52 protein-coding genes and 4 tRNA genes (2 of these 56 only partly in view) are annotated in these 56212 nt (G+C 64.4%); 38 read left to right on the plus strand and 18 right to left on the minus strand.

The genetic code is table 11. The features are described 5' to 3' along the window. Both hpnD and hpnC read right to left on the minus strand, forming a co-directional pair. On the minus strand, nucleotides 1-450 hold the 5' portion of the coding sequence (hpnD, locus tag B0E49_RS07770) for a presqualene diphosphate synthase HpnD (RefSeq protein ID WP_077561624.1). Its footprint begins 420 nt before the window's first position; 450 of the gene's 870 nt are visible here — the first part of the coding sequence; the start codon lies at nucleotides 448-450; its stop codon lies off the left edge, out of view. A gap of 10 nt (nucleotides 451-460) precedes the next feature. Further along, on the minus strand, nucleotides 461-1318 hold the full coding sequence (gene hpnC, locus B0E49_RS07775; protein WP_077561625.1) for a squalene synthase HpnC: 858 nt from the start codon (nucleotides 1316-1318) through the stop codon (nucleotides 461-463). Between the two features lie 149 nt (nucleotides 1319-1467). On the opposite strand from hpnC, the gene B0E49_RS07780 reads away from it, so the two are divergent. The 9 genes from B0E49_RS07780 to B0E49_RS07820 all read left to right on the plus strand — a co-directional run bounded on the left by B0E49_RS07780 (nucleotide 1468) and on the right by B0E49_RS07820 (nucleotide 8625). Next, a tRNA-Leu gene (locus B0E49_RS07780) sits at nucleotides 1468-1554 on the plus strand. Between the two features lie 33 nt (nucleotides 1555-1587). Then, nucleotides 1588-2898, plus strand: a complete 1311-nt coding sequence (gene tig / locus B0E49_RS07785; protein WP_077561626.1) for a trigger factor — start codon at nucleotides 1588-1590, stop codon at nucleotides 2896-2898. Between the two features lie 105 nt (nucleotides 2899-3003). Further along, nucleotides 3004-3648: an ATP-dependent Clp endopeptidase proteolytic subunit ClpP gene (clpP, locus tag B0E49_RS07790; RefSeq protein ID WP_077561627.1), complete on the plus strand. Its 645-nt coding sequence runs from the start codon at nucleotides 3004-3006 to the stop codon at nucleotides 3646-3648. Between the two features lie 107 nt (nucleotides 3649-3755). Then, nucleotides 3756-5021, plus strand: a complete 1266-nt coding sequence (clpX, locus tag B0E49_RS07795) for an ATP-dependent Clp protease ATP-binding subunit ClpX (RefSeq protein WP_077561628.1) — start codon at nucleotides 3756-3758, stop codon at nucleotides 5019-5021. A 104-nt stretch (nucleotides 5022-5125) separates the two neighbouring features. Then, on the plus strand, nucleotides 5126-7567 hold the full coding sequence (gene lon, locus B0E49_RS07800; protein ID WP_077561629.1) for an endopeptidase La: 2442 nt from the start codon (nucleotides 5126-5128) through the stop codon (nucleotides 7565-7567). A 51-nt stretch (nucleotides 7568-7618) separates the two neighbouring features. Further along, a tRNA-Gly gene (locus B0E49_RS07805) sits at nucleotides 7619-7694 on the plus strand. Nucleotides 7695-7752: 58 nt separating this feature from the next. Further along, nucleotides 7753-7826, plus strand: a tRNA-Cys gene (locus B0E49_RS07810). Between the two features lie 59 nt (nucleotides 7827-7885). Beyond that, nucleotides 7886-7979 (plus strand) — tRNA-Leu (locus B0E49_RS07815). Between the two features lie 13 nt (nucleotides 7980-7992). Further along, on the plus strand, nucleotides 7993-8625 hold the full coding sequence (locus tag B0E49_RS07820; RefSeq protein WP_077561630.1) for a DUF6806 family protein: 633 nt from the start codon (nucleotides 7993-7995) through the stop codon (nucleotides 8623-8625). A 53-nt stretch (nucleotides 8626-8678) separates the two neighbouring features. Here B0E49_RS07820 and B0E49_RS07825 read toward each other — a convergent pair whose 3' ends face one another. The 4 genes from B0E49_RS07825 to B0E49_RS07840 all read right to left on the minus strand — a co-directional run bounded on the left by B0E49_RS07825 (nucleotide 8679) and on the right by B0E49_RS07840 (nucleotide 14819). Next, nucleotides 8679-11576: an adenosylcobalamin-dependent ribonucleoside-diphosphate reductase gene (locus B0E49_RS07825; RefSeq protein WP_077561631.1), complete on the minus strand. Its 2898-nt coding sequence runs from the start codon at nucleotides 11574-11576 to the stop codon at nucleotides 8679-8681. A gap of 163 nt (nucleotides 11577-11739) precedes the next feature. Next, on the minus strand, nucleotides 11740-12321 hold the full coding sequence (locus B0E49_RS07830) for a uracil-DNA glycosylase family protein (RefSeq protein WP_077561632.1): 582 nt from the start codon (nucleotides 12319-12321) through the stop codon (nucleotides 11740-11742). A gap of 108 nt (nucleotides 12322-12429) precedes the next feature. Beyond that, nucleotides 12430-13257, minus strand: a complete 828-nt coding sequence (gene murI / locus B0E49_RS07835; protein WP_077561633.1) for a glutamate racemase — start codon at nucleotides 13255-13257, stop codon at nucleotides 12430-12432. 8 nt (nucleotides 13258-13265) lie between these two features. Continuing rightward, complete coding sequence (locus B0E49_RS07840) at nucleotides 13266-14819, minus strand: fumarate hydratase (RefSeq protein WP_077561634.1); 1554 nt, start codon at nucleotides 14817-14819, stop codon at nucleotides 13266-13268. Between the two features lie 129 nt (nucleotides 14820-14948). Between B0E49_RS07840 and fumC the strand changes: the two genes are divergently transcribed. Together fumC and acs are read left to right on the plus strand one after the other, a co-directional pair. After that, the gene (gene fumC, locus B0E49_RS07845) at nucleotides 14949-16340 is read left to right on the plus strand and encodes a class II fumarate hydratase (RefSeq protein ID WP_077561635.1); all 1392 of its coding nucleotides are present in this window, start codon (nucleotides 14949-14951) and stop codon (nucleotides 16338-16340) included. 177 nt (nucleotides 16341-16517) lie between these two features. Next, nucleotides 16518-18536: an acetate--CoA ligase gene (acs, locus tag B0E49_RS07850; protein ID WP_077561636.1), complete on the plus strand. Its 2019-nt coding sequence runs from the start codon at nucleotides 16518-16520 to the stop codon at nucleotides 18534-18536. 114 nt (nucleotides 18537-18650) lie between these two features. Here the strand turns inward: acs and B0E49_RS07855 are convergent, their stop codons facing one another. Further along, nucleotides 18651-18956 (minus strand): c-type cytochrome, encoded by a 306-nt coding sequence (locus tag B0E49_RS07855; protein WP_077561637.1) that lies wholly within the window; start codon nucleotides 18954-18956, stop codon nucleotides 18651-18653. A gap of 103 nt (nucleotides 18957-19059) precedes the next feature. Between B0E49_RS07855 and B0E49_RS07860 the strand changes: the two genes are divergently transcribed. Then, complete coding sequence (locus tag B0E49_RS07860) at nucleotides 19060-19314, plus strand: TIGR04438 family Trp-rich protein (protein ID WP_077561638.1); 255 nt, start codon at nucleotides 19060-19062, stop codon at nucleotides 19312-19314. 28 nt (nucleotides 19315-19342) lie between these two features. Here B0E49_RS07860 and ilvD read toward each other — a convergent pair whose 3' ends face one another. After that, entirely contained in the window at nucleotides 19343-21025 is a 1683-nt protein-coding gene (ilvD, locus tag B0E49_RS07865; RefSeq protein WP_077561691.1) for a dihydroxy-acid dehydratase, read from the minus strand. 327 nt (nucleotides 21026-21352) lie between these two features. Between ilvD and B0E49_RS07870 the strand changes: the two genes are divergently transcribed. The 5 genes from B0E49_RS07870 to B0E49_RS07890 all read left to right on the plus strand — a co-directional run bounded on the left by B0E49_RS07870 (nucleotide 21353) and on the right by B0E49_RS07890 (nucleotide 26968). Beyond that, nucleotides 21353-22174, plus strand: a complete 822-nt coding sequence (locus B0E49_RS07870) for a THxN family PEP-CTERM protein (RefSeq protein ID WP_144264484.1) — start codon at nucleotides 21353-21355, stop codon at nucleotides 22172-22174. A 78-nt stretch (nucleotides 22175-22252) separates the two neighbouring features. Then, a complete protein-coding gene (gene lgt / locus B0E49_RS07875) occupies nucleotides 22253-23080 on the plus strand; it encodes a prolipoprotein diacylglyceryl transferase (protein ID WP_077561692.1) in 828 nt (275 codons plus the stop codon). 45 nt (nucleotides 23081-23125) lie between these two features. After that, nucleotides 23126-24604 (plus strand): malonyl-CoA decarboxylase, encoded by a 1479-nt coding sequence (locus tag B0E49_RS07880; RefSeq protein ID WP_077561640.1) that lies wholly within the window; start codon nucleotides 23126-23128, stop codon nucleotides 24602-24604. Beyond that, nucleotides 24601-25401, plus strand: coding sequence for an enoyl-CoA hydratase/isomerase family protein (locus B0E49_RS07885; RefSeq protein WP_077561641.1), 801 nt, complete (start codon nucleotides 24601-24603; stop codon nucleotides 25399-25401). The genes B0E49_RS07880 and B0E49_RS07885 overlap by 4 nt, the downstream gene beginning before the upstream one ends. A 16-nt stretch (nucleotides 25402-25417) precedes the next feature. Further along, complete coding sequence (locus B0E49_RS07890; RefSeq protein WP_077561642.1) at nucleotides 25418-26968, plus strand: malonate--CoA ligase; 1551 nt, start codon at nucleotides 25418-25420, stop codon at nucleotides 26966-26968. Nucleotides 26969-26986: 18 nt separating this feature from the next. Here B0E49_RS07890 and B0E49_RS07895 read toward each other — a convergent pair whose 3' ends face one another. After that, nucleotides 26987-27463 carry a universal stress protein gene (locus B0E49_RS07895; protein WP_077561643.1) on the minus strand — a complete coding sequence of 159 codons (477 nt, stop codon included), beginning with the start codon at nucleotides 27461-27463 and terminating at the stop codon, nucleotides 26987-26989. Between the two features lie 172 nt (nucleotides 27464-27635). Between B0E49_RS07895 and B0E49_RS07900 the strand changes: the two genes are divergently transcribed. The 8 genes from B0E49_RS07900 to fnr all read left to right on the plus strand — a co-directional run bounded on the left by B0E49_RS07900 (nucleotide 27636) and on the right by fnr (nucleotide 34750). Next, the gene (locus B0E49_RS07900) at nucleotides 27636-28727 is read left to right on the plus strand and encodes a PAS domain-containing sensor histidine kinase (RefSeq protein ID WP_077561644.1); all 1092 of its coding nucleotides are present in this window, start codon (nucleotides 27636-27638) and stop codon (nucleotides 28725-28727) included. After that, nucleotides 28724-29368, plus strand: coding sequence for a response regulator (locus B0E49_RS07905; RefSeq protein ID WP_077561645.1), 645 nt, complete (start codon nucleotides 28724-28726; stop codon nucleotides 29366-29368). Before B0E49_RS07900 ends, B0E49_RS07905 begins: the two co-directional genes overlap by 4 nt. Before the next feature lie 91 nt (nucleotides 29369-29459). Next, nucleotides 29460-30299 carry a universal stress protein gene (locus tag B0E49_RS07910; protein WP_286137876.1) on the plus strand — a complete coding sequence of 280 codons (840 nt, stop codon included), beginning with the start codon at nucleotides 29460-29462 and terminating at the stop codon, nucleotides 30297-30299. A gap of 41 nt (nucleotides 30300-30340) precedes the next feature. After that, nucleotides 30341-30781 carry a host attachment protein gene (locus B0E49_RS07915; RefSeq protein ID WP_077561647.1) on the plus strand — a complete coding sequence of 147 codons (441 nt, stop codon included), beginning with the start codon at nucleotides 30341-30343 and terminating at the stop codon, nucleotides 30779-30781. Between the two features lie 18 nt (nucleotides 30782-30799). Further along, nucleotides 30800-32023, plus strand: coding sequence for an SAM-dependent methyltransferase (locus B0E49_RS07920; RefSeq protein ID WP_077561648.1), 1224 nt, complete (start codon nucleotides 30800-30802; stop codon nucleotides 32021-32023). Next, the gene (locus tag B0E49_RS07925) at nucleotides 32004-33365 is read left to right on the plus strand and encodes an FAD-binding oxidoreductase (protein ID WP_077561649.1); all 1362 of its coding nucleotides are present in this window, start codon (nucleotides 32004-32006) and stop codon (nucleotides 33363-33365) included. Before B0E49_RS07920 ends, B0E49_RS07925 begins: the two co-directional genes overlap by 20 nt. Nucleotides 33366-33543: 178 nt before the next feature. Next, the gene (locus B0E49_RS07930) at nucleotides 33544-33933 is read left to right on the plus strand and encodes a response regulator (RefSeq protein WP_077561650.1); all 390 of its coding nucleotides are present in this window, start codon (nucleotides 33544-33546) and stop codon (nucleotides 33931-33933) included. A gap of 28 nt (nucleotides 33934-33961) precedes the next feature. Then, nucleotides 33962-34750: a fumarate/nitrate reduction transcriptional regulator Fnr gene (gene fnr / locus B0E49_RS07935; RefSeq protein ID WP_077561651.1), complete on the plus strand. Its 789-nt coding sequence runs from the start codon at nucleotides 33962-33964 to the stop codon at nucleotides 34748-34750. Between the two features lie 16 nt (nucleotides 34751-34766). On the opposite strand, the gene B0E49_RS07940 is transcribed toward fnr, so the two are convergent. Further along, on the minus strand, nucleotides 34767-35360 hold the full coding sequence (locus B0E49_RS07940; protein WP_077561652.1) for an NAD(P)H-dependent oxidoreductase: 594 nt from the start codon (nucleotides 35358-35360) through the stop codon (nucleotides 34767-34769). 19 nt (nucleotides 35361-35379) lie between these two features. Continuing rightward, complete coding sequence (locus tag B0E49_RS07945; protein WP_077561653.1) at nucleotides 35380-35682, minus strand: PspC domain-containing protein; 303 nt, start codon at nucleotides 35680-35682, stop codon at nucleotides 35380-35382. A gap of 322 nt (nucleotides 35683-36004) precedes the next feature. Here B0E49_RS07945 and B0E49_RS07950 point away from each other — a divergent pair, with 322 nt between their 5' ends. The 10 genes from B0E49_RS07950 to B0E49_RS07990 all read left to right on the plus strand — a co-directional run bounded on the left by B0E49_RS07950 (nucleotide 36005) and on the right by B0E49_RS07990 (nucleotide 46137). Then, nucleotides 36005-38518 carry a sensor histidine kinase gene (locus B0E49_RS07950; protein ID WP_168175019.1) on the plus strand — a complete coding sequence of 838 codons (2514 nt, stop codon included), beginning with the start codon at nucleotides 36005-36007 and terminating at the stop codon, nucleotides 38516-38518. Nucleotides 38519-38581: 63 nt separating this feature from the next. Then, entirely contained in the window at nucleotides 38582-39223 is a 642-nt protein-coding gene (locus B0E49_RS07955) for a response regulator (protein WP_077561655.1), read from the plus strand. Nucleotides 39224-39608: 385 nt separating this feature from the next. Continuing rightward, complete coding sequence (locus tag B0E49_RS07960; protein WP_077561656.1) at nucleotides 39609-39977, plus strand: hypothetical protein; 369 nt, start codon at nucleotides 39609-39611, stop codon at nucleotides 39975-39977. A gap of 61 nt (nucleotides 39978-40038) precedes the next feature. Continuing rightward, nucleotides 40039-40281, plus strand: coding sequence for a hypothetical protein (locus B0E49_RS20485; protein ID WP_168175020.1), 243 nt, complete (start codon nucleotides 40039-40041; stop codon nucleotides 40279-40281). A gap of 134 nt (nucleotides 40282-40415) precedes the next feature. Next, nucleotides 40416-40919, plus strand: a complete 504-nt coding sequence (locus B0E49_RS07965) for a hypothetical protein (RefSeq protein WP_077561657.1) — start codon at nucleotides 40416-40418, stop codon at nucleotides 40917-40919. A 204-nt stretch (nucleotides 40920-41123) separates the two neighbouring features. Continuing rightward, the gene (locus tag B0E49_RS07970) at nucleotides 41124-41342 is read left to right on the plus strand and encodes a hypothetical protein (protein WP_144264485.1); all 219 of its coding nucleotides are present in this window, start codon (nucleotides 41124-41126) and stop codon (nucleotides 41340-41342) included. A 1-nt stretch (nucleotide 41343) separates the two neighbouring features. Next, on the plus strand, nucleotides 41344-41994 hold the full coding sequence (locus tag B0E49_RS07975) for a DUF6629 family protein (RefSeq protein WP_077561693.1): 651 nt from the start codon (nucleotides 41344-41346) through the stop codon (nucleotides 41992-41994). Nucleotides 41995-42135: 141 nt separating this feature from the next. After that, nucleotides 42136-42744, plus strand: coding sequence for a (2Fe-2S)-binding protein (locus B0E49_RS07980; protein ID WP_077561659.1), 609 nt, complete (start codon nucleotides 42136-42138; stop codon nucleotides 42742-42744). Nucleotides 42745-42748: 4 nt separating this feature from the next. Next, nucleotides 42749-45100: a xanthine dehydrogenase family protein molybdopterin-binding subunit gene (locus B0E49_RS07985; protein WP_077561660.1), complete on the plus strand. Its 2352-nt coding sequence runs from the start codon at nucleotides 42749-42751 to the stop codon at nucleotides 45098-45100. Then, the gene (locus B0E49_RS07990) at nucleotides 45097-46137 is read left to right on the plus strand and encodes an FAD binding domain-containing protein (protein WP_077561661.1); all 1041 of its coding nucleotides are present in this window, start codon (nucleotides 45097-45099) and stop codon (nucleotides 46135-46137) included. Before B0E49_RS07985 ends, B0E49_RS07990 begins: the two co-directional genes overlap by 4 nt. A 57-nt stretch (nucleotides 46138-46194) precedes the next feature. Here the strand turns inward: B0E49_RS07990 and B0E49_RS07995 are convergent, their stop codons facing one another. From B0E49_RS07995 to mgtA, 4 genes are all read right to left on the minus strand, one after another. After that, nucleotides 46195-46989: an ABC transporter permease gene (locus B0E49_RS07995; protein ID WP_077561694.1), complete on the minus strand. Its 795-nt coding sequence runs from the start codon at nucleotides 46987-46989 to the stop codon at nucleotides 46195-46197. Nucleotides 46990-47005: 16 nt separating this feature from the next. Beyond that, nucleotides 47006-47848, minus strand: a complete 843-nt coding sequence (locus B0E49_RS08000) for an ABC transporter ATP-binding protein (RefSeq protein ID WP_286137877.1) — start codon at nucleotides 47846-47848, stop codon at nucleotides 47006-47008. Between the two features lie 20 nt (nucleotides 47849-47868). Next, entirely contained in the window at nucleotides 47869-48243 is a 375-nt protein-coding gene (locus tag B0E49_RS08005; protein ID WP_077561662.1) for a hypothetical protein, read from the minus strand. A gap of 125 nt (nucleotides 48244-48368) precedes the next feature. Further along, nucleotides 48369-50918, minus strand: coding sequence for a magnesium-translocating P-type ATPase (mgtA, locus tag B0E49_RS08010; RefSeq protein WP_077561696.1), 2550 nt, complete (start codon nucleotides 50916-50918; stop codon nucleotides 48369-48371). A 539-nt stretch (nucleotides 50919-51457) separates the two neighbouring features. Between mgtA and B0E49_RS08015 the strand changes: the two genes are divergently transcribed. Beyond that, nucleotides 51458-52054, plus strand: coding sequence for an exopolysaccharide biosynthesis protein (locus B0E49_RS08015; protein WP_077561663.1), 597 nt, complete (start codon nucleotides 51458-51460; stop codon nucleotides 52052-52054). Between the two features lie 12 nt (nucleotides 52055-52066). Here the strand turns inward: B0E49_RS08015 and B0E49_RS08020 are convergent, their stop codons facing one another. Further along, nucleotides 52067-53503: a bifunctional aminoglycoside phosphotransferase/ATP-binding protein gene (locus B0E49_RS08020; RefSeq protein ID WP_077561664.1), complete on the minus strand. Its 1437-nt coding sequence runs from the start codon at nucleotides 53501-53503 to the stop codon at nucleotides 52067-52069. A 139-nt stretch (nucleotides 53504-53642) separates the two neighbouring features. On the opposite strand from B0E49_RS08020, the gene phbB reads away from it, so the two are divergent. After that, the gene (gene phbB, locus B0E49_RS08025) at nucleotides 53643-54392 is read left to right on the plus strand and encodes an acetoacetyl-CoA reductase (RefSeq protein WP_077561665.1); all 750 of its coding nucleotides are present in this window, start codon (nucleotides 53643-53645) and stop codon (nucleotides 54390-54392) included. Between the two features lie 13 nt (nucleotides 54393-54405). Here the strand turns inward: phbB and B0E49_RS08030 are convergent, their stop codons facing one another. Both B0E49_RS08030 and B0E49_RS08035 read right to left on the minus strand, forming a co-directional pair. Beyond that, complete coding sequence (locus tag B0E49_RS08030) at nucleotides 54406-54837, minus strand: Hsp20/alpha crystallin family protein (protein ID WP_077561666.1); 432 nt, start codon at nucleotides 54835-54837, stop codon at nucleotides 54406-54408. A 53-nt stretch (nucleotides 54838-54890) separates the two neighbouring features. Continuing rightward, the gene (locus B0E49_RS08035; protein WP_077561667.1) at nucleotides 54891-55544 is read right to left on the minus strand and encodes a BON domain-containing protein; all 654 of its coding nucleotides are present in this window, start codon (nucleotides 55542-55544) and stop codon (nucleotides 54891-54893) included. A gap of 207 nt (nucleotides 55545-55751) precedes the next feature. On the opposite strand from B0E49_RS08035, the gene B0E49_RS08040 reads away from it, so the two are divergent. Further along, nucleotides 55752-56212: the 5' portion of a L,D-transpeptidase gene (locus B0E49_RS08040; RefSeq protein WP_144264487.1), read on the plus strand. The gene runs 343 nt beyond the window's last position; the window shows 461 of its 804 coding nt (coding positions 1-461); it begins with the start codon at nucleotides 55752-55754; its stop codon lies beyond the right edge, outside the window.

The following is a 56212-nucleotide window of genomic DNA, read 5'->3' on the forward strand; positions in this document are numbered from 1 at the left end:
GTGCGCGTAGGCGGTGGTTTGCGCCTGTGTCTGGCCAAAGATGCGCGCCGATACCTCGCCCACAATGCCCGCGACCAGGTGGCAATAGCTTTGCAGGCCTGCGAAGTCGAGGTAGCGCGTTTGCTCCAGGTCCATCTGGCAGCCCTCGATGATGGCCTGCAGATGGCGCTGTTCAATCTGGTAGTCGGCCACCACCGGCATCAGGGCCTGCATGACCGGGTGCGTCGGCTGCCCCGCGAACGACTGGGCGACCTCGGATTGCCACCAGGCCAGCTTGGTGCGCGCCACACCGGGGTCCACCATGTTGTCGACCACATCGTCGACCTCGCGGCAGAACGCATAAAACGCCGTGATGGCGCCGCGCCGCGGCTTCGGCAGGAAGAGAAAGGCGTAATAGAAGCTGCTGCCGGATGCGGCGGCTTTTTGCTGGACGTACTGCTCTGGGGTCATGGCGTGATTGTTACATCCACAGACTGCGCCACAGCATCACGGGCACGTCCCACGCGGTGAGCCTGGGGCGCGCGCTCAGGGTGGCGAAGCCCATCGCCTCGATCTTGCCCAGGATGCGCAGCCCGCCTTGCACCACCAGGCGCAGCTCCCAGCCCGCGCGGCCCGGCACCCGGTGTACCAATTGAGAGCCATTTAGCATGGTAGCCCTTGCCAGCTCTACGTGTGCAGCTATCAGGTTTGTAGCATTTCGGGTGTGACGCAGGGCCAGCAGATCCTCATGCGTGACGCTGTGCGCGTCGCAGTCGCGCGCCGGCAGATAGAAGCGTCCGCGCGCCACGTCCTGCCCCAGGTCCTGCCAGAAGTTGATGAGCTGCAGCGCCGTGCAGATGCAGTCGCTTTGCGCGAGCGCTGTTGCATCGTGCACACCGTACAGATGCAGCAGCAGCCGGCCCACCGGATTGGCCGAGCGGCGGCAGTAGTCGAACAGCTCGCCCTGGTCGACGTAGCCGGCCCGGTCGCGGGTCTTGGCCACGTCCTGCTCGAAGGCGCTCAGCAGGTCGGCGAGCAGGGGTACGGACAGCTTGAAGTCCTGGATGGCCGCGCCCAGCGGCCCGAACACCTGGGGCCAGCGCGCGGAGACGGTTTGCCCGCTGGCTGCGGCGGCCAAATCGGCCCGGTACTGCGCCAGGTCGTCCAGCCGCTGCTGCGCTGGCGCATCGCCTTCGTCGGCCATGTCGTCGGCCGTGCGGGCGAACCAGTAGATCGCCGCGATGGCGGGGCGCAGACGGGGCGGGCACAACCACGAGGCGACCGGGAAGTTTTCGTAGTGCGTCAGGGGCAGCGAGGCGGCAGCGGCGGGGTGGTTCACGGCAGGGATTGTCGCTGACGACCCGTTTGCGGGTCAGGCAGACACCGGTTCCAGTCTAAAATAGAAGGTTGACCGATTTCACGCGGGCGGTCGCGCGACTGGCGGGGGCATCTGTCGGCGCGCGGCCCGTCCGTTTTATTTTTGGGACTGCGCGGGTGGCGAAATTGGTAGACGCACCAGGTTTAGGTCCTGACGCCAGCAATGGTGTGGGGGTTCGAGTCCCCCCCCGCGCACCAGACAGTCCGAGATTTTGATATTTGGAGAACCCTATGTCCGTTACCGTTGAAACCCTTGAAAAGCTGGAACGCAAAATCACGCTCACGCTGCCCGTTGGCGTGATCCAGTCCGAAGTCGATGCGCGCCTCAAGCGCATGGCGCGCACCGTGAAGATGGACGGCTTTCGTCCCGGCAAGGTGCCGATGACCGTGGTGGCGCAGCGCTATGGCTACTCGGTGCATTACGAGGTGATGAACGACAAGGTTGGCGAAGCCTTTGCCAATGCCGCCAACGAAGCCAAGCTGCGCGTGGCCGGCCAGCCCCGCATCAGCGAAAAAGAAGGCGCACCCGAAGGCGAGTTGACGTTTGACGCCATCTTCGAAGTCTTTCCCGACGTCAAGATCGCCGACCTGACCACGGCCGAGATCGACAAGCTCACCGCCGAGGTCAATGACGCTGCCATCGACAAGACGCTGGACATCCTGCGCAAGCAGCGCCGCACCTTTGCGCAGCGCGCACAGGATGCGGCGGCGCAGGACGGCGACCGCGTCACGGTCGATTTCGAAGGCAAGATCGACGGCGAAACCTTCCAGGGCGGCAAGGCCGAGGACTTCCAGTTCCTGGTCGGTGACGGCCAGATGCTCAAGGAATTCGAGGACGCCGTGCGCGGCATGAAGGCCGGGGAGAGCAAGACCTTCCCGCTGGCGTTCCCGGCGGATTACCAGGGCAAGGAGGTGGCCGGCAAGGCGGCGGACTTCATGGTCACGGTCAAGAAAATTGAAGCGGCCCATCTGCCCGAAGTGAACGATGCGCTGGCCAAGTCGCTCGGCATTGCCGACGCCACGGTCGAAGGCCTGCGCGCCGACATCCGGAAAAACCTGGAGCGCGAAGTCAAGTTCCGCCTGCAGGCGCGCAACAAGCAGGCGGTGATGGACGCGCTGATCGCCAAGGCCGAACTCGATCTGCCCAATTCCAGCGTGCAGGCCGAGGTGGACCGCATGGTGGAGGGCGCGCGCGCCGACCTCAAGCAGCGCGGCATCAAGGACGCCGACAAGGCGCCGATCCCCGACGATGTGTTCCGCCCGCAGGCCGAGCGCCGCGTGCGCCTGGGGCTGGTGGTGGCCGAACTGGTGCGCGGCAACGAGCTGCATGCCAAGCCCGAGCAGATCAAGGCGCATATCGAGGAGCTGGCCGCCAGCTACGAAAAGCCGGCCGACGTGGTGCGCTGGTACTACGGCGACAACCGCCGCCTGGCCGAAGTCGAGGCCATCGTGATTGAAAACAACGTGACCGAGTTTGTGCTGGCCAAAGCCAAAATCAACGAAAAGACGGTTTCGTTCGACGAGCTGATGGGGCAAAACTGATCAACCCTTCTGCCTGGCGGTGAATTGGGGGCTTGCGGCGGACTTGCAGTTTCGCGCGCAAGCCCCATTTCTTTTCGGTACAGTCCCAATATCTCTGGAGAAACCATGATCATTCGAAGCAATGCCTCCTATGGCGCCCCAAGCAGCGCCTCAGAAATCCAGGGCCTTGGCATGGTCCCGATGGTGATCGAGCAGTCCGGCCGCGGCGAGCGATCGTATGACATCTATTCACGCCTGCTCAAGGAGCGCGTGATTTTCCTGGTCGGGCCCGTGAATGACCAGACCGCCAACCTGGTCGTGGCGCAGCTGCTGTTCCTGGAAAGCGAAAATCCCGACAAGGACATTTCGTTCTACATCAACTCCCCGGGTGGTTCGGTCACGGCCGGCATGGCCATCTACGACACCATGCAGTTCATCAAGCCCGATGTGTCCACGCTGTGCACCGGCATGGCCGCCAGCATGGGCGCGTTCCTGCTCGCGGCCGGCGCCAAAGGCAAGCGCTACACGCTGCCGAACTCGCGCGTCATGATCCACCAGCCCTCGGGCGGTGCGCAGGGCCAGGCGACCGACATCGAGATTCACGCCCGTGATATTTTGAAGACGCGCGACCAGCTCAACCGCATCCTGGCCGAGCGCACCGGGCAAACGATCGAGAAAATCGAACGCGATACCGAGCGCGACTACTTCATGTTCGCCGACGAGGCCAAGGAATATGGCGTGGTGGATCAGGTCATTGCCAAACGCCCCTAAGCTGACTAATCTTCAAGTTGCGCAGCTGCAACGGCGTTTTCTGCGACGGAAAACGCCGTTTTTAAATGGTTATCATTGAGAAACCCCGGTAACAAGGCATTCCACACATGGCCGAGAAAAAAGGCTCCTCCAGCGAAAAAACCCTTTATTGTTCCTTTTGCGGCAAAAGCCAGCACGAGGTCAAGAAGCTGATTGCTGGCCCCTCGGTTTTCGTCTGCGACGAATGCATTGACCTGTGCAACGAGATCATTCGCGACGAACTTCCCCTGGGCACTGATGGGCGCGAGACGCGTGGCGATCTGCCCACGCCGCTGGAAATCAAGACCAACCTCGACAACTATGTGATCGGCCAGGAGCCGGCCAAGCGCACGCTGGCGGTGGCGGTCTATAACCACTACAAGCGGCTACGCCACAAGGAAAAGGCCAAGAAAGACGATGTCGAGCTGGCCAAGAGCAACATCTTGCTAATTGGCCCTACGGGCTCTGGCAAGACACTGCTGGCGCAGACGCTGGCGCGCATGCTCGACGTGCCGTTCGTCATGGCCGACGCCACCACGTTGACCGAGGCCGGTTATGTGGGTGAAGACGTCGAAAACATCGTGCAAAAGCTGCTGCAAAGCTGCAATTACGACGTGGAGCGGGCGCAGCGCGGCATTGTCTACATCGACGAAATCGACAAGATTTCCCGCAAGTCGGACAACCCCTCGATCACGCGCGACGTGTCGGGCGAAGGCGTTCAGCAAGCCCTGCTCAAGCTGATTGAAGGCACCATGGCCAGCGTGCCGCCGCAGGGCGGGCGCAAGCACCCGAATCAGGATTTCCTGCAGGTCGACACGACCAACATCCTGTTTGTTTGTGGCGGCGCTTTCTCGGGCCTGGAAAAAGTCATTGAAAACCGCACCGAGTCTTCCGGCATTGGTTTTGGCGCCGCGGTCAAGAGCAAGCAGCAGCGCGCCCTGACCGAAGTCTTCAAGGAAGTCGAGCCCGAGGACCTGATCAAGTTCGGACTGATCCCCGAACTGGTAGGCCGCATGCCGGTGGTGGCCACGCTGGCCGAACTCAGCGAAGATGCCTTGGTACAAATCCTGACCGAGCCGAAGAACGCCCTGGTCAAGCAATACAGCAAACTGCTGGCCATGGAAGGCGTCGACCTGGAGATTCGCCCCTCGGCGCTGAAGGCCATCGCCAAGAAGGCGCTGGCGCGCAAAACCGGCGCGCGCGGCCTGCGCTCCATTCTTGAACAATCGCTGATCGACACCATGTTCGATTTGCCGAATACCTCGAATGTGGACAAGGTGGTGGTCGATGAGTCAACGATCGATGAAAACAAGCCCCCGCTGCTTGTATACCGCGAGTCGGCGAAGAAGGCCTAGGGGCGAATAACGGCGATTTTGCCGGACCCGCCCGATATTGAATAACGACGGGTTGAAAATCGCCGCTGGTCAACCATATTCATCAGGTACAACAAAGGATTCCCATGTCCGGCCAAACGCCCCTGTCTTCATCTCCCATCGATCTGCCACTGCTGCCATTGCGCGACGTGGTGGTTTTCCCCCATATGGTGATCCCGCTTTTTGTGGGACGCCCCAAGAGCATCAAGGCGCTCGAACTGGCCATGGAGTCGGAGCGCCGCATCATGCTGGTGGCGCAAAAGACCGCCGCCAAGGACGAGCCGTCCGTGTCGGACATGTTCGAGGTGGGGTGTGTCTCCACCATCCTGCAAATGCTCAAGCTGCCGGACGGCACCGTGAAGGTGCTGGTGGAGGGGCAGCAGCGCGCCAGGGTGAACAAGATCGACGACGGCGAGTCGCACTTCACGGCCAACGTCTCGCCGGTCGAGTCGGCTCCGGGGGATCAAAAATCCACCGAAATCGAGGCACTGCGCCGCGCCGTGATGCAGCAATTCGACCAGTACGTCAAACTCAACAAGAAGATCCCGCCCGAGATCCTGACCTCGATCTCCAGCATTGATGACGCCGGCCGTCTGGCCGACACCATCGCCGCGCACCTGCCACTCAAGCTCGACAACAAGCAGGTCGTGCTGGACCTGGCCGACGTCAAGCTGCGCCTGGAGAATTTGTACGAGCAGCTCGAGCGCGAGGTCGACATTCTCAACGTGGATAAAAAAATCCGCGGCCGCGTGAAGCGCCAGATGGAAAAGAACCAGCGCGACTTCTACCTGAATGAGCAGGTCAAGGCGATCCAGAAGGAACTCGGCGAAGGCGAGGATGGCGCCGACCTCGAAGAGGTTGAAAAGAAGATCAAGCTCGCCAAGATGCCCAAGGAGGCGTTGAAAAAGGCGGAGGGCGAACTCAAGAAGCTCAAGCTGATGTCGCCCATGTCGGCCGAGGCGACGGTGGTGCGCAACTACATTGATGTGCTGATCGGCCTGCCGTGGAGCAAGAAGACCAAGATCAAGCACGACCTGGGCAATGCCGAGAAGGTGCTCAACGAAGACCATTACGGTCTCGACAAGGTGAAAGACCGCATCCTTGAATATCTTGCGGTGCAGCAGCGTGTGGACAAGGTCAAGGCGCCGATTCTGTGCCTGGTCGGGCCGCCGGGCGTGGGCAAAACCTCGCTGGGCCAGTCCATTGCCAAGGCGACGGGGCGCAAGTATGTGCGCGTGGCGTTGGGCGGCATGCGCGACGAGGCGGAAATCCGCGGCCACCGCCGCACCTACATTGGCGCCATGCCGGGCAAGGTGCTGCAGAGCCTGTCCAAAGTGGGCACGCGCAATCCGCTGTTTCTGCTCGACGAGATCGACAAGCTGGGCACCGACTTCCGTGGCGATCCATCGAGTGCCTTGCTGGAGGTGCTGGATCCGGAGCAGAACCACACCTTTGGCGATCACTACGTCGAGGTGGATTTCGATTTGAGCGACGTGATGTTTGTTGCCACCTCGAACTCGATGAATATTCCGCCGGCGCTGCTGGACCGCATGGAGGTGATTCGTCTGGCGGGCTACACCGAGGATGAAAAGATCAACATTGCGACCAGGTACCTGCTGCCCAAGCAACTCAAGAACAACGGCGTCAAGGAAGAGGAGTTGCTGGTGTCCGAGGATGCGGTGCGGGACATCGTGCGCTACTACACGCGCGAGGCGGGTGTGCGCTCGCTGGAGCGCGATCTGTCCAAGATCTGCCGCAAGGTGGTCAAGGCCTTGCTGCTCAAGAAAATGACGCCGCGGGTCTTGGTGACCAGTGAAAACCTCAACGAGTTTCTCGGGGTTCGCAAGTTCAATTACGGCCACGCGGAAAACCAGAACCAGGTCGGCCAGGTTGTGGGACTGGCGTGGACGGAGGTGGGCGGCGATCTGCTCACCATCGAAGCCACCAGCATGCCGGGCAAGGGCGTCATCACCCGCACCGGTTCGCTGGGCGATGTGATGAAGGAATCGGTGGAAGCGGCCCGCACCGTGGTGCGCAGCCGTGCACGCCGCCTCGGAATCAAGGATGAAGCGTTCGAGAAGAAGGACATCCATATTCACGTGCCCGACGGCGCTACCCCGAAGGATGGGCCGAGCGCGGGCGCGGCCATGACGACGGCTTTCGTGTCGGCACTCACGGGCATTCCCGTGCGTGGCGATGTGGCCATGACGGGAGAGATCACCCTGCGTGGCGAAGTGACCGCCATTGGCGGGCTCAAGGAAAAACTCCTCGCGGCACTGCGCGGCGGCATCCGGACCGTGATGATTCCCGAAGAAAACGCCAAGGATTTGCAGGACATCCCCGAGAACGTCAAGAACGGTCTTGAGATTGTCCCGGTCAAGTGGATCGATCAGGTGTTGAAGATCGCACTCGAGCGCATGCCCACGCCGCTGGCCGATGACGAACCGGCGGCTGGCGTGGTGCCGGCACCGGTGGCGGTGGAAGGCGTCGCACCCGCGACCACGACCACGACAGCGATCAAACATTGATACGGGGTGGCGGAGGGCTGCAAAATTAAGCTATAATTTGAGGCTTGAAATGCGGGAGTAGCTCAGTTGGTAGAGCGCAACCTTGCCAAGGTTGAGGTCGAGAGTTCGAGACTCTTCTCCCGCTCCAGATTAAAAAAAGGGAAGCCAAAAGCTTCCCTTTTTTGTCGCGAGACATGCAAATTTCTGGCGCGGTAACAAAGCGGTTATGTACCGGATTGCAAATCCGTCTAGCCCGGTTCGACTCCGGGCCGCGCCTCCAGATTCAGCCCTGTCAACTGCACTGTTGCCGGGGCTGTTTTGTTTCACAATACAGCGTCGGCCCGGGTGGTGAAATTGGTAGACACAGCGGACTTAAAATCCGCCGCTTTCCTGAATAAGGGGCGTGCCGGTTCGATCCCGGCCCCGGGCACCATTAACATCTGACTATGTCACGCTACAACACCCCTTTTGAAATCCATGTTCATGGCGAGGTTCCGCTGCGCCCTGACGTGACGTTCGCGCAGCTTCAGGACGCGCTCGCGCCCATGTGGAGATACGCCGGCGCGCGCTCGCTGGCCGATGGTGCTGCCAGTGCCTACGAGGAAGAGCCGGGCATCAAGTTCGATACGCAGGAGCATCTGCTCCAGTTGTGCTGGACGGTGCGTGGCGACGAGGACTTTCGCGAGGCGCTGGATGAGATGGGCATGAGCCTGAACGAGCTGGCGGCGCAGGGCGCCGCCATTGAGGTGACTTTTTATGACACCGATTTTGATGAGGAAGATGAGGACGAAGAAGCCCCCGAAGAGTCGCGCGACGACTTCATCATGTTCTTTGTCGGGCCCAATCCTGCGGCCATTTTGCAGGTCCAGCGCGACCTGTTGGTGCAGGACGTGGTGAGCACGATGGAGCGCCATTTCGATGGCGCCGAACTTGTGGGCGTGGTGGCCGAGATCGACAAGCTCTTTGCCCAGCGCTTCGATGCGCTCGTCAATTCGCTTGATATTGGCAAATCACCACGCGGCGGCGGACACAGCGGCTTCGGTCACGGTGGTGGCCGCAAGCCGCGGCACCTGCACTGAAATAAAACAATCCGGCGCTGCCCCGCGGATGCGGGCCCACCGCACCACATCCGTCAGCCGCACTGCCCCACGAAGCCGCAGGCGGTGCAAAAGTCGCAGCCATCTTTCTGGATCATGGTGAGGTTGCTGCACTCCGGGCACAGCCTGCCGGCCAGCACGACGGGCGCGTCGCGATCCTGCGGCGAGTCGAGCACGCCCATATCGCGCAGCGGAAACCCTTCTTCGTTCAACACACCCAGCATGGCATAGCGGTGAATGATGAGCCGCGCCAGATAGGCCACGGTGGACGGCCAGGTCTGCTGACGCCGCTCGCCGTGTGGCAGGCCGGGTACAAACGCCATGAAGTTGCCGAGCGGCTCGGCGTAGTTGAGCAGCTTGCGCAGCTTCATGCCGATCCAGGCCGGATCGACCACCCGCATGTCCAGCGACAGCAGTCGCGCCAGGCCGTCCAGCGCGCGCGGGTAGTTGCCCGAGAACCCGACCGCGCAGGGCCGGGTGACCGTGCTGCCGTCGGGGCCTGGCAGCGTCACTTCCTTGAGCGTGAGCGTGAAGGCTTCGCCAGTGGCGGGGTTGTCCACATCCACGGCCCAGGCCAGCGTTCCCGAAGGACCCGTGTGCGGCTCGTCGCGGCTGAACATGGCATCGAGCACCGGTGTGGGACCGCCGCGGCCCAGCAGGGGCAGCGCCTTGAGCTGCTCGCAGCGCCAGCGGATGACCGCCGCCGTGGCCGCGACCACGCCCGGGAACAGGCGCTTTTCGCCATGCGGCGGGAACGGCATCTCGAAAGAGCGTTCTTCCGCCACGGTGGCCAGCGCATCGAGCTTGAGTTGCAGCCAGGCCGGGTCGTTGGCGCGCAAATCCATGGACAGGGTCTTGGCCAGCGCGCCCAGCCCGCGCGGCTGTTCGGCGCCGTTGACCCAGACCTCGAAGGGCTGCGGGGTTCCCCCGTCCTCGCGCGCGAGTTCCCCCACGAACAGCGCGAAGTCCCCGAACGGGTGATGCACCATGAAGGTCCAGGCCATGTTGCCGCCCGGCACTTCGGGGCGGCCCGGCCAGCGCAGCGAGGACAGTACCGGGGCCGGCAGGCGCTCCAGTGCCAGGCGCCGGTTCGCGCCATCGATTTGCAGCGGCGCGGCCGGCGGGGAAGCGCTGGTGCTGAGCACGGCGCCCAGCACGCTGTTGGGGCGGTAGGTCGCGAGGCCCTTGAGCCCCGACTGCCAGGCCTGCATGTACAGGTTCTGGAAGTCCGCATACGGGTAGTCCGCCGGCACATTCACGGTCTTGGAAATGGACGTGTCGATGAACGGCGCCACGACTGCCACCATGGCCTCGTGCGCCTGCGCGCTCAGCTCCAGCGCGGTCACGAAGGCCGGCGTCAAGGGCGCGTCCTCTCCCTTGAGGTGCCGGTACAGGCGCCATGCGTGGTCTTCCACCGAATATTCCTTGATGCTGCCATCCGCCATGCGCTTTTTGCGCGTGTAGCTCCAGCTGAAGGCGGGCTCGATGCCGTTGCTGGCGTTGTCGGCAAATGCCAGGCTGATGGTGCCGGTGGGGGCGATCGACAGCAGGTGCGAGTTGCGCAGTCCGTGTGCGCGGATGCGGTCCTTCAGGGCCTGCGGCAGGCGCGAGGCAAAGGTGCTGGCGTTGAGGTACAGGTCCGCATTGAACAGCGGGAAGGCGCCACGCTCGCGTGCCAGCTCGATGGAGGCGTCGTACGCGGCGTCGCGCATGACCTCCGAGATGTGTTGCGCCATGGCCCGCGCTTCCTCCGTGTCATAACGCAGGCCCAGCATGATCAGCGCATCGCCCAGGCCGGTGAAGCCCAGGCCGACACGGCGCTTGTTGCGCGCCTCCTGCTGCTGCTGCGGCAAGGGCCAGACCGTCACGTCCAGCACGTTGTCGAGCATGCGCACCGCCACGCGCGCCACGCGGGAAAACGCCGGCGCATCGAAGTGCGCGCTGTCCTCGAACGGGTTGGCGACAAAACGCGTGAGGTCGATCGAGCCCAGACAGCAGCAGCCGTAGGGCGGCAGGGGCTGCTCGGCGCACGGATTGGTGCTGGCGATGGTTTCGCAGTACGACAGGTTGTTGTCGCGGTTGATCTGGTCGAGGAACAGCACGCCCGGCTCGGCGTGGTCATAGGTGGAGCGCATGATCTGGTCCCACAGGTCGCGCGCGCGCAGCTTGCGGTAGACCCATTGCGCGCTGCCGTCCGCCTGGACCTGGCTGTAGGCGCCAGCGGCCTTTTGCGCGGCGCCCGGCTCGGCGCGGTGCACCAGCTCCACCTCGGTGTCGTCCTGTACCGCCTCCATGAAGGCGTCGGTCACGCCCACGGAAATATTGAAGTTCGTCAGGTTGCCGGCGTCCTTGGCATGGATGAATTCCTCGATGTCGGGGTGGTCGCAGCGCAGTACGCCCATTTGCGCCCCGCGCCGGGCGCCGGCCGACTCCACGGTTTCGCAGGAGCGGTCGAACACCCGCATGTAGCTGATCGGCCCGGAGGCGCTGCTTTGCGTGCTGCCGACCCAGGCGCCACGCGGTCGGATGCGGGAAAAATCGTAGCCTACGCCGCCGCCGCGCCGCATGGTTTCCGCGGCCTCCGTCAAGGCTGTGTAAATGCCCGGATAGCCGTCTTCCATCTGCGCAATGGCGTCCCCCACGGGCTGGACAAAGCAGTTGATCAGCGTGGCGGCAAGATCGGTGCCCGCCGCCGACTGGATGCGCCCGGCCGGCAGAAAGCCCTGCTGCATGGCTTCCCTGAATTTCGATTCCCACGCGGCGCGCTGCTCGGGTGCTTCCTTCTGCGCCAGTGCACGGGCAACGCGCAGATTCACGTCATCGATGGTCCGCTCATCCCCCTTGCTGTATTTTTCCAGCAGGACTTCCTCGCTGATGGGCTGGGCGGCGATCCCATGTTGGGGCGCGCGGTTTTTGCGCAGAGTTTTGTTCATGGATATTTTCCTTGCTCCTTGTGTGATGCATCGTAGTGCGCGGAATTTCCCGGCGATTTGATCTGGGACAGACAGCAGTCATTGATTGAATCATTCCAGGCGGTTTGATTCAACGCAAAACACTACTCGGCGCGCGTGCATAGCGCCGGGTCGGCCCGTCCGGTCAGCCCGTCAGCAGCTCCGCCACGCGGCTGCGCAGCGCCGGCAGCACCTCGGCCTCGAACCACGGGTTACGGCGCAGCCAGAGGTTGTTTCTGGGGCTGGGGTGGGGCAGTGGCAGGACCTGCGGCCAATGGTCCCGCCATGACTTCACGGCATCGGTGAGCGACGCATGCTGCGCGCCCAGGTGATATGCCTGCGCGTACTGCCCGATCACCAGGGTCAGTTCCAGGTGGCGCAGGTGGCCGAGCAGCGGGCGGCGCCAGGCGGGTGCGCACTCGGGCCGGGGCGGCAGGTCGCCGGATTTTCCCGTGCCGGGAAAGCACAGGCCCATGGGCACGATGGCGACCTGTTTCGGGTCGTAAAACACTTCGCGCGTGATGCCCATCCACTCGCGCAGACGGTTTCCGCTGGCGTCGTTGAACGGGATGCCCGATTCGTGCACCTTGCGGCCCGGCGCCTGGCTGGCAATCAGGATGCGTGCCTGCGGGTGCAGCTGAAGCACGGGCCGCACGCCATGTGGCAGGTACGCGGCGCACAGGGTGCAGGCATGAACCTGGGTGAGCAGGGCTTTGTACGTGGTCATGGGTGCGGGGCACGCGCCGGGGGCGCAGCCATGCGAATAGCGGCCGGCGCAGCCGCGGTTTTAAGTGAAATGTGCCCGTAGCCCATGCTGTGTATGCGCAATGAGCTATCAAATAAATAGCAATTCCGCAGTGGCTTGCAGTTGCAGCCAGCGCCGTGCGGCCGCTTGCAGCGCGGCGGGTTCGCCGGTGGTGCGCAGCAGGATGCGGCCAGTGTCCGCCGCGCCCTGGCCTGGCGCGAGCCTGCGCGCGGCCTGCAGCAGGCGCCGGGTCTGGCGCGCGACGGGCTCGCCCGTGGCGACGAAGCGGACCTGCGGGCCGAGCAGCTCACGCAGCTGCGCCTGCACAAACGGGTAGTGGGTGCAACCCAGCACCAGCGTGTCGATTTCTCCAGCCTTCACGCCAAATGGGCCCATGGCCCTTGTGTGGCGGGCGCAGTGCGCTATCAAGTCCGTAGCGTCCGTGATGTCATCGCCGGCTCCAGCGCTGTGCTCGATGGCGTCCGCCAGGCCGTCGCAGGGCTGGCAGATGAACTCGGCCTGGCCGGCCAGCGCGTCCCGCAAGGCTTTGAATTTGGCGCTCGCAAGCGTGCCGCGCGTGGCCATCACACCGATGCGCCGGGTCCGGCTCAGCGCGAGGGCGGGCTTGAGCGCAGGCTCCACGCCGACGATGGGCAGGTCGGGGTGCTCGGCGCGCAGCAGGCGAATGGCCGCCGCGGTCGCGGTGTTGCAGGCGATCACCAGCGCCTCGATGCGGTGCGCGGCGCGCAGGTGCTGCGTGAGGATGCGCGAGCGCGCGATCACATGTGCGTCATCACGCTCGCCATAGGGCGCGTGGCCGCTGTCCGCGATGTAGACGAAATCTTGCTGCGGCAGCTCGGCGCGCAGGGCCTGCAGAATGCTCAAACCGCCGATGCCGCTGTCGAAAACGCCGATCATGGCTCAATTCAAACGGCGGCGACGGCAATGCTCTTGAACTCGCCGCTGGCAATCTTCTTCTGCCACTCGGCCGGGCCGGTGATGTGCGCGCTGGTGCCGCCGGCGTCCACCGCCACGGTCACGGGCATGTCGGTCACGTCGAACTCGTAGATCGCTTCCATCCCCAAATCGGCAAAGCCCACGACGCGCGCACTCTTGATGGCCTTGCTCACCAGGTAGGCGGCGCCGCCCACCGCCATCAGGTAGGCGCTCTTGTGGCGCTTGATGGCCTCGATCGCGACCGGGCCGCGCTCGGCCTTGCCGATCATGGAAATCAGGCCGGTTTGCGCCAGCATCATCTCGGTGAAGCCGTCCATGCGGTTGGCCGTGGTCGGGCCCGCGGGGCCCACGGCTTCGCCGTGCACTGGATCGACCGGGCCCACGTAGTAGATGACGCGGTTGGTGAAGTCCACCGGCAGCGGCTCGCCCCGCTCCAGCATGCCCTGGATGCGCTTGTGCGCGGCATCGCGGCCGGTCAGCATCTTGCCGCTGAGCAGCAGCCGCTCACCGGGTTTCCAGCTCGCCACCTCGGCTTTGCTCAGCGTGTCGAGGTTCACCTTCGTGCTCTTGTTGTAATCGGGCGCCCAGTGCACGTCGGGCCACAGGTCCAGGCTGGGCGGCGTCAGGTACACCGGGCCGCTGCCATCCATCACGAAGTGCGCGTGGCGCGTGGCGGCGCAGTTGGGGATCATCGCAACCGGCTTGCTCGCCGCGTGCGTGGGGTACAGCTTGATCTTGACGTCGAGCACGGTGGTCAGGCCGCCCAGGCCCTGCGCGCCGATGCCCAGCGCGTTGACCTTGTCGTACAGCTCCAGCCGCAGTTCTTCGGTTTTCGTCAGCGCCTGGCCCGATGAGGATTTGGCCTGCAGCTCGTACATGTCGATGTCGTCCATCAGGCTTTCCTTGGCCATCAGCATGGCCTTCTCGGCCGTGCCGCCGATGCCGATACCCAGCATGCCCGGCGGGCACCAGCCGGCGCCCATGGTGGGCACGGTCTTGAGCACCCAGTCCACCACCGAGTCGCCTGGATTTAGCATGACGAACTTGCTCTTGTTCTCGCTGCCGCCGCCCTTGGCCGCCACGGTGATGTCGAGCGTATTGCCGGGCACGATCTCGGTAAAGATCACGGCAGGCGTGTTGTCCCTGGTGTTCTTGCGCTCGAACTGCGGGTCTGCCACCACGCTGGCGCGCAGGGTGTTGTCGGGATGCTTGTAGCCGCGGCGCACGCCCTCGTTGATGGCGTCATGAAGGCTGCCGGTGAAGCCGTCCAGGCGCACGTCCATGCCGACCTTGAGGAACACGTTCACGATGCCGGTGTCCTGGCAGATCGGGCGATGGCCCTCGGCGCTCATGCGCGAATTGGTCAGGATCTGCGCGATCGCATCTTTCGACGCGGCGCTTTGCTCGCGCTCGTAGGCCCGCGCCAGGTGGGCGATGTAGTCGCTGGGGTGGTAATAGCTGATGTACTGGAGGGCGCCGGCAATGGATTCGATCAGGTCGCTTTGCTTGATGCTGGTAGTCATGGTGCGTGTGGGGGGTGAAAATACGGGTGTTGCGCAGCCTGCCCGACCAAGTCTGCTAATGGCGACTTGCCACAGGACTGTGCACCCGCCATTTTGACAGCTCACAGCCATCGCCCAGAAAGGAACCCCATGAAGACCCGCACCGAACGCGATACTTTCGGCCCCATCGAAGTCCCCTTCGACCATCTGTGGGGCGCGCAGACGCAGCGCTCGCTGCAGAACTTCGACATTTCCGGCGAGCAACAGCCGCGCGAGATCATCCGGGCGCTGGCGCAGATCAAGCGCTCCTCGGCCGTGGTGAACCATGCGCTGGGGCTGCTGGACGAGAAGAAGGCCCAGGCCATCATCCAGGCGGCCGACGAGGTGATTGCCGGCCAGCACCCGGCGGAGTTCCCGCTGGTGGTCTGGCAGACCGGCTCGGGAACCCAGACCAACATGAACGTCAACGAGGTGCTGGCGAACCGCGCCAGCGAACTGCTCGGGGGCGAGCGCGGCGACGCGCGGCTGGTGCACCCGAACGACGAGGTGAATCGCAGCCAGTCCTCGAACGATGTGTTCCCCACCGCCATGCATGTGGCGGCAGTGGACGCCATCACGCACAAGCTGCTGCCCGCCATCGCGAAGCTGCGCGGCACGCTGGCGGCCAAGGCCCGGGATTTTGACAGCATCGTGAAGATCGGGCGCACCCATTTGCAGGACGCCACGCCGCTTACGCTGGGCCAGGAGTTTTCGGGCTATGTGGCGCAGCTGGAGCATGGCGAGGCGCATCTGCGCGCCGCGCTGCCGCACCTGTGCGAGCTGGCGCTGGGCGGCACGGCCGTGGGCACCGGGCTGAATGCGCCCAAGGGCTACGCCGAACAGGCGGCGGCCGAACTGGCGCGGCTGACCGGCCTGCCGCTGGTGACCGCGCCCAACAAGTTCGAGGCGCTGGCGTCCTGCGATGCGCTGGTGCACGCGCACGGCGCGCTCAAGACGCTGGCGGCCAGCATGATGAAAATCGCCAACGACGTGCGCTGGCTGGCCAGCGGGCCGCGCAGCGGCATCGGCGAGCTGTCGATTCCCGAGAACGAGCCCGGCTCGTCCATCATGCCCGGCAAGGTGAATCCGACGCAGAGCGAGGCCGTGACCATGCTGTGCTGCCAGGTGTTCGGCAACGACGTGGCCATCAACATGGGCGGGGCCTCGGGCAATTTCGAGCTCAACGTGTTCCGTCCCATGATTGCGCACAACTTTCTGCACAGCGTGCGGCTGCTGGCCGATGGCATGACCAGCTTCAACGACCACTGCGCGGTCGGGATCGAGCCGAACCGCGAACGCATTGCGGAACTGGTGGCGCGCTCGCTGATGCTGGTGACCGCGCTGAACCCGCACATCGGCTACGACAAGTCGGCGCAAATTGCCAAGAAGGCGCACAAGGAGGGCTTGAGCCTGCGCGAGGCCGCGCTGGCTTCGGGCCATGTGACGGCCGAGCAGTTCGACCAATGGGTGCGCCCGGAAGACATGGTCGGCCGCACGGCGTGACAACGTCGCTGTCGGGAGACGGGTTTTTCCCGAATGGGCAAAATGAGGCGGACGCGGTCCAATTCCGGCGGCCCCATCGCGGTGTAAGCTTGATGCCAGTCAGTGGCCTGTAAGAGCCAGCGCCGACATTACCGCGCAATAACCACGCAATACCCATTAACCCAAGGAGACAAGTCCATGAGCGTTCCGTCATCTGCCATCGAGTCCGTGCTGATTGAAAACCGGGTGTTCCCGCCCGGCGATGCCATGGTCAAGGGTGCCCGCATTTCGGGCATGGCCGCGTACAACGCGCTGTGTGCGCAGGCCGCCGGGGACTACGAGGGCTTCTGGGCCAGGCTGGCGCGCGAGAACCTGGCGTGGAGCAAGCCCTTCAGCAAGACCCTGGACGAGTCGAACGCGCCGTTTTACAAATGGTTCGAGGACGGTGAGATCAACGCCTCGGCCAACTGCCTGGACAGGCACATGGGCACGCCGGTCGAGAACAAGACCGCCATCATCTTCGAAGCCGACGACGGCGCGGTCGCCAAAGTCACCTACAAGGAACTGCTGGCGCGCGTGGGCCAGTTTGCCAACGCACTGAAGGCGCGCGGCGTGAAGAAGGGCGACCGCGTGATCCTCTACATGCCGATGACGGTGGAAGGCGTGATTGCGATGCAGGCCTGCGCGCGCCTGGGCGCGATCCATAGCGTGGTGTTCGGCGGCTTCTCGGCCAAGGCGCTGCAAGAGCGCATCGTCAACATCGGCGCGGTCGCCGTGATTACCGCCAACGTGCAAATGCGCGGCGGGCGCGCCATGCCGCTCAAGGCGGTGGTCGACGAGGCGCTGGCGCTGGGCGGCTGCGAGGCCGTCAAGACTGTACTGGTGTACCAGCGCACGAAGGACGCGTGCAACATGGTGGCCGGGCGCGACCTGACCTTCGAGCAGGCACTGGCGGGCCAGAGCGCGACCTGTGCGCCGGTGCCGGTCAGCGCCGAGCATCCGTTGTTCGTCCTGTACACCTCGGGCTCGACCGGTCAGCCCAAGGGCGTGGTGCACTGCACCGGCGGCTATCTGCTGTGGGCCAAGCTCACGATGGACTGGACGTTCGACCTGAAGCCCGAGGATGTGTTCTGGTGCACGGCCGATATCGGCTGGATCACCGGCCATACCTACGTGGCCTATGGCCCGCTGGCGGCCGGCGGCACGCAAATCATCTTTGAAGGCGTGCCCACCTACCCCGATGCGGGCCGTTTCTGGCAGATGATCGAGCGCCACAAATGCAGCGTGTTCTACACAGCGCCCACGGCCGTGCGCTCGCTGATCAAGGCCTCGGAAGCCGACCCCAAGGTGCACCCGAAACGCTTTGACCTGTCCAGCCTGCGCATCCTCGGCTCGGTCGGGGAGCCCATCAACCCGGAAGCCTGGGTCTGGTACTACAAGAACGTGGGCGGCGAGCGCTGCCCGATCGTGGACACCTGGTGGCAGACGGAGACCGGCGGGCACATGATCAATCCGCTGCCAGGGGTTACGGCGTTGGTGCCGGGCAGCTGCACGCTGCCGCTGCCGGGCCTCATGATCAGCATCGTGGATGAGACAGGCCACGAGATGCCCAACGGCTCGGGCGGCATGCTGGTGGTCAAGCGCCCCTGGCCCGCGATGATCCGCACCATCTGGAACGATCCCGAGCGCTTCAAGAAGAGCTATTTCCCGGAAGAGCTCGGCGGCAAGACCTACCTCGCCGGCGACGGCGCCGTGCGCAGCACCGGCGCGGCGACCAACGGCGCCGACCGCGGCTACTTCCGCATCACGGGGCGCATCGACGACGTGCTGAACGTGTCGGGCCACCGCATGGGCACGATGGAGATCGAGTCGGCGCTGGCGGCCAAGTCCGACCTGGTGGCCGAAGCGGCCGTGGTGGGGCGCCCCGATGATCTGACAGGCGAGGCGATTTGCGCCTTCGTGGTGCTCAAGGGCGGGCGCCCGCAAGGGGAGGAAGCCGTCAGGATTGCCAATGAATTGCGCAACTGGATCGCCAAGGAAATCGGCCCGATCGCCAAGCCCAAGGACATTCGCTTTGGCGACAACCTGCCCAAGACGCGCTCGGGCAAGATCATGCGCCGCCTGCTGCGCTCGATTGCCAAGGGCGAGCCGATTACGCAGGACGTCTCGACGCTGGAGAACCCGCAGATTCTCGAGCAGCTCGCGCAAAAACTCTGATTGCTATATTTCCGATAGCTGCAAGCCATTGCCCAATATGGGCTTGCGATCGAAATGACCATTAAAAAACCCGCTGATCGCTCAGCGGGTTTTTTGTTGGGTGGCCGCTGCCGCTTATTTCAGCGACAGCACCCACGCGGCCAGTTGCCTGGCTTCGGCCTCGTTGACCTGGGTATTCGCGGGCATGGGAACAGGCCCCCACACGCCCGAGCCGCCCTTCATGATCTTCACGGCCAGCTTGTCCACGGCATCCTTCTGGCCGGCATATTTGGCGGCGACGTCCTTGTACGAGGGGCCGACCAGTTTTTTGTCGACCGCGTGGCAGGCCATGCAGTTCTTGGACGTGGCCAGCGCCAGATTCGCCAGCGCGGGAGTGGCGACGGCGACCGTGGTCAATAGGGCGAGCAAAATTTGTTTCATGAGTGGCCTTGTGGGTTGCGGTACATTCCTTGAACGCCATTGTAGCGATGACCGTTGACACGCCGGCCCGCGATTGGCATGGCTTGAACTCCTGGAGACTGTGATGTATTTGCTGGGGATCGGGATTATTTTGCTGCTCATGAAATACCTGGCGATCGGGCCCGTGACGGACTGGAGCTGGTGGCTGGTCCTGTCGCCGTTCGCCCTGGCCGTCGTGTGGTGGACATGGGCCGACCTGTCCGGCTATAGCAAGAAAAAGGCGGTCGAAAAAATGGACCAGCGCAAGGCCGACCGCATCGAGAAAAACCGCGTGGCGCTGGGCATCGGCACCCGCAAGGGGGCCGGCAAACGCCGCTGAGCGGCGTTTCCGTGGCCAGCCGCGGTTGTCAGAAGTTGTCGAGCACCGCACCCTTGCTCGCGGTGGATGCGTTGAAGGCAAATTTGGCCTGCACGCCGCGGGTATAGCGCGGCTTTGGCGCCGTCCAGGCCGCGCGGCGCTTGGCAATTTCAGCCTCGCTCACGTTGAGTTCCAGCTTGAGCTGGCGCGAATCGATGGTGATCGAGTCGCCTTCATGGATGAACGCGATGGTGCCGCCCACGGCCGCTTCCGGTGCGACGTGGCCCACCACCATGCCCCAGGTACCGCCCGAGAAGCGGCCGTCGGTGATCAGGCCCACGCTCTCGCCCAGGCCGGCGCCGATCAGCGCACCGGTGGGGGCCAGCATTTCGGGCATGCCGGGGCCGCCCTTGGGGCCGAGGTAGCGCAGCACCATCACATCGCCCGCCACAATCTTGCCGGCCAGAATGGCGGCCAGCGCCGACTGCTCGTCATCGAACACGCGCGCCGGGCCGGTCATCACCGGGTTCTTCAGGCCGGTGATCTTGGCCACGCAGCCTTCCGGGCTCAGGTTGCCTTTGAGGATGGCCAGGTGGCCTTGGCTGTACATCGGGTTGCTGATCGGGCGGATCACGTCCTGGTCCGCGCGCGGGGCGTCGGGCACGTCTTTCAGCACTTCGGCAATGGTCTGGCCCGTGATGGTGATGCAATCGCCATGCAGCAGACCTGCCACCAGCAGCATCTTCATGACCTGGGGAATGCCGCCGGCGCGGTGCAGGTCCACGGCCAGGTATTGGCCGCTGGGCTTGAGGTCGCACAGCACCGGGGTTTTCTGGCGCACGCGCTCGAAGTCGTCGATCGTCCATTCGACGCCGGCCGCGTGCGCAATGGCCAGGAAATGCAGCACCGCGTTGGTCGAGCCGCCGATGGCCATGATCACCGCCACGGCGTTCTCGATCGACTTGTGCGTCACGATGTCGCGTGGCTTGAGGTCTTTCTTGATGGCCTCGACCAGCACCCTGGCCGACTCCCTGGCCGAATTTACTTTCTCGTCGTGCGGGTTCGCCATGGTGGACGAGTAGGGCAGCGAGATGCCCAGCGCCTCGAAGGCCGACGACATGGTGTTGGCGGTGTACATGCCGCCGCACGAGCCGGTGCCGGGGATGGCGCGGCGCTCGATCTGCAGCAGGTCCTCGTCCGTCATGCGGCCGGCGGCGTTTTCGCCCACGGCCTCGAACACGCTCACGATGTTCAGGTCTTTGCCCTGGTAGTGGCCGGGCAAAATCGTGCCGCCATACACGTAGATGGCCGGCACGTTGGCGCGCAGCATGCCCATCAGGCCGCCCGGCATGTTCTTGTCGCAGCCGCCGATCACGACCACGCCGTCCATCCACTGGCCCTGCACGCAGGTTTCCACGCAGTCGGCGATGACCTCGCGGCTCACCAGCGAATACTTCATGCCCTCGGTGCCCATGGCCATGCCGTCGGAGATGGTGGGCGTGCCGAACACCTGCGCGTTGCCGCCGGCTTCCTCGATGCCGGCGATCGCCGCGTCGGCCAGCTTTTGCAGTCCCGAGTTGCACGGGGTGATGGTGCTGTGGCCGTTCGCCACGCCGACCATCGGCTTCTTGAAATCGCCCTCTTCATAGCCCATGGCGTAGTACATGGAGCGGTTGGGGGCGCGCGACTTGCCCTCGGTGATGTTCTTGCTGCGGGGATTCAAAGTGGTCATGGCGTAGGCAATGGATTGTGTTGCGGGGGAATTGCCATGATGGCCTTGGCGGGCCATGGCAAGTTTCCATTCTAAGGCGCTGTCAACCTGCGTATTTCACGCCACCTCCACCGCATGGTCTGATCGATGTTGAGCGGGTGTTGCCGCCTTCGATCCCGGCACCAGTGTCGGAAAAATTGACGGTGGAATGAAGTTTCACCCATTTTGTAATGATTGGAAACAGCTAAGTTATTGATGCTAAAGGGTTAATTTTTGACCGATATTGCTGGCACGAAATTCGCTTGGCCGCAGACGCCTGCTAGTTTCTTAACATACTTGGGGAATATCATGAAACGACCTCTTAGAGTTTTTCTTGGAGCCTGTGCATTGATGGGCTTTGCCTTATCGAGCCATGCGGCGATCGTGACGCAATGGAGTGCCACGGTCAGCGATACATGGATCCCTGGTTCTTTTGCTACCGGCGTGACTCTCTCGAACTCGAACCAGACCCTGAGTTGGGGAGAGCCTGACGGCTTCGGTCAGAGTTCGCTGACGCTCACAAGCCCGCCGGCAAACGAAACCGTGACTACCTATGTGGGTGGCGGCACGCCGCCGCCGGAGTCCACAGCCGCTGGAGGTACGCTGACCCACCACAACGTTCCTATCTTCAACTCCCCCATGACCGGCGCTACGCTCAATAGCACGCTGAACCTGACGGCTTTGGCTCCACCGAGCGCAGGTCCCGGCACGTTGTCGCCCATCAATTTCAACATCGCATTTCTGGAAACGCCGAATGTGGCGGGGCAGTGCCCCGCGGCTAGTCCGCCCAACAACCCGTGTAACGACATTTTCGTGTTGCTTAATGGCTTCTTTAACCAGACTTTCACCTACCTCGGTTCGAGCTACTTTGTCAACATCTTCCCGACTTCAGGCGGGGTGTTGAGCATTCTGGAGCCCTCGGCCTGTGCTGCCGTGCACGCCGTGAACTCAGCGGCGCCAGCGACTGGTTGCTTCGGCTTTACCACACCGGAGGACGCCACCACAACATTGACCTTCGGCTTTACGATCTCGACGCTGCCCCTGTCCGTTCCCGAGCCCGGCACAATCGCTCTGGTGGGTCTGGCGTTGCTCGGTCTCGCCGTCGCGCGCCGCAGGATTCAGGTACGCTGATTCAACAAAAGAATCTTCGGTGCTGCGTGAACGGCCCGCTTCGGCGGGCCGTTTTCTTTTCACGCTAACATGGCCGCCATGCTGATGTACCCCCATATCAATCCCATCGCCCTGCAAATCGGGCCGCTGGCGATTCACTGGTACGGCCTGACCTATCTGGCCGGGTTCGGATTGTTCATGTTTCTGGGCATTTGCCGTCTCAGGCACGAGCCGTTTGCCTCCATCCGGGGGCCGGGGGCCTGGACGCGCAAGGACGTCGAGGACATTTTGTTTTTGGGCGTGATGGGCGTGGTGATCGGTGGGCGGCTCGGCTACTGCCTGTTTTACAAGCCGGGCTACTATTTTTCGCACCCGCTGGAAGTCTTTGCCGTGTGGCAGGGCGGCATGAGTTTTCATGGCGGCATGCTGGGCGTGATCGGCTCGATGCTCTGGTTTGCCCACTCGCGCGGCAAGCCCTGGCTGCAGGTGGCCGACTTTGTGGCGCCGTGCGTGCCGACCGGGCTGGCGGCGGGTCGGATCGGCAACTTCATCAACGGCGAACTCTGGGGCCGCTTTTGCAGCCCCGATCTGCCCTGGGGCATGGTGTTTCCGGAAAGCGGCTCGATGCTGCCACGGCACCCCTCGCAGATCTACCAGTTCCTGATGGAAGGCCTGCTGCTGTTCGTGCTCCTGTGGCTGTACGCGCGCAAGGAGCGCCGGCAGGGCCAGGTGGCGGCGGCCTTTCTGGTGGGCTATGGCGTGTTCCGCTTCATCGCGGAGTTTTTCCGCGAGCCGGACGACTTTCTCGGCCTGCTGTCGCTGGGCATGAGCATGGGGCAGTGGCTGTGCGTGCCGATGATTGTGGGCGGCGTGGGCTTGTGGTGGTGGGCGAGGCGGCAGCCGGTGCGGGCGGCGTCCGCAAGATAGAGGTACCCGCACGAATCCGATTGAAGGCAACAAGGAGGCTGGGTGATGAGCACATCTGACTGGATCAACCGCGGTGTCTCGAAATTGCTGCCCAATGCCAAAAGCGACTCCCATGTGCCGTTGCCCAAGGCCAGTGTTGCACCGGTAGCTATTAAAAAGGAAGCAGTCACGCCACCGCCCTCGCGCTCCACCCGCGAGCGTTTGCAGGCGACCCTGCGGCAGAAGCGGGAAGCCCTCTCGCCCCGCGTGCTGCGCCGCACGCTGGCGGAGCTGCAGGCCATCATCGATCCGCAGGTCAGCGAGGTCGAAGGCGGCCGGCGTGCCAGCGGCGTGGCCCAGTGGTACGCCAAAGCCACACCCGAGCAGCGCCGCGATGCCTGGCTGCTGATGAGCGAGCAGTTCGGACCCGACGCCAACAAGGTCAATGCCGCGCGCGAACAGTACGACGCTGCACAGGGCACGGCCGAAGAGGGCCCGGCGGAAATCCGGCTGCGCCGCGCCTTTGTGTCGCCGCGCACGCGGTTGCTCAAGCGCTTTGCGGTGGCACCGCAGGGCATGCGTTTCCTGCTGGACCTGCGCTCCGAGTTGCTGCCTCAGCTCAAGACCGACAAGCGCCTGGTGGCGCTGGACGCGGAGCTGGAGAGCCTGTTCTCCACCTGGTTCGATCTGGCGTTTCTCGAGTTGCGCCGCATCAGCTGGGACTCTCCGGCCTCACTGATCGAAAAGCTCATCAAGTACGAGGCGGTGCACGACATCCGCAGCTGGGCCGATGTGAAGAACCGGCTCGATTCGGACCGCCGCTGCTACGGTTTTTTTCACCCGAACCTGCCTGATGAGCCACTGATTTTTGTCGAAGTGGCCTTCATGCAGAAGATGGCCGACAGCATTACGCCCCTGCTGGACGAGGGCGCCGCGCCGGTCGATCCGAAAAACAGCAGCACGGCGATTTTTTACTCCATCAGCAACACCCAGACCGGCCTGCGCGGCGTGAGCTTTGGCAACTCGCTGATCAAGCGCGTGGTGGAGACGCTGCACGATGAATTGCCCAGGCTGCGGCACTTTGCCACGCTGTCGCCGATTCCGGGGTTTCGCGGCTGGCTCGGCAAGAATGCCGCTGCCATGCTGGACAAGCTCGATGACAAGGCGCGTGTCGAGTTGGGCCAGGCGCTGGGATTGACGCCGCCATCAGCCGCTTCTCTGCTGGGCGCACTGGAGAGCCCGCTGGCGCTGCCGGTCTCGTCGCCGCTGCGCCAGATGCTGCTGCGCTGCGCCGCCCACTACCTGGCACATGCAGGGGTTGACGGCAAGCCGCTGGATCCGGTCGCGCGCTTTCACCTGGGCAATGGCGCGCGTGTGGAGCGGCTCAACTGGGGCGCCGACCCCTCGGCCAAAGGCCTCAAACAGTCCTGGGGCGTGATGGTCAACTACCTCTATGACCTCAAGCGGCTGGACAAGCACCGGGCCATGCTCGCGCAGGGGAAAATCCCGCTGTCCAAGGAAATCGGGAGCCTGCGTTTCTCATGAGTGGAACCGTCGAAGTCGAACAGCAGGCTGGTGTGGCCTTCGTCACGCTGCGCCATCCGGGCAAGCTGAATGCCATGTCGCGCGCCATGTGGCGTGCACTGCGCTCTGTTTTTGAGAGCATCCAGCGCAGCACCGACGTGCGCTGCGTGCTGATTCGGGGCGAGGGGGGTGATTTTTGTGCGGGCGGCGACATTGCCGAATACCCGGCCTTTCGCTTCGACGAGGCAAGCCTGCGCGACTTTCATGAAAACGATGTCTGGGGCGGCCTGCAGGCCATGCTCGATTGCGATGTGCCGATCGTCGCGCAGATCGAGGGCAACTGCATGGGCGCCGGTGTTGAAATCGCCTGTTGCTGCGACATCCGCATCGCGGCCGAGTCCGCCCGCTTTGGCGCCCCGATCGCCCGGCTGGGTTTTCCCATGGCGCCGCGCGAGGCCGCACTGGTGCTGCGCGAGGCCGGGGCCTTGAGCGCCCGGGAAATGTTGCTGCAGGCGGTGGTGTTGGGCGCCGCCCAGATGAAGGCGCGCGGCTTCCTGAACCAGGTCGTCGCGGCCGCTGCGGCCGCCAGCGCGGCACTGGTCAGCGCCCGCCACGTGGCGGCGCTGGCCCCGCAGGCAGCGCGCCTGAACAAGCAGACCCTTCGTGCATTGAATCATGCTCCAGCCCTTATGGAGACTGCACCCTCAGCTACTGATTCAGTAGCAAGCGAGATGCGCGACGCCTATCGCTATGCCGACAGCGCCGAACACCGCGAAGGCATCGCCGCCTTCCTGCAAAAACGCAAACCCGTGTTTTAACCAATCCCGGACCATCATGAGCCAGCCCATCCCCCACAGCGCGGACAACCAGAATCTGTTTGCGGCCCTGCGCGCCGCCTTCCCCGCCAACCTCGACGCGATTGCGGTGGAAACCGACAACGGCCTGCACTACTCCTGGCGCGACCTGGAGCGCGCCACGGCCATGCTCGCCAACCTGCTGGCGTCGCTCGATTTGCCGGAGGGCTCACGCATCGCCGTGCAGGTGGAAAAATCGGTGGAGGCGATGGTGCTGTACCTCGCCACGCTGCGCGCGGGCTATGTGTACCTGCCGCTCAACACGGCCTACCAGAGCGCCGAGATCGAGTACTTCATCGGTAACGCCGAGCCGGCCGTGGTGGTGTGCAGCGGCAAAAACTTCGGCTGGGTCAGCAAGATTGCGTTCAAGGCCGGTACCGGGCACGTCTTCACGTTGAACGAGGACCGCAGCGGTACCCTGCTCGAACGCGCCGCCCACTACAGCGACCAACACACAGTGGCGCACAGGTCAGCCGACGATCTGGCGGTCATCATCTACACCAGCGGCACCACGGGCCGCAGCAAGGGCGCCATGCTCACGCACGGCAACATGCTCAGCAACGCGCTGGTTCTGAAAGCGTACTGGGGCTGGAGGCCCGATGACGTGCTGATTCACGCGCTGCCGATCTTCCACGTGCATGGCCTGTTCGTGGCGATCCACGGCGCGCTGCTGAGCGGCAGCAAGATGATCTGGTTCGGCAAGTTCGACCCCAAACAGGTGGTCGCGCGGCTGCCGCAGGCCACCGTGTTCATGGGCGTGCCAACGCTGTATGTGCGCATGCTCGCCGAGCCCGCGCTTGACCGGGCGGCCGTGCGCAAGATGCGGCTTTTCATCTCGGGTTCGGCACCGCTGCTGATCGAGACTTTCAACGAATGGCGCGCCAGAACCGGCCACACCATCCTGGAGCGCTACGGCATGAGCGAGACCGTGATGCTGACCTCCAACCCGTACGACGCCAAGCAGGGTGAGCGCCGTGGCGGCACCGTGGGTTTTCCGCTGCCGGGCGTCGTGCTGCGCGTGCAGGACGATGCGGGCCGGCCGCTGGCCGCCGGCGAGACCGGCGCCATCGTGGTGAAAGGGCCGAACGTGTTCAAGGGCTACTGGCGCATGCCGGAGAAGACGCGCGAAGAATTCACGGCGGACGGCTTCTTCAAGACCGGCGACGTCGGCAGGATCGACGCGCAGGGTTACGTGACCATCGTGGGCCGGGCCAAGGACCTGATCATCAGCGGCGGCTACAACGTCTACCCGGCCGAGATCGAGAGCTACATCAATGACATGCCCGGCGTGGCCGAGAGCGCCGTGGTCGGCGTGCCGCACCCCGACTTCGGCGAGGTGGGAGTGGCCATCGTGGTCCCGAAGCCGGGGCAGACGCTGCAGGCGGACCGGATCATGGCCCAGCTCAAGGCGAGCCTGGCGAACTTCAAGATTCCCAAGCGCTGCTTCGTGGCCAGTGAGCTGCCGCGCAACACCATGGGCAAGGTGCAAAAGGCAGTCCTGCGCGAGCAGCACAAGAGCCTGTTCACCTAAAAATGCTGGCGCGGGGGCTCAGGTGCCGGCCTTGGCGGCTTTTTCGGTTTCCGGCGAGCGCACCACCAGCACCGGCACCGGCGCCAGGCGGATGATTTGTTCGGCGCCGCTGCCCAGCAGCACGCGGCCGATGCCGCGCCGGCCGTGGGTGCCGATCACGATCAGGTCGGCATTCCAGCGCTTGGCTGCGTCGACCACTGCCTCGCCCAGGCGCTCGCCGAAGTTGTCCGACAGCACCTTGTCGGCTTCGACGCCGGCGGCCTGGGCCGTGGCCATGGCTTCGTCAAGAATCTTGTGGCCGTTTTCCCGTATGAGTTCCAGGAGATCGCCGGGGTAGCCGCCATACAGGTCATAGCCGCTGAAGCCGGCCAGCTCGTCCACCACATGAATCAAGCGCACCCGGCCGTTGAAATCCTTGGCCATTTGCAGGGCCGCAGCAAGGGCCTTGTTGGCGGGCGGACTGCCATCCACGGGTACGAGAATTCGCTGGTACATGATGCGGCTCCTGAATTAAATGCTGAACGATTGCAGTATGAAGCATGCACGTTTCGGCGATGTTGATTTTGATCAAGGGGAGGGAGGTGGCTGCCGGCCGGGCGGGGAGCAACTTCGGGTCCGACACGCGGACCTATACTGCAAACCTGAAGTCACTTCCGCAAAAAGAACTATGCTGTTTTCGCCCCCCGGGCCTGCGAGCGGGGCCGTCGCACCCCCTGGCTCGCAGGACGGCGCCTTGCTCGCCAGCCTGCTCGACTCCGCCATGGACGCGATCATCACTGTGGACGAAGGGCGGCGCGTCGTCCAGTACAACCAGGCGGCTGAAAAGGTCTTTGGCTGGACGGCCGCGCAAATGCTGGGCCAACCCCTGGCCCGGCTCATTCCCGAGCGCTTCCACGCCGCCCACGGGGCCCACGTCACGCGCTTCGGCGCCACGGGCGTGACCTCGCGGCGCATGGGAGGCTCCTCGGTGGTCTACGGCCTGCGCGCCAATGGCGAAGAGTTTCGGATGGACGCCTCGATCTCCCAGGTGGACACCCGCGGCGGCAAGCTGTTCACGGTGATTCTGCGCGATGTCACCGAACGGGTGCGGGCACAGGAAGAGCTGAGCGCCTTCGCCGCCGAGGCCAACACCATCCGCGAAGCCGAGAAGCGCCGCATCGCGCGCGAACTGCATGACGAACTGGCGCAGTTGCTCACTGCGCTCAAAATGGACACCATCTGGGTGCGCGACAGCCTGCCTGACGGTGGCCAGGCCGTCGCGACCAAACTGGGCGACATGCTCACCATGCTCGACACTGCGGTAGCCGCCACGCGGCGCATTGCCGCCGACCTGCGGCCGCTGCTGCTTGACGATCTGGGCCTGATCCCGGCCGTCGAGTGGCTGGTGCACAACTTTACCCAGCGCACCGGCGTGGCCTGCGCGCTGCTGGCCGACGAAGAGTTGGAACTGCCAGAGCCCTATGCGACGGCGGTGTTCCGCATCGTGCAGGAGTCGCTGGCCAACGTGGCCAAGCACGCCCAGGCCTCGCAGGTCGAGGTACAGATCGAATGCACGCCCGCTGCGGTGACGATGCGGGTTGCCGACAACGGCCGTGGCTTTTCCCCGGCGGCGCCGCGCAAGCCCCATTCGCTGGGTCTGATGGGCTTGCGCGAGCGCGCGCACCTGCTCAAGGGCAGCATCGACGTCGACAGCCAGTTGGGCAAGGGCACACGCATCGTGGTGCGCATCCCCATGGCCGACGCGGGAGCGGCAACGTGATCAAGATCGTGATTGCCGACGACCATGCCATCGTGCGTGAAGGCCTCAAGCGCATCATCCTTGCGGCGGGCGACATGGAAGTCGCTGGCGAGGCGGCCAACGGCAGCGAGGTCATGCAGCGGGTGCGCGATCTCGCCTTCGATGTGCTGGTGCTGGACCTGTCCATGCCGGGGCGCAGCGGCATGGAGGTGATCCGGCTGGTCCGCGCCGAGAAGCCCAGATTGCGCATCCTCGTGCTGAGCATGCATCAGGAACTGCAATATGCCGTGCGCGCCATCAAATCCGGCGCCAGCGGGTACCTGACCAAGGAAAGCGCCCCGGCGCAACTGGAGCAGGCCATCCGCAAGATCGCCGGCGGCGGTGCGTTCGTTACGGCCGAGGTGGCCGAGCAACTGGCCCTGGGCGCCATGCCGGGCAGCGAAGCGCCGTTGCACGAGAGCCTGTCGAACCGAGAATTCGAGGTGCTGCGGCTGCTGGTGGCCGGCGTATCGGTCACCGACATCGCGGGCCGGCTCAACCTGTCGGTCAAGACCGTCAGCACCCACAAGGCCAATCTGATGCACAAGATGGGCCTGCAAAACCAGAGCGAGCTGATTCGCTATGCCCTCCGGCACGGCCTGGCTGATCAGATGGAGCCCTGAGTGGCCGTTATGGCGCACGCTTGATGTTTGTCAAGGTTGGGGGTGCGGCGGCACACTAGCATTACAAAATTGCTGTCAAAGGAGAGATTTTGTGAAAGCTTCCGCTATGCAACTGCTGGTCCACCTTGATCCCTCCCCGCGCGCAGCGCAGCGCCTGGAGGTCGCGCAGCGGCTCGGGCCACGGCTCGACGCTGCGATTACCGCCCTCTATGCGGTCACGCCCAGTTTTATGGAGCTGCCGTTTTCGCCCGGGGTCGGCCCCGGTATGGGAGCCGCCTTGCGCGAGATCGATGACGAGCAGCACGCCCGGGCGCGAGCCCTGTTCGAGCAAGCACAGGCGGCATCCGAGGTGCCCATTTCATGGGCCGAGGTGCGCGACGAGCCCATCATGGCCGCGTTCGCGCAGCAGGCGTTGTATGCAGACCTGCTGGTGCTGGGTCAGCATGACCCAACGGACGCCGGATCGACGCATGTGCCGGCCGATTTTGTCGAGACCGTGCTGGCGATCAGCGGCAAGCCGGCCCTGATCCTGCCTTATGCCATCGTGCCGGCGGTCATAGGCGAGACCGTGGTGATTGCCTGGAAGCCGACGCGCGAGGCGGCCCGCGCGGTCGCCGCGGCGCTGCCTTTCCTGCAGAGTGCCCAGCGTGTCCATGTGCTCAGTTGGGAGGACGAAGATGCCGACGTCGGCGGCGAGGGGCTGGGCCTGAGCGGTTACCTCAAGCTGAAGGGGGTGGAGGCAATCTGGCACCACCAGGGCAAGGAGCGCGAGAGACTGGGCGAACAACTGCTGTCTCGTGCGTTCGATTTCCAGGCCGACTTGCTGGTCATGGGCTGTTACGGCCACAGCCGCGCGCGTGAATGGGTACTGGGAGGGACTTCGCGGACGGTGCTGGAATCCATGACCCTGCCGGTACTGATGGTCCATTGACGGCCGTCAGGATAGACGGGCAATTGTGGGAGGAAGCGAATATGAAATCCGACTGGATCATGGTCGCCAACGCCACGCAGGCGCGGCTGTTGGGACGCGAACGGGGTGGCCCGATGGTGGTTCTCCAGAATTTTGCGCATCCGCAGGGTCGCGCCAAGGTCAGCGACCTGGCCGATGGCAGGTCAGGGCAGGAAAAGACCGACCACGACTTCAGCGGAGCAGCCTTCCAGCCACACGTGAATGCCAAGCAGAAGGAGCACACGCGCTTTGCGCGCGAACTGGCCGATTATCTGGAGCAGCAGGCCCAGCCGGGTAGTTTTCGTTCGCTGGCGATTTTCGCATCCAGCCCGTTTCTGGGCGAACTCAAGGCCCAACTCGGCGCGGCCACCTCGCGCCTGCTGTCCGCCACCCATGATCTGGACCTGACCAGTTACGGCCTTGGTGAACTGGAGCAGCGCGTCAAACGCGCGTTGGCGCGCTGATCTGCAGCGCAAAACATCATGAACCTCTCGCTCCAGGCCGCCGTGGATTCGCTGGGCCAGCGCGCGGGCGTGGCCTTCGCCGTTGTGCTGCCCCGCGGCGCGGCCTACCAGACGGGTGGGGGCGAGCCGGTCTTCACGGTGGTGTTTCGTACCGATAGGGCGCTGGTGTCCATGCTCGCACGCGGCCACCTGGGCTTGCTGGAAGCCTATTTTGACCAGGAGGTTGATCTGCAGGGCGATCTGGGCGCGGCCATGGCGGCGGGCATGCGCTCGGGTTTCGACGTGCGCTTCGATGCGGTCAACAGCGTGGAGAACAACGTGCTCGAATGGCGCGGCGCCAATCGCAACGCGCAGCAGGCCAAGACCAATGCGCGCGCGCACTATGGCCTGGGGGAGCCGTTCTACCGCGTCTGGCTCGACGATCCGCTCAAGATGTACACCTGTGGCTATTGGCGCGAGGGCACGCAGAGCCTGGAGCAGGCGCAGCGCGACAAGATCGACCACGTGTGCCGCAAGATCGATCTGCGCCGGGGCGAGCACTTTGTCGACATTGGTTGCGGCTTTGGCGGCTTCATGTTCAGGGCCCTGGAGACCACCGGTGCGCTGGGTACGGGCGTCAACACGACGACCGAGCAGGTGCAATGGCTTGATGCCGAGATCCGCCGGCGCGGGCTGCAGGAACAGCTGCAGGTGCGCGAAGCCGATTTCCGCGACGTGAACGCGCAGTTCGACAAGGTCGTGTCCATCGGCGTGCTCGAACACGCGGGGCGCGACCAGCTGGCTGAAGTGATCAAGGCCCATGCCGATTTCCTCAAACCTGGTGGACTGGGCATGCTGCATTTCATCGGCCATGTGGGCCGGCGTGACACGGAGCTGTTCATCCGCAAGCATGTGTTCCCCGGCGGCTGGATTCCCAGCCTGGCGGATGCCCTCGTCGACATGGAAAATGCCGGACTGGAAGTGATCGACGTCGAGAACCTGCGCCGCCACTATGCCCCGACGCTGGATGAATGGGCGCGGCGCTTTGCCGCCAACTGGCCCGCCATCCAGGCGCTGGACCCTGAACGCTTCAATGAGCGCTTCCGGCGCATCTGGATGTGCTATCTCGTGGGATGCGCGGAAATGTTCCGCTCTGAGGTGGGCCAGACCTACCTGTTCCAGGTGCTGTTCAGCAAGGGCAACATCAGCCGCACCAGCTACCCGATGACGCGGGAGCATCTTTATGGACACCGCGCGCCCTGAAATTCTGGCGCACGCCGAGCGCGCCGCGCAGGCGGCGGCGCAAATGAGGGCGCGGGCCTCGGCGCCCGAACCGATCGCGCTGCACAAGAGTACCTCCAACCTGTTCCGCGATCGCCGCGAGGACGGCCGGCGCAGGCTCGACCTTGGCGACATGCGCCACGTGATCGGCGCCGACGCGCAGGCTGGCTGGGTCGACGTCGAAGGCATGATCACCTACGAAGACCTGGTGGCGTGGACGCTGCCGCGCGGCCGTATGCCGGCCGTGGTGCCCCAGCTCAAGACCATCACTGTCGGCGGCGCCTGCGCGGGCGTGGGTATCGAGGCCACATCGTTCCGGCATGGCCTGGTGCATGACACGCTGCAGGAGATCGAGGTGCTGCTGCCTCAGGGCGATATCGTGGTCTGCACGCCCGGCAACGAGCACAGCGACCTGTTCTTTGGTTTTCCCAATTCCTACGGCACGCTCGGCTATGCACTGCGTCTGCGGATAGGTACGCTCGAAGTGCAGCCCATGGTGCACGTCGAATATCAGGCGTGCGCCGACGGCGAGGCATTTTTCGAGGCACTGGCCGTCCAGTGTCGTGGCGACGCCGATTTTGTGGATGCCGTGGTGTTTGGCGAGCACGAACATGTCCTGAGCGTAGGCCGCTTCACGCGCGAGGCGCCATGGCGCAGCGACTACAGTTTCAAGCACATCTATTACCAGTCGCTGCGCTCGCGGCAGCAGGATTACCTGAGCACGCAGGACTACCTCTGGCGCTGGGACACGGACTGGTTCTGGTGTTCGAAGAATTTCGGGGCGCAGCATCCGCTGGTGCGCCGCCTGCTCGGGCGCGAGCGCCTGAATTCACGCACCTACACGCGCTGGATGCGCCTGAACGCACGCTGGCAGCTGACCCAGCGCCTGGCAAGCTGGCGCGGCCGCTACCGCGAGAGCGTGATTCAGGACGTGGACATTCCCCTGGAGCGCGCCGCGGAATTCCTTGCCTTCCTGCAGCGCGAGATCGGCATCCTGCCCATCTGGGTCTGCCCGGTGCGCGGCGAGGTGGCAGGGCGGCAGTTTCCGCTGTATCGGCTGGCTGCGGCGCCTCTTTACATCAACTTCGGCTTCTGGGATGTGATCGAATCGCCCCTTTCCTTCGAGCCGGGACATTTCAACCGCCTGATCGAAAAGGAAGTGATGCGCCTGGGGGGCATCAAGTCGCTTTATTCGGAGAGTTTTTTTACGCCCGGGGAATTCGCGCAAGCCTATGACCTGGCTGAGTACGAGCGGCTCAAGGCCCGGTACGACCCGCGGGGCCGCGCACCGCATCTGTATGACAAATGCGTGCTGCGTGCCTGAGCGCATGAGCAGATGATGCACGACGCGCCGGCTGCTCTGGCGGGCGAGGGGTCGGGCGGTCGCTCGGACAATTCCTAGGCACCCTCAGCGCGGCGGAAGCCCCGATCCGGAGTTATCCGAGGGCTGGATTCGGCCTTCGCCGATGTTGCAGCGGCGCGCTGGCAGCCATAGTGCAGGCATGCCTGAGCGCCACGTCCCTGTCAAAGTTTTTCTTGCCGACGATTGGGCGCCCATCCGCACACGCGTTGCGGCGATGCTCCAGGCCCGCGCCATGACCGTTGTCGGCCAGGCCGAAACGCCGCAGGGTGCCATTGACGGCATCCTGTCCACGCGCCCCGATGTGGTGGTACTCGATGTTCAACTCGCGGGTGGCTCCGGCCTGGAAGTGTTGCTCACCGTGCGCCGGGCCGTACCCGAAATCGCCTTCGTCGTTTTCAGCAACAACTCGGGTCTGGCGTTCCGCAAGCGCTACCTGGGAGGCGGTGCCGTCCGCTTTCTCGACAAGAGCATCGAATTTGAGCAACTCGCGCAGTCTGTGGCGGACGCCTCACAGCATGCAACGCATTAACAGCGTCCCGTTCACCCAGGAGAAAGCCATGTCCCTCGCCGTCCTCGAAGCTCCCGCCGCCCCTATCCGGTTCGCGACCTGGCAGGCACCGGAGGCGATGACCCCCGCGGTCTCGTCGAAACCCCGCTGTTCCAACTGCCACCTGCGTGAGCTGTGCCTGCCCAGCGGCATGAGCAGCAGCGACGTCACGCGCCTGGATGGCCTGATGTTCACCCGGCGCAAGGTCAAGTCGGCCCAGACGCTCTACCGCGAGGGTGAACGCTTCCAGTTCGTTTATGCCGTGCGCAGCGGCACGTTCAAGTCCAGCCTGACACTGGCCGATGGGCGCGAGCAGGTCAGCAATTTCCATATCGCCGGGGAGCTGATGGGGCTGGACGGGGTGGCCCAGGGCAACCATGCCAGCAGTGCCACTGCCCTGGAAGACGCCGAGGTTTGCGCCATTCCTTACGCGCATCTCACCGAACTGGCAGCCGGCAGTTCCGGCACGCAGCACTTGATCAGCCGCCTCATGAGCCGCGAAATTGTGCGCGAGCAGAGCCTGATGATGCTGCTGGGCAGCATGAACGCCGAGGAGCGGCTCGCGGCCTTCCTGCTGAACCTGTCGAAACGCCTGAAGGCACGCGGCTACTCGGCCAGCGAATTCCACCTGAGGATGACGCGCGCTGAAATCGGCAGCTACTTGGGCATGACGCTGGAAACCGTCAGCCGCACGTTCTCGGCCTTCCAGGAACAACGCCTGCTTGAAGTGGACAAGCGCCACATACGCATCATCGACCCGGGTGCTTTGGCGCGGGCTTTCGAGATGCGCGTGCACTGACGGCCGCGACGGCTCATTACTGTGCTCGTTGACCCAAGCGCCGCAGCTTTGCCAGCCAGCGTTCTCCGTCGTCCGTCTTGAAGTTGTCGACCATGCCGATCAGCGTCTCATGCACCGGTGCAATGCCGACGAAGCCCAGGATATTGCGCTCCAGCGATTTGACGCTGTGGGCTCGGAAATACCAGCGGTAAACCAGAGCCGGCATTCCCATGCTCACGACGACGCGGGCCGAGCGGCCTTGCAAACCCTTCTTCGTGAAGGCGGTGCTGCCGGCCGCGCGCTCAAAAGCAAAGCCTGGCCGGGCCACCTGCTCCAGGAAGGCCTTGAGCAGGGCCGGCATATCGCCGAGCCAGAGCGGAAAGAACAGCACGATGTGCTCGGCCCAGCGGATGTCGTCCTGCGCCTGCTGCAAGCCAGCGGGTAGCGCGCCTTCCTCCCAGGCTTTCTGGCTGCGCAGCAGCGGGAAGTCGAGTTCGGCCACGTTGACCCAGCGTACGACGTGGCCGGCCTCCTGGGCGCCGGCGGCGTAGGAGCCGGCCAGGGCATGGCATAGATGAGGCAGGGTCATATCGGGATGGCCCTGGATCAACAGGATGCGCTTGAACGTCATGTTTTGCATCGACCTCAGCTTATTCGGCAGGAACAAAGATCCACATGAGAAGATAAATCCCCAGCCCTGCGCCGCCGCAGAAAAACAGCAAGGCAAAAAGCAGGCGCCAGACCCATGCGTCGGTGCCCGTCGCCCGAGCGATACCACCGCATACACCTGCAATCCAGCGCTCGCTCCGGCTCCGGCGCAGGGCGCCGAACGCCGCCAGAGGCGCTTCGTTGCGGCCCAGCAGCAGGGCCTTTGCGCGTGCGAACTCCTCGTCCGACAACACACCGCGGCGGCGCAGTTCGTCCAGGCGGTCCAACTCTTCGCTCAGTACCATGACGAACTCCTTGATTGTTTTGATGCTAGCGCAGTCGTCGGGGTTGGTGGTTGACGCAGCGCAAAAAGAGAGTCGACCTGTCGCCGGCGATGGCATTTGCGTTCCATCAAGGCGGGCACAGATTCATGCTTTTATCTTTGCCCAATGAAGGTAATACTCAAACGCTATGCAAGGCCCGTCGCCCCCGTCCCGTCGAGATGAATCCGATATTGCGGCCCCGATAAGGCACCGGTGTGGATGGCGCCAGGCGGGGCGTGCCAATTTTCTTTTTCTATTGAATTTGCCGGCCTGGAGTTGGCTGGTACTTGGACTGATCGCCTCCGTGACCCTGTTTTCCTGGGTGTATCGCCAGGAACAACGCAGCGAGCGCGCCAACTTCGAGCGCCGCACGCAGGCCCGGGTCACGGCGGTCCAGCAAGGCATGAGCGATGCCACTGACGCGGTCCGGGCGATCAACCTGTTCTTCGTCGCGAATGGCGGCAACATCAGCCGCGAGCAGTTTCACACCTTTGCGCAGCCATTGCGTGCGCGCTATCCCTATATTGCGGCATTTGCCTATGACCGACTGGTCGCCGGGGATGAACGCCCCGCGTTCGAGGCCCAAATGCGCATTCGCTACCCAGGCTTCAACATCACTGAAATGGTGGACGGCAAGCACGTGGTGAGTCGCCCGAAAGATCGCTACCTTGTCGTTGACTACATAGAGCCGATGGCTGCAGGCGATACCGCCTTTGGTCTTGACGTCTCGTCCACGCCCTCCCGCGAGGCGGCCATCCGGCGCGCGGAAAGCACGGGCCTGCCGGCTGCGACGGGCTTGTTTCCGTTCGTGCAGTTGCCGGGCACACCTGCCGGTTTCCGCATACTGATGACGGTGTACAAGAATGTCGGAACGCTGGACGCCGCCCCCTTGCGCCATCGGGAGGTTGCCGGTTACACCGTCGCGGTGCTGCGCGCAGCTGACGTCATTGAAAAGATACTGGGGCCGGCGGATTCCATCGGCAATGCCGGGCTGGACGTGCGCGTCTACGCAGCAGCCTCGACGGACGACAGCCAGCTTGTCTATGGTCTGGCCGGCGAGGCCACTGGAAAACCTCGGGGGTTGCGGCCTGCCTGGTTGTTTGGAAACCCGCCAGAAACGTTCTCCCACAATTTCGACGTTGCCGGCACCACATGGCGCATTTCGATCGCAGCGCGGCCCACGCCATTGGTCGCGGCCCATGCCGGTGCGCTGGTTGCCTTGCTGGCAAGTTTGCTGACCACGCTCGCGCTGACCGCCTACTTGCGCGCTATGGCGACACGCTCGCGGGGAATTCAACAACTGGTGGAGCAGCGCACCCGCGAACTCACGCAAGCGTCCGAAGCCTTGAGCCTGAGCGAAGCCCGGCTGCGCGGCATCTTCGACTCGGCCACCGACGCGATCATCACCGCCGACGAGTCCCAGACCATCGTGATGGCCAATGCGGCCGCCGCGCAGATGTTCTGCTGTCCGATCGACGCGTTGATCGGCGCGCCGCTCGAGCGCTTGCTCCCCGAGCGCCATCGGGAGATGCATCAGCGTGAGGTGCAGGCCTTTGGCGACACACAGGCCCAAGCGCGCCGCATGGGAGGGCCGCGGGATGTGATGGGTTTGCGCGCTGATGGCCAGGAGTTTCCGATCGATGCTGCGATTTCGCACTTGAGTTTTGGCGGACGACGGTTGTACACCGTGATCCTGCGTGACATCACCGAGCGCCGCAGCGCACAGGTTGCGCTGCGCGAGAGCGAAGAACGCTTGCGGCGTCTGCTGCTGTTGCTGCCCGTCGGGGTTTTCGTCTACGGCGGTAGCGGCCCCCGCACGCGTATCACCTTTGCCAACGAGGCCGCGCAGCGCCTGGTCGGTACCGGTGAGGCGAACCTGCTCGGGCGCTCGCCGCTGGACTTGATCCATCCAGACTCGCTCGAACAGGTCAAGCAGCGCCTGCTGGCGATGCAGGGCGGTACCACCGTGCCTCCCTTGCGCGCCCTGAAGATCCAGCGCGCCGACGGCGAGGTCCGCCTGGTGCAGGCGACGGCGGCGCCGGTTACCATCGCCGGCCAGACCTCGATTGTCGTCATCCTGCACGACGTCACCGAACTGCAACGGGCACAGCACGCGCTGAAACGCTCGCACGCCGACCTGCGACGCCTGGTGGCAGCGCAGGACAGCGTTCAGGACAACGAGCGCAAGCGCATCGCGCGCGAGTTGCACGACGATCTGCAGCAGACGCTGGCGGGGCTCAAGATGTACCTGGTCGCGATCGGCGAGCATCTGGCGCAGGAGCCGGCCCGCGCGGCGCCGCTGCTGGCCGAGGCCATCAAGCTCACTTCGGCGGCCATCGACTCGACGCGCCGTATCGTCAGCGATCTGCGGCCGCAGATCCTCGACGACCTGGGTCTCGTGCCGGCGCTGGAGGTGCTGGTTGGCCAGTTCACCCAGCGCACCGGCATCGCCTGCTATCTGGAAATACAGGGCGAGGCCGGCGAGGAAGATCTGGAATCGCCCGCTGTGGCAAGCTGCCTGTACCGCGTGGCGCAGGAGGCACTCACCAATGTCGCCAAACACGCGCAGGCGAGCACCGTGCAAGTGCGGCTTACGGGCGCGGCGTCCGGCCGGCTGGTGCTGCGCATCCGGGACAACGGCAGCGGCGGCGGCATCAGCGCGAGTGATCGCCGCAAGCCGGGCTCGTTCGGCCTGCTGGGGATGCACGAGCGTGTGCGCGCGCTCGGCGGGGTGCTGCACATCGACAGCCAGCCCGGCAGCGGCACGACGCTCGAGGTGAGTCTTCCCGTGGCGCCCGCGGTTCTGGGGGCGAGTTGATGTCTCCGACCGGCCAGGCTCGCTAACGCCCCTCGAAACGACAGAACCTGCTGGAGCACGCAGATGCAAAATAAACCGATCAAGGTCTTGCTGGTGGATGACCATGCTGTTGTGCGCAACGGGGTGCGGCTGATACTGAGCGCGGCGCAGGATATCGAGGTTACGGGCGAGGCGGAAAACGCCGAGGCCGCGATGCGCCTCTTGCGCCAGCAAGCGTTCGACGTCGCGCTGCTGGATATCGCGCTACCCGGAGTCAGCGGCCTGGACCTGCTCAGGCGTCTGCGCGCGGCGCAGCCGGCGCTGGCGGTGCTGATGCTCTCGATGTATGCGGAGGAGGCCTATGCGGTCAGGGCGCTCAAGCTGGGCGCGGCCGGCTACTTGACCAAGAGTCATTCGGGCGATGCCATGATTGCAGCGGTACGCAAGGTTGCCGCGGGGGGCAAGTACATCAGCGCGGCCGTGGCCGACAAGCTGGCCGATAACCTGGGTGGTGGCCGGATGGCGCCGCACGAAGCGCTCTCCGACCGCGAGTTGGAGGTGTTGAATCTGCTGGCATCGGGCCAGAGCCTGGTGAAGATTGGCGATGTATTGCACCTGAGTCCCAAGACCGTCAGCACGCACCGCACCCACATCCTGGAAAAGATGGGCATGAGCAGCAACGCCGAACTGATTCGCTACATGCTGGAAAACGGTTTGCTGACTTGAGGGCCTGCGCCGCGCAAGCCATGGGCCAATGCAATAAGCAGTAGGCATTTCGCATTAGGCATTCGCCTACAAAAGCGGCGGCCATCGCCGATAGCCACTGCTCCTTTCTTTGGCGACACTTGCAACTGTTGCAACGGGAGCACGGGGAGGAGCAGGGGGACGGGGAGGCACAGACCTCCTCTTCCCGGGTTGCTTGCTGTTGTTGCAACACTGCTTTCCCGTTCGACTGAGCAAGAGGAGTCATACAACATGGAAACCAACCTGCCGCATGCCTACGTTTCAAGCGATCCGCTCTATCCCTTTGAGGACCGGACGGTGTGGTGATCGATTTCGTCCGGCACTAAACACCATGGCCACTGCGGCCGCCCGAGATGGAGAAAACCTGATGCACGCCAGCCAAGTCCTTGCTCGCCGAGCCTCCCTTGCCACGCATCGCGGACATCTTTTGCGCCAGGCCGCGTTGCGGCCGGTCCTCGTCGAGTTGGAAGATGGTGTGTGCGATATGCGCCTGCGTATCACCGAGGACCAGTTTAGTTATGGCGTGATGGCCCAGTTCGGCGCCCCGTCCACCGACGCCTTTGAAGTGGAGCTCGAAGGCAATCAGATCCTGATCACGATGACGCAGTTGGTACGCGACGATCCGCCACAAAGCCAGGTCGCACTGACGTTCCCCCATGCCATCGACGCTTTGGCGTCGTGCGGGGAATGCGCCGAAGGGTTGCTGCATCTGTCGTTGCGCAAGGAGATGCCGTGATGCATTCGTTCACGCGCATTCAGGCCCACTGTGCAACCACCAGGTCGGCCAGGAGCTGGTCATGAGCATCAAAGTCATTTCCGCTACGCACTGGAGTACTGCATCGGATAGCAGCACCACAGACACATCTCCCATGGAATTGTCAGCCTTGGGGGAGCACCTGGACCTGTGCAGGGGGTCGCGTGGGCATCTGTTCGCGTTGCATTGCGTCATGGAAGCCACGAGCCGTTTCGTGGCGTCGCGCTTCGTGACGACGCTGCTGGTGATCGCGCTGCTGATCGGTGCTGCTTCCCTGATGTTGTAAGTCAGCGTGTGCAACGCGAGTCATCGGGTCTGGTGCCAGTCCGTGAAACTGCACTCCCGGACTTGCGCCATATCAAGAGCTTGGATGTCTATTCAGACGATGCTGTGATACCCACTGATATTGGAGAAGATCTCATGGCGCCGATATTCAAACATTTCCTGGTTGCGGCTGCATTGGCCGCCAGTGCGATCAGCCAGGCGGCGGACGAACCGGCGGCCCCGCCTGCGCCTCCTGCAACGCAAAGCCCGGGGAGGGCCCACGCTCTGGCGACCAAGGCCGCGCAGGACGCTGCAATCGCGACGCGCGAAGCCGCTGCGCGTGTGTCGGCTGCGTTGAAGAGGGCAGAGGCGGCAGCCGATGAGGGGTCCGAGCGCTCGGCGCGGGCCATCAGCCGGGCTGTTCACCGGGCGGACGAGGCGACAAAGCGCGCGGTAAGAAGTGCAGAACAAGCCACAGCGCGTGCGACGCAGGATGGGAGGGAGCTCGCCCAGAAGGCCGAAGACGCGGCCAAACAAGCGGCAGCCGCCACTCGGGACGCTGCCGAGAAGGCGGACAGCGCCGCGCGGCATGCCGCCCGATCCGCCAGGGACGATGCGCTGAAGGCGGCGTGCCACGCGCGATGCCCTGCGCAAAGCTGAGCAGGATGCGCGGCAGGCAGCCCGTGCATCGAAGGATGCAGCCGACAAGGCCGTGCAGGCCGGCAGGAAAAGGCTGCATACGGACTCCCGCACGAGTCTTCCAGCACGGGTATCTTGATGTCATGGACACCTATTCGCTGAAGCGGCTCGACGGACTCCCGGCGGGGGAAGTCGGGAGCCGCCCTGGCCTCGGCAGTTCGCGTCATGGCACGACTCCTTCGGGGCTTCGATGCGCCACCCTTGCTTCGTCTATGGGACGATACCGTTGTCGCACCGCAAGGGCGAGCTGCGACGTTCACGCTGGAGTTCGAGTCAGGCGGCACCGGTATCTACCAGATTCTGGCGTCCCGGCGCGACCGCGGCCGCTGGCCGGTTCCAATGTCGCGGCGCGACCTTTATGCCGCTCCCGGCGGCCCAGCCTGACATGTGCTTTTCTGCCTCGGCCAGCTTCGCCGCAGGCGCCTTCCTGCTCGGGATCGGCACGCTGACAAGGAAGGCGGCTCGCACGCCGAATGAGCGTCCGTTCGCAGCAATCCCGTTGCTCTTTGCGCTGCAGCAATTCATCGAGGGCGCGGTCTGGCTCACGTTCAGCCACGATGCGCCGCTGACCAATGAGGTGATGACTTATGCCTTCTCGTTCTTCTCTCTCTTGCTGTGGCCCGTGTTCGTGCCTGCCGCCGTGCTGCTGATCGAGCCGCCGGGTTGGCGCCGACAGGGGTTGCGCGTGTTCGTCGCCGCCTGTGCGATCGCCAGCGGCTCACTGTTGTATACGATGACCGGGTACGGCATCGTCTCACGCGTGACGGGGCAGCCTATCGACTATGTGATACCCCATTTCTTCCCCGTGGCGACGATGCTGCTGTACCTGCTATCGACCAGTGCCAGCGAGTTGCTGTCGACATACGGCGAGGTGAAAATCTTCCGACTTCTCGTTATGTTTTCTTTCGGTGCGGCGTACGTGGTCTATACGCACTGGTTCATTTCGGTCTGGTGCTGCTTCGCCGCGGCGCTGAGCGCAGTCGTGCTCCCTCATTTCAGTGCCGTGCCGATGCTTGCGAAACAAGTGCGGGCGTGAGTGCAGCATGGTTTTTCAGGGAATGACGGGGCGCTTCACGGGGTCGATTGCAGACATCGGTATCGTGGAGCCGACATTGATCGAGAAGTCCCTTGAGCTAGCTCAAGGCCTTCCATCGCTGGCGTCCGATACTGATTTTGTATGTCACAAGAACTTTCTCGCCGTTCGTTTCTTCAGGGTACCGCGGCTTCGGGTGCAGGCATGGGCATGACGCCGACCGCTTCACCCGTCGATGCGCTGGCGCCGCGGGGCGCTGGCGCGCCGGTGCTCGGACCGGCCGCGGTGCCGCTCACGCTGACCGTGAACGGTGTGGCGCGCTCGCTTCATGTCGAGCCGCGCACCACACTGGCCGAGGCGCTGCGCGGGCCGCTGGATCTGACGGGCACCAAGATTGCCTGCAACCGCGGCGCCTGTTCAGCCTGCACGGTCTGGCTCGACGGCGTCACGGTATGCGCCTGCATGATGCTGGCCGTCGAGGTCGGCGCGCGCAAGGTCACGACCATCGAAGGCCTCGCGCATGGGGATACGCTGCACCCGGTGCAGGCCGCGTTCATCGAGCATGACGCGATGCAATGCGGATTTTGCACACCCGGCATGGTGATGAGCTGCGCAGCGCTGCTGGAGCACACTCCGCGGCCGGGTGTGGACGATGTCATGGCCGCGATCAGCGGCCACCTGTGCCGCTGCGGCACCTATCCGCACGTGCTCGAGGCGACGCTCGCCGCGGCCGCGTCGAAAGGCAAGGGTTGAGCCGATGGCCACCGACACCCGCAGCGAAACCTTTCCTTGCGGCATCGCCGGCATCGGGCTCTCCGAAGTGGTGCGGCAGTTGCCTGCGAACGAGCCCCCCGCGCTGGCGCCAAACGCGCAACTGCAGGTGATCGGCAAGCCCGTGCCACGCCAGAACGGGCGCGCGAAGGTTACCGGTGCCACGCGCTACACGGTGGATCTGAAGCTGCCCGGCATGTTGTACGGCCGCATCCTGCGCTCGGCCTGGCCGCATGCACGCATCCGCAGCGTTGACGTCTCGGCCGCCCAGAAGCTGCCGGGCGTGAGCGGCGTGCTGGTGCTGGTCCACCCCGAGGATGCCGCATCGGCCACCGTGCGCTACGTCGGCGCACCGGTGGCGGCGGTGGCCGCCGTGTCGATGGCCGTGGCCGAGGAGGCGCTGCGCCTGATCCGCGTCGAGGCGCAGCCGCTGCCCTTCGTCACCGACATCGATCAGGCGCTGCTCGCCAGCGCGCAGCCCGTCTTCGACAGCGCCTCGGCGCCGCAGGGAAATGTCTCGGGCTTTCCGGCGGCGCACGGCCTGCCGCTGGCGGGCAACCTGCGCGGGCCGGCGCTCGCGTCGCGCGGCAACATCACCGAGGGTTTCGCGCAGGCCGAGATGACCGTGGAGGCCGAGTACCGCACGCAGGTGCAGACGCATTGCTGTATGGAGCCGCACGCCACCGTCGCCGACTGGCGCGCCGACGGCCTGACGGTCCACCAGTCCACCCAGTTCACGGCGGGCGTGCGGCAGGAACTGGCGGCCACGTTCGGCCTGCCGCTGGCCAGGGTGCGCGTCGTCGTCGACGACATGGGCGGTGGCTTCGGCAGCAAGTCGCAGTTGGGCAACTATGGCCGCATCGCGGTGATGCTGTCGCGCCAGGCCGGGGCACCCGTGCGCGTGGCCCTCGATCGTCGCGAAGAGCAGACCGACGCTGGCAACCGCCCCGGCACCTGGCAACAGCTGCGCATCGGCGCCCGGCGCGACGGCACGCTGACGGCCATTTCGCTGCGCAGCCGCGGCACGGCCGGTGTGACCGTCGGTGCCGGCGTCGGCAACAACGCGCAGTCGATGTACGAGTGCCCGAACTTCGATGGGGCGCAGTACGACGTCTTCACCAACGCCGGCCCTGGCTGCGCCATGCGCGGACCGGGCAATACGCCGGGCGCGTGGGGCCTGGAGCAGGCGATCGACGAACTGGCCGGCAAGCTGGGCATGGACCCGCTGGTGCTGCGCGACCACATTGATGCCAGTCCGGTGCGGCGCGAGGAGCGCCGGCTTGGAGCCGAACGCATCGGCTGGGCGCGGCATCGGGCCGCTGGTGCGTCGCGTTCGGGAAGCGGCCCCGTCAAGCGGGGCATGGGCATGGCGCAGTCGATCTGGGGTGCCAATGTGCAGACCAACTCGTCCTGCGAAGTGCGCCTGCACCGCGATGGCACGGTGGAGCTGCTGTCGAGCGTGCAGGACATCGGCACCGGTATCGGTACCGTGCTCGCGCAGGTGGTGGCCGAGGTGTTCGGCCTGCGTGCGCAGGATATCCATGTGCGCATCGGCGACACCGAGTTCCCGGCCGGTCCGCCCTCGTACGGTAGCCGGACCACGGCGTCGATCACCCCTCCTGCGCGCACGGCCGCCTGGCGCGTGCTGCTGGCGCTGCTGGCGGTGGCGGCACCGGCGCTGCAGGCGCGTCCTGAGGATCTGATCGCGCGCGACGGCCGCATCGTCGTGTGCAGCCAGCCGGCGCGCGGCCTGTCGTTTCGCGAAGCGGCCGCCTTGCTGCGTACCGACCGCATTAGCGAGATTGCTTCGCGCAGCGACGACTATGGGGGCTTTCGGCGACGCATCGGCAGCGACGCGGCGCTGGCACAGCAGGACCTGGGTGGCGTGCAGTTCGCCGCAGTGGCGGTGGACACCGAGACCGGCATCATTCGCGTGGAGCGCGTAGTGGCGGTGCACGACTGCGGCCGGCCGATGAACCCGAAGCTGATCGAAAGCCAGGTGCAGGGCGGTGTGCTGATGGGGCTGTCGTATGCGTTGTTCGAGGAGCGCATCCTCGACCGGCACACCGGCCGCATGGTGAACGCAAACCTTGAGCAATACAAGCTGGCGGGTGCGCGCGAAGTCCCCGCCATCGAGGTCATCCTGCTTGAGAACTACCAGGGGCAGAGCGCGACCGATGCCTATGGCATCGCCGAGCCCGCCAACATCGGCACCGCGCCGGCCATTGCCAACGCGGTCTGCGATGCGATCGGCGTTCGGCTGCGCTCGCTGCCGATGACGCCGGCGGCGGTGCTCGCCGCGCTGCGCGGTATGCGCAGCGAAATGGGGCCCGCATGAACACCTTCGCCTGGATACCTGTGCGCACGATCGGCGAGGCCGCCGCCCTGGCATCAAACACGGTGGCCGACGCGATGTGCGTGGCGCCCACCGATCCCGGCAATGCCATGCGCAGCGTGGTCAAGGCCGGGGGCATCGACCTGCTCGATCTCATGAAGGAGCAAATGCTGTCTGCGGCGACGCTGGTCAGCCTGACGGCGATTCCCGGGCTGGCGCGAATCGAGGAACAGGCCGATGGCGGCTTGTGCGTGGGCGCGATGGCCACGCTGGCCGACCTGGCCGCACACCCGCTCGTGCGGCGCCGCTGGCCCGCGCTCGCCAACGCCGTCGGCGGATCGGCCAGTCCGCAGATCCGGCATGTCGCGACTCTGGGCGGCAACCTGCTGCAGCGGCCCCGTTGCTGGTATTTCCGCGCCGCCGAGTTCCACTGCTTGCGCAAGGGCGGTGGCCATTGCTTTGCCCTCGACGGGGAGAACGCCTACCACGCGATCTTCGACAACCGCAGTTGCGCGATCGTCCATCCGTCCACGGCCGCCACGGTGCTGGTGGCGCTGGGCGCGAGGGTCGAACTGGCCAATGCCGGGGCGGGCGTGCGCCGGGTCCTGCTGGAAGACTTCTTTGTCCCGCCCGGACGCGACCTTCAGCGCGAGAATGACCTGCAGCCCCACGAGATCATGACCACCGTCGTGCTGCCGGCGCTACCACCCGGCGTGCGCATGGCGCACCTGAAACTCAGCCAGAAGGAGTCGTTCGACTGGCCACTGGCAGACGTCGCCGTCGTGCTCGACGTCGGCGCCGACGGCATTTGCCGCCGGGCCTCGATTGTGCTGGGTGCTGCGGCGCCCGTGCCGCACCGCGCCAAAACGGCCGAAGCCGCGCTCGCGGGCCGGCGCATCACCGACGCGACGGCCCGCGACGCGGCCCGGGCGGCCCTGGAAGGGGCCACGCCGCTGACGCAAAATACCTACAAGCTCGCCCTGTTCGAGACGCTTGTGCGCCGCACGGTCCTGCAGGCCATGGACCTGGAGAAAAAATGATGATACGACGCCAGATCAATGCGGGAGTCCTCGCGGGCGCCGCACTCGCCGCTGTGATCAGATAATCAGCCGCGGGTACATCCAGCCGCCGATCCACACCAACATGGCGAGCCCAGCGGCGAGCACGCCGAAGTCCATGCCGAGGCCGAGCGTCGTGGCGCCCCCCACCAGCATCAGCGAACGCAGGCCGTCGACGACGTAGCTCAGCGGGTTGGCATGCGCCACGACCTTCAGCCACGGCGGCATGATTTCGGTCGGGTAGATCGCGTTGCTGGCGAAGAACAGCGGCATGGTCAGCACCTGCCCAATGCCCATGAAGCGCTCGCGCGTCTTGACGATGCAGGCGATGATCAGCGAGAAAGTCGAGAACAGCGCCGCGCCCAGCAGGACCAGCGCCACGACGCCCAGCAGCGCCTGCAGCCTCCAGACCAGCGGCACGCCGAGCGCTACTGCCACGCCATACACGATGACCGCCTGAGTCAAGGCTCTCACGCCCGAGGCCAGCGCCTTGCCGAGCACCAGCGCCGTGCGCGGCGTCGGGCTGGCAAGGAATTTGTGCACGATGCCCAGGTCGCGCTCCCAAATCACCGAGATGCCATTGAAGATGGCGACGAACAGCACGCTTTGCGCCAGGATGCCTGGCACCAGAAAGGCCATGTAGTCGACGCCACCGGTGGGGATGGCGTGCGCCCGCGCGAACACCTGGCCGAACACCAGCAGCCACAGCATGGGCTGGATCGCCCGCGTCAACAGCTCGGTCGGGTCGTGGCGCAGCTTGCGCATGTCCATTCCCGTGATGGCGGCCACCTTGGCGACATAGCGCAAGCCGCGTACGGAAAAGTTCGGCGCCATCGTGTTTCCCGCCTGTTCAGGCCAGCCGCTGGCTGGCCTGCCGCGCATGGGAGGTCTCGCCATAGGCCCCGGCAGCCTCGGCCGACTCGCCGGTGTAGTGCGCAAACAGTTCGTCGAGCGTCGCAGTGGGCTGGCCACTGGCTGCACGCAGCTCGGCCAGGGAGCCGCAGGCCACCAGTCTGCCTGCCCGCAGGATGCCAAAGCGCGAGCACAGCGCCTGCGCCTCTTCCATGTAATGGGTGGTCATGAAGATCGTGGTCTCGTACTTCCCCCGAAGCTCGCGGATATGCGCCCACACCGTGTCGCGAGCCACTGGATCGAGCCCGACGGTCGGCTCGTCGAGAAACAGCAGCCGCGGCCGGTGCAACATGGACTGCGCGATCTCCAGGCGGCGGATCATGCCGCCCGAGTAGGTGGCGACCAGCCGCCCGGCGGCGTCCTGCAGGTCCATGAAGGCCAGCGCTTCGGCGATGCGCCCGGCCCGTTCGGCGCGCGGGATGTCGTACAGGCTTGCGAACACGAACAGGTTCTCGTAGCCGGTCAGCTCGCCGTCGGCCGACAGCGCCTGCGGCACGTAGCCGATCGAGGCGCGCACCGAGGTCGCCTCGCTGACGACATCCAGTCCTTCGACGCGTGCGATGCCCGAGCTTGGCGGCAGCAGCGTTGTCAGCATCTTGATCAGCGTGCTCTTGCCGGCGCCGTTTCTTCCAAGCAGGCCGAAAACTTCGCCTTCGGCCACCGTCAGGTCGAGGTGGTCCACCACCACGTGGTCGCCGAAGCGGCGTGTCAATGCCTGCGTCTGCAGCGCCAACGGCGCGGCAGCCACACTGTCGCTGCCGGACAGGATCAGGTTGGCCACGGGGATTCCCGGGGGCGGCGTCAACGCCCGGTCACGAGGCCGGCTGCCGCTTGCTGCTGTCGCTGCCGGGCCAGTGCCACCAACTGGCCCTGGGTCGGATGATCCACGGTTTCCCAGCCGGTGATCCGGGGCGCCAGCGCGGGACGGTGTTTGCCGACATAGTGGCGGAAGTCCGCCTGCGCCGTGTGCGACCCGGTCACCAGGATCGACGCGATGCCGGCCAGCGCATCGCAGACCTCGCCGAAGAATTCATGCCCGGTACGCACCTCGCTGCCGTGTTGGCGCGTGTCATGGGAGACGGCCTGAAGCTTGCGGGCTTCTACCTGATCGGCATCGAACTGGATGATCTGGGCGTTGTGATGGTCCAGCCAGACCACGGCATGTAAAAAAGGCATGAAATAACTCCAGCGGTGGCGCATGGCCCGGCCGCGTTGGTTTATAGGGATGACTGCTCTGACACGTTGATCACTTTAAAGCACGACGATGCGCATGGACTTGACGCAGCGCAAGGTCGGTGCCGTCAGGCACGCCTGGAGTTTTTGTGCGTTGTCATGCGAGCGTAGAAAAATCGCTTGGCCCCTTCGACCAGCACCAGGTAGGCCAGCACCATGCCGGCCAGCCAGGCGAAGAAAATAGCGGGTGGCGGCTCGAAATGGAACAGCGGGCCCAGCGGCGTGAAGGGCAGCAGCAGGGCCAGAGCCACGACGGCCAGCGAGGCCGCCGTCAGCACCGCGCTGGGCCGGCTGGCCCATGGCCTGCCGCGGGTGCGGATAACGAAGATCACCAGCACCTGGGTCACCAGCGACTCGATGAACCAGCCGGTATGGAACAGGGCCTCATCCGCGTGCAGCACCCGCAGCAGGATCCAGAAGGTCAATGCGTCGAAGGCCGAACTGATCAGGCCGAACAGCCACATATAGCGCTGGATGAAGCCCATATCCAGCGTGCGCGGGCGGCGCAGGTCGCTGGCATCGACCCGGTCCAGGGGAATGGCAGCCTCCGACAGGTCGTACAGCACGTTGTTGAGCAGGATCTGCGTGGGCAACATCGGCAGGAAGGGCAGGAACACCGAGGCGCCCGCCATGCTCAGCATGTTTCCGAAGTTGGAACTGGTTCCCATCATGATGTACTTCATCACGTTGCCGAAGGTGCGCCGGCCTTCGAGCACGCCCTCATGCAGCACCGCGAGGTCGTGGTCGAGCATCACCATGTCGGCCACCTCGCGCGCCACGTCGACCGCAGAGTCCACCGTGAGGCCGACGTCGGCCGAGCGCAGCGGCGGCGCGTCGTTGATGCCGTCGCCCAGGTAGCCGACCACATAGCCACGCGCCTTGAGCGCGAGCACGATGCGGTTCTTCTGGGCCGGGTTGACACGACAGAAGAGGGTAGTGTGGCCAACCCGCGCACGCAGCGCAGCCTCGTCCATATGCGCGATCTCCTGGCCGGTCAGCACACCCTTGACTGGCAGTTTCAGCAGCGTGCACAGGTGCTGGGTCACGAGTTCGCTGTCGCCGCTGACGATCTTCACGGCCACGCCGCTTTTCGCCAGTGCGGCCAGCGCGGCACTGGCGCCGACCTTGGGCGGATCGATGAAGGCGGCAAAGCCCGCGAACACCAGGTCGCTCTCGTCGCGCACGTCGGCATGCAGGTGATCCGCGGGCACCTCGCGCCAGGCGACACCGAGCACGCGCAGGCCCTCCCGCTCCAGGCCGTGGCAACGTTCGCGCAGACCTTCCCGCGCGGCCGTATCCAGCGGTACCATCGAGCGCCCTTCGTCCTGCTCGCGGCGGCTGCACAGCGCGAGCACATCCTCGGGCGCGCCTTTGACCACCAGCCAGCGCGCATCGCCGCGATCGACCAGCACCGAGACGCGCCGGCGCTCGAAGTCGAAGGGCACCTCGTCGATCTTCTGCCAGGCCGAAATGTCCACTGGGCGCGCCAGGATGGCCTCGTCGAGCGGGCTGCGCAGACCGCTTTCGAAGACGCTGTTGAGATAGGCCAGCATCAGCACGCGGGGTGTGTCGCGTCCATCCACATCCATGCAGCGCGCGAGGCTGATTTTTGCCTCGGTCAGCGTGCCGGTCTTGTCGGTGCACAGCACGTCCATCGCGCCGAGGTTCTGGATCGACGCCAGGCGCTTGACGATCACGCGGCGCTTGGCCATGCGCATCGCGCCGCGCGACAGCGTGACTGAGACCACCATCGGCAGCAGCTCCGGCGTCAGGCCGACCGCGAGCGCGATGGCGAACAGGAAGGAGTCCAGCAGCGGCCGGTGCAGCACCAGGTTGACCAGCATGACGAACAGGACCAGCAGCAGCGTGATGCGCATCAGCAGCATGCCGAAGCGGTGCATGCCGATTTCGAAGGCGGTGGGTGGCGGCTCGGCCTGAATGCTGTGCGCCACTTCGCCCAGCGCGGTTGCCCCCCCGGTAGCCATGACCTGCATCCGGGCGCTGCCGCTGACCACCGTGCTGCCCATGAAGGCCGCGTTGAGGGCCTGCTGCAGCTCCGTGGCGCCAGGTTCGAGCAGCCCTGGCCGCTTCTCGACCGGGTAGGACTCGCCGGTGAGCAGACCCTGGTTGACGAAGAAGTCGCGCGCCTCGAGCAGCCGGCCGTCGGCCGGGACACGGTCGCCGGCGGACAGCAGCACCAGATCGCCCGGCACGAGCTCGTCCACCGGGACCTCTTGCGTATGGGTATCGCGTAGCACGCTGGCGCGCAGCGCCACCGATTCGCGCAGCTTTTGCGCGGCGAGGTTGGCGCGATGCTCTTGCACGAAATCCAGCGCCACGCTCAAAAGCACTATCAACAGGATGATCGTGAAGTTGGTCAGATCGCCGGTCAGGGCCGAGACCGCGCTGGCGGCCAGCAGAATAAGCACCAGTGGATTGCGAAAGCGCGCCAGGAACTGCAGCAGCAGCGCCTGGCGCTTGCGCGCCTCGAAGCTGTTCGGACCGAAGCGCGCGAGCGCCTGCTGCGCCTCGGCCTGCGACAGGCCCGCGTTCCTGGTTGGCGCTGCTTCCAGCCACCAGGGCTGGGCTGGGCCGGCAGGAGCAGCGGGTGTATTCATCAGGCGCGCAGTACGCATTTTCGTGAAGGCGCTGCGTGCGCCCCTGCAGGTCGCATTTCTCCCTCAGGGTCGCAGGCATGCTTCATGTCGTACGCCACGGTGAATTCCTTTCGCACAAAGAAGCGGTCGGAGTTTCATGTTGATGCGGTAGTTGGTTGGGGACACAAGACTAGGGGTTTACAGGCGGCGATCACTTGCGTGAGATCAAGTATTCGCGTTATCTCTGCGTGCCGGATCGACTTCGCCGGGATTGATATGGCGCAAGGCAATGCGATACGGGCTGGCTTAAGGTCACCCTCACCATTCCTATTCCCATGCCCAAAGGGCTTTTATGCAGACACCCGGGTCAATCTTGCTCCAGTTAGACAGTTCGACACGGACCGCGGAGCGCATCAAGGTGGCCCGTCAACTCGCAGATGACTTGGATGCCGAGTGCGACGAGCATCATTTTTCAGTCCATGACGCTACCGGTACTGATGTCGCACTGAGCGTGAGCCGTCTGTATAGCGTGCGTCAAAAGTGAAGATCTTCGGTCATCTATGATTGAACTGAGCGCTTTGGTCGAACTGGCCTCGGACCGGGCCAGGCGAAGAATCTCGATCGCGGATATGGTCCATTCAATGGGCGACGGCAGTGTGAAGGTACTGCTCCTTCTATTCGCCTTGCCCAACAGTATTCCCGCCCTTCCAGGCACGTCGACCATCCTCGGCTTTCCCTTGCTGTTTCTGACGATGCAGATGGCTCTCCGCAAGCCGCCCTGGATGCCCCGATGGCTAGCGAGGCAATCGTTGTCGAGAAAGGATTTCGCCGCGATTGTGCTGCGCTTGACGACGCTGTCCACATGGGCCGAAAGGATTTGCACCCCGCGACTTGGCAGGTATGTGGACGGCTGCACTTTGCGGATGGCTGGTGTTCTTGGCGTGTTGCTTTCCGTGGTGCTCGTTTTACCTCTGCCGTTGGTGAATGTCCCTTGCGGCATCGCATTGGTGCTGCTTTCACTCGGTGGGTTATATAAGGACGGCCTTTTTTCGATATTGGGCTTCGTCGCTGGATTCGCATCGCTTGGACTGACGGCAGCTGTTGTGATTTTTTCTTTCCGCGTCGGCAAGCAGATTCTGTTGTTCTGGCACTTCTGAGTATCGTGAAGATCATTGACGCAATGTTGCTGCGCGCTCTTCGCCGGTGAGCGGCTCGGCAAGTGCGGATAGCCTATTCAAAACGGCGATGTCGGCTTCGGATGCATCGCCCTGGCGGGCCAGCAGGCGCGCGCGCAGCACCGGTAGCGGCGCCTCGCAGGCCACAATCGAAAACGGCACGCCGAGCGCGCGTGCCAGCGCAAGCGCCTCGGCTCTTTCGGCGCGGCGCAGGAACGCGGCGTCGAGGATCACCGGGAAGCCCGCCTGCAATGCGATGCGCGTCATTTTGAACAGGTGCTCATAGGTGCGCGCCGAGGCCGTGGCGTCGTACAGGTTCAGTCCCCTGGCGCGTGAATCTTCGAGCATGCCGAGCCCGAACAGGCGCTTGCGCTCCACATCCGAGCGCAGCCTGATGGCGCCCTCACGCTCCAGCAGGCGTTGCGAGACAAATGTCTTGCCTGAACCCGGCAGGCCGTGGGTGATGAACAGCCGTGCGTTGCGCCGCTGTGTCCAAGCCAGCGCAGTCTCCAGGTAGTTGCGCGCGGCGGTGCCGCCCGTGCCGCGAAGGTGCTCCACCTGGGCTCGCACGAGTGCCCGGTAAACCACCGAAAAACACAAGCCGGGCAGGCCGTCATGGTCACCTGTCCGGTCAAGCCACCCGTTGATGAAGCGAAAGGCAAAGTCGCGCCGATGCCGGGCAGCGAAGTCCATCATGACGAACGCCGCGTCGTCGAGCACGTCGATCCAGCGCAGCGCCGGGTCGAACTCGATGCAATCGAAGGCGGCAATGGCGCCATCCAAGCTCACCACGTTGGCCAGGTGCAGGTCGCCGTGGCATTCGCGCACACGGCCGTTCGCTTTGCGCGACGTCCACAAGGGCGCCAATGTGGCGGCCTGGGCTTCGAGCCAGTACCGCAGGGCGGCGTGCTCCGTGTCGCTCGCCAACGTTTGCACGCCGTCGAGTGCGGCCAGCGCGGCGCTTCGCCGGCATTCGGCGCTGGCGAAACGGCTCGCGGCCGCGGCGCCCGGCGTACGCTCGTGAAAGTCGGCGAGCAGCGCGGCCAGCCGATCGACATCGCGGGCGGCAAGGCGGCCTGCGTCAAGCTGCTCGCGAAACAGCGCGCCCGGAGCAAAGCGGCGCATGCGCACCGCATATTCCAGGGTTAGACCCGGGCCGTCGAGTACCGGTGCCTCAAGCGTGCCGGTGATGCGCGTGACGCCGAGATACAGCGAGGGCGCCAGCCTGCGATTTAACCGCACTTCTTCTTCGCAGAAATGCTGGCGCGCCTGCAGTGTGCTGTAGTCGACGAAAGGCAGCCGTACCGGCTTTTTGATCTTGTAAGCGGTGTTGCCTGTCAGCAGCACCCACGAGATATGGGTCTCGATGAGTTCGGCGTCCAGCGCATGAGCCAGTGCTCTGACGAGGGCGATGGAGTCGATAGTTTGCATTTTGACGTGAGAGTACGCCCGAAGGTGGCATAGGGTTTGATGTCTGTCAAATGGGCCGCAACTGGCACTTGATCTGGCGCAAGCAGGTGGCGCTGCCATCTCGTTAAGCTGAATTTTTGTAATTCTTCAGGAACGGCACATGGCAACAACGAGACGCATCGCGGTGATAACCGGTGGCACGGGAGGACTCGGTGAGGCGATTTGCAGACGCCTGGCCGATGACGACTTCACGGTCGTGGCACTGCATTCACCCGGGAACCAGCAAGTACAGGCGTGGCAGACGGCGCAGGAGGCGTTGGGTTACCACTTTGGAGCGGTGGGGGTTGACGTCGCAAGTTTCGATTCCTGCGCGGCTGCGGCGCAGGCCATCCACCAGCAACATGGCCCCGTGTCCGTGCTGGTCAACAACGCCGGCATCACCCGCGACGCGAGTTTTCGCAAGATGACGCCGCAGGCGTGGGATGCGGTGCTGCGCACCAATCTTGACTCGATGTTCAACATGACCAAACAGATCATCGAAGACATGCTTTCGCTCGGCTGGGGTCGCATCGTCAACATCTCGTCGGTCAACGGCCAGCGCGGCGCCTTTGGTCAGGCCAACTATGCGGCATCAAAGGCAGGCATCCACGGTTTCACGAAGACGCTGGCACTGGAATTCGCCAGCAAGAACATCACCGTCAACACCATTTCGCCCGGTTATCTGCGCACGCGCATGGTCGAGAAAATGCCGCCCGACGTGCTGCGCGAGCGGATCCTCCCGCAGATTCCCATGGGCCGGCTCGGTGAGCCGGCCGAGGTCGCCGAACTGGTGGCCTATCTGGCTTCAGAACATGCGGCCTTCGTCACCGGCGCCAATGTGGCAATCAACGGCGGCCAGCATATGTACTGACCGCCGCCCGGCCTTATTGCACTGCCAGCTTCTTGGACGCGGCCGTAGCCTTTTTCGGCAGCTCCAGCGTTAGTACGCCATCGGCATACCTGGCCTGTGCCTTGGTATCGTCCACATCTTGCGCCAGGCTGAAAGTGCGCGAAACGTTGCCGTAATAGCGCTCGCTGCGCAGCACCTTGTTCCCGTTGCCCTTGGTTTCCTTTTCCTGTTTGACCTCGGCGTCGATCTGCACGACGTTACCGTCGATGCGCACGTTGATGTCTTCCTTCTTGACACCTGGCAGGTCAGCCTTGACCACGTAGGTATTGTCCTTTTCCGAAAGGTCCAGGCGCATGTCAAGGACTGGGGGGGTCATCTCGAACTGGACCGGTGCAAAGAAGCGGCGCAGGGCCGATTCGAAAGAGTCGTTGAAGCCGGGTTCGAGTACACGGAGATGGTTTGCCATGATGATCCTCTTGCGTTGGTTGAAAAAAATGGAAGAAAGGGGGCCGGCTATGCCTAGCCGGTAATATCGAGTTTGTCCACGACACGCGAGACACCGCGCGCCGAGAACGCCGCACCCATGGCCGCGTCACGCTCTGGCAGTGAGTGGACCTTGCCGCGCAGGGTGACGACACCACCCTCGACCTCGATGTTGATGTGCTCGGCTTCGCGCGCCGCCTGCCGTGTCAGCGCCGCGGTGATTTCGGTGCCGATGTCCTTCGAGCTTGCGCGGGGCTTGATGGTGATACGGTTGGTCAGGCCCCGCACGCCGACAAGCGGGCGAATGCACTGCTCGGCATTGGTGAACTGATAGCCCCAGTCGACCTCGCCGGTGAGCGTGACCCAGCCGTCTTCAACCTCGACCTTCACGCGCCCGTCGGGAACGAGCGAACTCCAGCGCAAGGCGGAGGCCGCGGCCTGGGCGATTTCCGAATCGCTGCGGCGGTGCTCGGCGGCGAGTTTGACGTCCAGTTCGAGAGCAATGCCGCGTACGCCCGCTACGCGGCGCACTGCGCGCTCTGCCGCATATTTTTCGGCGAAAGTGTCCAGGTGGCCGCTCAGGGTCACCACACCGTTCTTGACCATGACGCCAATACCGGTGGCATTGATGGCCGCGTCCCAGGCGAGCTCCGCCATGACGTCGGCCTTGAGTTGGGTATCGGTTTTCATACTTTGACTCTCCTTGAGTTGCAGTAACACGCCACCGCAAGACGCGATGCAGGATGAACTCTATTCAGCCTTGTGCATGACAGGTTTGATATTTCGCAAGCCATGCAGGTGTTCTTGCGCGGCTTGTCGGGCGACTTGATCTGACACAACAAAAATGGGGCGGCCAGTCCGCAGAATGGTTACACGAAATAACATCGGGGATTACGCATGCTATTGACGCGCCACGGGTTTCTCCGGGTCTTCGCCGCCGCGGCACTTGGCGGACTGTCTTCGCCGGTATACCCATTCGATCCGGTCGCAGACATGTCGGCGCTGTACCGCGCACATGTTGACAGGCAACTGGACGTGCCCGAGGTCGAAGCGCAGCGTTATGCCGGATTGGCGACCGAGGCCCTGGCCACGGCCGGCGTCTCGCTGGTGCAGCCGCAGTACCTCGCGTTGGTCGACCGCGATCCGAACGTTCAGGCTTTCTTTTTGTTCTGGCGCTCCGCGCAAGGTGAATGGGAGTGGGTGGGGGCGTCACCCGTTTCTACCGGCCGGCCCGGCAGTTTCGACCACTTTCAAACCCCGCTGGGGGTGTTCGACCACACCACGGCAAACCCCGATTTCCGGGCCGAGGGGACCCGAAACAGTAACGGCATACGCGGGTATGGCGCCAAGGGCATGCG

The sequence above is a fragment of the Polaromonas sp. C04 genome (assembly GCF_002002705.1).
In the GTDB taxonomy this organism is placed as follows: domain Bacteria; phylum Pseudomonadota; class Gammaproteobacteria; order Burkholderiales; family Burkholderiaceae_C; genus Rhodoferax_A.

Excerpts from the sequence above, each read along its gene's own strand:
- tig (WP_077561626.1), top strand. The coding sequence starts at position 1,588 with ATGTCCGTTACCGTTGAAACCCTTGAAAAGCTGGAACGCAAAATCACG.
- clpP (WP_077561627.1), top strand. The coding sequence starts at position 3,004 with ATGATCATTCGAAGCAATGCCTCCTATGGCGCCCCAAGCAGCGCCTCA.
- clpX (WP_077561628.1), top strand. The coding sequence starts at position 3,756 with ATGGCCGAGAAAAAAGGCTCCTCCAGCGAAAAAACCCTTTATTGTTCC.
- lon (WP_077561629.1), top strand. The coding sequence starts at position 5,126 with ATGTCCGGCCAAACGCCCCTGTCTTCATCTCCCATCGATCTGCCACTG.
- B0E49_RS07820 (WP_077561630.1), top strand. The coding sequence starts at position 7,993 with ATGTCACGCTACAACACCCCTTTTGAAATCCATGTTCATGGCGAGGTT.
- B0E49_RS07825 (WP_077561631.1), bottom strand. The coding sequence starts at position 11,576 with ATGAACAAAACTCTGCGCAAAAACCGCGCGCCCCAACATGGGATCGCC.
- B0E49_RS07830 (WP_077561632.1), bottom strand. The coding sequence starts at position 12,321 with ATGACCACGTACAAAGCCCTGCTCACCCAGGTTCATGCCTGCACCCTG.
- murI (WP_077561633.1), bottom strand. The coding sequence starts at position 13,257 with ATGATCGGCGTTTTCGACAGCGGCATCGGCGGTTTGAGCATTCTGCAG.
- B0E49_RS07840 (WP_077561634.1), bottom strand. The coding sequence starts at position 14,819 with ATGACTACCAGCATCAAGCAAAGCGACCTGATCGAATCCATTGCCGGC.
- fumC (WP_077561635.1), top strand. The coding sequence starts at position 14,949 with ATGAAGACCCGCACCGAACGCGATACTTTCGGCCCCATCGAAGTCCCC.
- acs (WP_077561636.1), top strand. The coding sequence starts at position 16,518 with ATGAGCGTTCCGTCATCTGCCATCGAGTCCGTGCTGATTGAAAACCGG.
- B0E49_RS07855 (WP_077561637.1), bottom strand. The coding sequence starts at position 18,956 with ATGAAACAAATTTTGCTCGCCCTATTGACCACGGTCGCCGTCGCCACT.
- B0E49_RS07860 (WP_077561638.1), top strand. The coding sequence starts at position 19,060 with ATGTATTTGCTGGGGATCGGGATTATTTTGCTGCTCATGAAATACCTG.
- ilvD (WP_077561691.1), bottom strand. The coding sequence starts at position 21,025 with ATGACCACTTTGAATCCCCGCAGCAAGAACATCACCGAGGGCAAGTCG.
- B0E49_RS07870 (WP_144264484.1), top strand. The coding sequence starts at position 21,353 with ATGAAACGACCTCTTAGAGTTTTTCTTGGAGCCTGTGCATTGATGGGC.
- lgt (WP_077561692.1), top strand. The coding sequence starts at position 22,253 with ATGCTGATGTACCCCCATATCAATCCCATCGCCCTGCAAATCGGGCCG.
- B0E49_RS07880 (WP_077561640.1), top strand. The coding sequence starts at position 23,126 with ATGAGCACATCTGACTGGATCAACCGCGGTGTCTCGAAATTGCTGCCC.
- B0E49_RS07885 (WP_077561641.1), top strand. The coding sequence starts at position 24,601 with ATGAGTGGAACCGTCGAAGTCGAACAGCAGGCTGGTGTGGCCTTCGTC.
- B0E49_RS07890 (WP_077561642.1), top strand. The coding sequence starts at position 25,418 with ATGAGCCAGCCCATCCCCCACAGCGCGGACAACCAGAATCTGTTTGCG.
- B0E49_RS07895 (WP_077561643.1), bottom strand. The coding sequence starts at position 27,463 with ATGTACCAGCGAATTCTCGTACCCGTGGATGGCAGTCCGCCCGCCAAC.
- B0E49_RS07900 (WP_077561644.1), top strand. The coding sequence starts at position 27,636 with ATGCTGTTTTCGCCCCCCGGGCCTGCGAGCGGGGCCGTCGCACCCCCT.
- B0E49_RS07915 (WP_077561647.1), top strand. The coding sequence starts at position 30,341 with ATGAAATCCGACTGGATCATGGTCGCCAACGCCACGCAGGCGCGGCTG.
- B0E49_RS07920 (WP_077561648.1), top strand. The coding sequence starts at position 30,800 with ATGAACCTCTCGCTCCAGGCCGCCGTGGATTCGCTGGGCCAGCGCGCG.
- B0E49_RS07925 (WP_077561649.1), top strand. The coding sequence starts at position 32,004 with ATGGACACCGCGCGCCCTGAAATTCTGGCGCACGCCGAGCGCGCCGCG.
- B0E49_RS07930 (WP_077561650.1), top strand. The coding sequence starts at position 33,544 with ATGCCTGAGCGCCACGTCCCTGTCAAAGTTTTTCTTGCCGACGATTGG.
- fnr (WP_077561651.1), top strand. The coding sequence starts at position 33,962 with ATGTCCCTCGCCGTCCTCGAAGCTCCCGCCGCCCCTATCCGGTTCGCG.
- B0E49_RS07940 (WP_077561652.1), bottom strand. The coding sequence starts at position 35,360 with ATGACGTTCAAGCGCATCCTGTTGATCCAGGGCCATCCCGATATGACC.
- B0E49_RS07945 (WP_077561653.1), bottom strand. The coding sequence starts at position 35,682 with ATGGTACTGAGCGAAGAGTTGGACCGCCTGGACGAACTGCGCCGCCGC.
- B0E49_RS07955 (WP_077561655.1), top strand. The coding sequence starts at position 38,582 with ATGCAAAATAAACCGATCAAGGTCTTGCTGGTGGATGACCATGCTGTT.
- B0E49_RS07960 (WP_077561656.1), top strand. The coding sequence starts at position 39,609 with ATGCACGCCAGCCAAGTCCTTGCTCGCCGAGCCTCCCTTGCCACGCAT.
- B0E49_RS20485 (WP_168175020.1), top strand. The coding sequence starts at position 40,039 with ATGAGCATCAAAGTCATTTCCGCTACGCACTGGAGTACTGCATCGGAT.
- B0E49_RS07965 (WP_077561657.1), top strand. The coding sequence starts at position 40,416 with ATGGCGCCGATATTCAAACATTTCCTGGTTGCGGCTGCATTGGCCGCC.
- B0E49_RS07970 (WP_144264485.1), top strand. The coding sequence starts at position 41,124 with ATGGCACGACTCCTTCGGGGCTTCGATGCGCCACCCTTGCTTCGTCTA.
- B0E49_RS07975 (WP_077561693.1), top strand. The coding sequence starts at position 41,344 with ATGTGCTTTTCTGCCTCGGCCAGCTTCGCCGCAGGCGCCTTCCTGCTC.
- B0E49_RS07980 (WP_077561659.1), top strand. The coding sequence starts at position 42,136 with ATGTCACAAGAACTTTCTCGCCGTTCGTTTCTTCAGGGTACCGCGGCT.
- B0E49_RS07985 (WP_077561660.1), top strand. The coding sequence starts at position 42,749 with ATGGCCACCGACACCCGCAGCGAAACCTTTCCTTGCGGCATCGCCGGC.
- B0E49_RS07990 (WP_077561661.1), top strand. The coding sequence starts at position 45,097 with ATGAACACCTTCGCCTGGATACCTGTGCGCACGATCGGCGAGGCCGCC.
- B0E49_RS07995 (WP_077561694.1), bottom strand. The coding sequence starts at position 46,989 with ATGGCGCCGAACTTTTCCGTACGCGGCTTGCGCTATGTCGCCAAGGTG.
- B0E49_RS08005 (WP_077561662.1), bottom strand. The coding sequence starts at position 48,243 with ATGCCTTTTTTACATGCCGTGGTCTGGCTGGACCATCACAACGCCCAG.
- mgtA (WP_077561696.1), bottom strand. The coding sequence starts at position 50,918 with ATGAATACACCCGCTGCTCCTGCCGGCCCAGCCCAGCCCTGGTGGCTG.
- B0E49_RS08015 (WP_077561663.1), top strand. The coding sequence starts at position 51,458 with ATGATTGAACTGAGCGCTTTGGTCGAACTGGCCTCGGACCGGGCCAGG.
- B0E49_RS08020 (WP_077561664.1), bottom strand. The coding sequence starts at position 53,503 with ATGCAAACTATCGACTCCATCGCCCTCGTCAGAGCACTGGCTCATGCG.
- phbB (WP_077561665.1), top strand. The coding sequence starts at position 53,643 with ATGGCAACAACGAGACGCATCGCGGTGATAACCGGTGGCACGGGAGGA.
- B0E49_RS08030 (WP_077561666.1), bottom strand. The coding sequence starts at position 54,837 with ATGGCAAACCATCTCCGTGTACTCGAACCCGGCTTCAACGACTCTTTC.
- B0E49_RS08035 (WP_077561667.1), bottom strand. The coding sequence starts at position 55,544 with ATGAAAACCGATACCCAACTCAAGGCCGACGTCATGGCGGAGCTCGCC.